A 56921-nucleotide genomic window follows, 5' to 3' on the forward strand; every position below is an offset into this window, starting at 1 on the left:
GTGAGAGGTGAAATCGGAAGCTGTAGTCACTCCACTGCAGGCTGCCACGTCCCGATCATGTGCACGATCCCTTCCTTCCCCTCAACCTTCAACTGCCCGTGGGAGCCCGCAGCGCTGGCAGACAGCGTGACTTCACTCGGCAACCGGACCGGTTTCTGAAATTCCACCGAGATGTCCACATTCGAGGCCGGCAAATGGTCATCGAGCGCAGCCAGCGTACGGCTTTTCATCCACAGGCCGTGGGCAATGGCGGTCGGAAAGCCGAACAGCTTGGCGCTGGTGTCGCTCAGGTGAATGGGATTGTAATCGCCGCTGACTTTCGCGTATTGCCGACCAATATCGGATGGCGCGTACCACGTCGCCAGCTCGGTCATCGGCAGTGGCGCGGCTTCATAAGCACCTTCGATTTCGCCTTCGATCTTCGCGCCTTTGCAGAGCATGGTGCTGTCCTCTTCCCACAGCAGGCCCAGCGCATCTTCGAACTGCGTGATGAGGCTGAACGTCGCGCCTTTTGCGTGGGGCTTGAGGTTGGCGACCCGAACGCTGACTTGCGCCTTGATCACACTGCCGAGCGGTCGACGGATGCTGATGCGGTTGTGCAGATGCACCAGCCCCAGCAGCGGGAAGGGAAAGTCTTTGTCAGTCAGCAGCTTCATTTGCAGTGGGAAGGCCAACACATGGGGGTAGGTCGGTGGCAGCAGACTACCGGGAATGAACCCGCAGACCTTGGAGAACGCGTTGACCTTGTCCGGGTCCACCGACACCCAGCAGCGCAGGCCCTGGTCCGGCAACTGCGAGCCACTGATTTTGCGCCGCAACGCTGCTTGCATGAACAGACCCGGCAGCGCCGGTGGGGTGTCGAGATAGCGCCAATGTGCACTCATCGAGTTGTCTCCCGTATTCGCCGTTACGCCCCGATCACGCTCTGGCCGCAAACCCTCAGCACTTGCCCGGTGACCGAGCCGCTGCCCGGTTGACTCAGCCAGGCCACCGCTTCGGCGACATCCTGGGGCAGACCGCCTTGACCGAGTGAACTCATGCGTCGACCGGCTTCGCGCAAGGCGAAGGGCATGTGCGCGGTCATGCTGGTTTCAATGAAGCCGGGTGCGATGGCATTGATGCTGATGCCGCGCGTCTTCAACGAAGGCGCCATTGCCCGCGCCAAGCCGATGAGGCCGGCCTTGCTGGTGGCGTAGTTGGTCTGCCCGCGATTGCCCGCCAGGCCGCTGATGGACGCCATCACAATCACGCTGCCGTTGTCGCGTAGCGTACCGGCCTCGATCAGCGCCTGGGTCAGCGCTTGAGGGGCATTGAGGTTGACGTCGAGCACGGAATCCCAGAAATCGGCAGTCATGTTCGCCAGGGTCTTGTCCCGAGTGATGCCTGCGTTGTGCACGAGGATGTCGAGACCGCCCGGGAAGTGTTCGATCAACTGGGCGGCAGCGTCCGTTGCGCAGATGTCCAGCACCAGTGACTGACCGCCGAGGCGAGCGGCAAGCGCGTCGAGATCCGACTTGGCTTGTGGCACATCCAGTAACACAACCTCTGCGCCGTCGCGGGCCAGGGTTTCAGCGATGGCCGCGCCGATGCCACGGGCAGCGCCGGTCACCAGCGCCTTGCGTCCAGCCAACGGGCGGCTCCAATCCTGCACCTGACCGGCGCAGGTGCCGAGGCGAACGACCTGTCCGGAGATGAACGCGCTTTTTGGCGACAGAAAGAAGCGCAACGCGCCTTCCAGTTGGTCTTCCGCGCCGTCATCGATTTGCAGCAATTGAACCGTGCCGCCGTGGCGCATTTCTTTCGCCAGCGAGCGGCTGAAACCTTCGATCGCCTGCTGAGTGCTGGCGGCCAGCGGGTCGGTCAGGGTGCCAGGGCTGCGGGCGAGGATTGCAATGTGCGCGCTGTTTTCCAAATGGCGCAGCACCGGCTGGAAGAAGTCGCGCAGTTGAGACAGCTGGGCGGTGTGCAGCAGCGTGCTGGCGTCGAATACGATGGCTTTGATTTTCGAGCCTTGATCGGGTGTCCAAGGGTGCGCGCCGCTGAGGTCGCTCGCAAAGCTGAATAGCAGATCGGTCATGCGCGGCGCGAACTCGCTGACCCGCGCCGCGAGAGGTCCACCGCCCAACAGCAACGCGCCTTCGACAGGCCGCAGGCGCCCGGCTTGCCAGCGATCCAGTCGTGCTGGCGCAGGAAGGCCCACGGCTCCGACCAGTCGGCGACCGAAGTCGGAGTTGGCGAAGTCAATGTAGCGATCGGATGCCATGGAACACTCTCCTTGAGTCGGGGTTCAAAGAAGTGGACCACATCAATAGCTAATAAGTCCTACGCTTTCGGGCTGAACAGCGCACACAGGAAAGGGAGATTTCAATGAACCAGATACGCCGCGTCGCCATCGTCGGAGGCAACCGCATTCCGTTCGCCCGCTCCAATGGCGCCTACGCCACGGCCAGCAACCAGGAGATGCTCACGGCGGCGCTGGAAGGGCTGATCGAGCGCTTCAGCCTGCACGGCCTGCGCATGGGTGAAGTGGCGGCGGGTGCGGTGCTCAAGCATTCCCGGGATTTCAACCTGACACGTGAATGTGTACTGGGCTCGCGTCTGTCTGCGCAAACGCCGGCGTATGACATCCAGCAAGCCTGCGGCACGGGACTGGAAGCGGCGTTGCTGGTTGCCAACAAGATTGCGCTGGGCCAGATCGAATGTGGCATCGCGGGCGGCGTGGATACGACGTCCGACGCGCCCATTGGGGTGAACGAAGACCTGCGCCGGATACTGCTCCAGGTCAATCGGGCCAAGGGTGCAAGGGACAAGCTCAAAGTGCTGACCCAATTGAGGCCGCACAATCTCAAACCTGAACTGCCTCGTAACGGCGAGCCCCGTACCGGGCTGTCCATGGGGCAGCATTGCGAGCTGATGGCGCAGACCTGGCAGATACCCCGCGAGGCGCAAGATCAACTGGCGCTGGAAAGTCATCAGAAAATGGCGGCCGCCTATGCCTCGGGCTGGCAGGACGATTTGCTCACGCCGTTTCGGGGCCTGACACGGGACAACAACTTGCGTGTCGATGCCAGCCTGGAAAAGCTCGCCTCACTGAACCCTGCTTACGAGCGCAGCCCTCGAGGCACATTGACGGCGGGCAACTCGACGCCGCTGACCGATGGCGCGTCTGTGGTCTTGCTGGCCAGTGAAGAATGGGCCAACGCGCGCGGCTTGCCGGTTTTGGCGTATCTACGCGACGGTGAGGCGGGGGCGGTGGATTTTGTGCGCGGCGATGAGGGGCTGCTCATGGCCCCGGTGTATGCCGTGCCTCGGTTGCTGGCGCGCAATGGTCTGACCTTGCAGGATTTTGATTACTACGAAATCCACGAGGCATTTGCGGCGCAGGTGTTGTGCACACTCAAGGCGTGGGAAGACCCCGAATACTGTAAGAACCGATTGGACCTCGACGTGCCGCTGGGCGCCATCGACCGCAGCAAACTCAATGTCAAAGGCAGCTCATTGGCAGCAGGACACCCCTTTGCCGCGACCGGCGGACGCATCGTCGCCAACCTCGCGAAACTCCTCAGCGTGGCCGGGCAGGGGCGAGGGTTGATCTCGATTTGCGCAGCGGGCGGGCAGGGCGTGACGGCGATTCTGGAGCGGTAGTCGTGATCATCATGCTGCGACGACCCTGACCGGGACTTCGAAGGTATGCGCAACTCCTGTGGGCTTGCTCACGAAAAGGTCTGATGGGACGACAGATTTTTGTGTCAGAACCATTGCCTCCACGAGCAAGCTCACTCCCGCAGGGGGCGCGTGAAATCCGGATGCAGGTTCCAGAGCTCTAGGTGGATCTAGTCCGGATAACAACCGTAAACTGCTCGCTTCACGACAGAAGACCTGCCCATGCCGAGCAAAGGACATCCTCCTTCCCGCAGCCCTGACACACTCCGGCAAATCCCCGCCCTCACTGACCTGCCCCGGCCTGTTTACGCCCGCGCCGAGAGTCTGAGCGCAGGGTCGTGGACGCCGACCCATCGTCACGATTGGGTGCAGTTTTCCTACGCTATCAGCGGTGTGCTTGGCGTTCACACCGAACAAGGCAGTTTCTTCGCCCCTCCACAATGGGGCGTGTGGATTCCCGCCGGGCTCGATCACGAAGTAGTGACCTCGACACGTGCCGAAATGCGCAGTCTCTACGTTCGCACCGAAGACTCGCTCTGGGCCCCGGCTCGCTGCCGTGTGCTGGAAGTTACCCCCTTGGCCCGCGAGCTGATCAAGGCGTTCTGCCTGCTGCCCGCGGATTATTCCGAGTGCGACAGCCGCGAATCCCGGCTGGTCCACGTGCTGCTCGATCAATTGGCGCAATTGCCGGAGGTGGCCTTTTCCCTGCCGCTTCCCCGTCATCCCCGGCTGCTGGCGCTGTGCAACGAGCTGATCAGGGACCCCAGCCAGAACACCACACTGACCGAGTGGGCTGGCCGTATGAACATGTCGGAAAAGACCCTCATGCGCCTGTTTCAGCGCGAGACCGGCTTGAGTTTCAGAGGCTGGCGGCAACGAGCGCGGTTACTTGCCTCGCTCAATGCATTGGAAGAGGGCGACAGCGTGACCAGCACCGCCCTGAATTGCGGGTACGACTCAACGTCGGCGTTTATCGCGGCGTTCAAGAGCCTGTTTGGCTTCACGCCCGGCGAGTTGTTTCGCGTTTGAAACGTGTCATTGCGATCTCGACTAAAAGCGTTCAGATCATCGATTACGCCACTGAGCCGTAGATCGTCACGCTGGTGTCTGTAGTCGTGCCGCCGTTCGGGATATCGAAGCCTTTGGAGTCGGTCACTCGGTCGATGGTGACGGAAGTGATGGGCGGCACGGCCGTGATGGCATATGTCGTCAACGGAAATGCCTGGCGCGTGGTCCCCCCATCGAACGACACTTCCAACACCAGCTTCAGTGATGAGCCGTCGGTCAGGCCTTTTAGAAAACTTTGCGGGATCTTGGTGCTTTGAACGCCTGTGCTGGTGATCGCATAGCCCTGCCATGCGGGCAAATCCAGCGTGGTCGAGCCTTCCAGCTTTAGCCAAAGACGTTGCCCGACGGCGATCAAAGGCCATGCCGACACCGTGACATCGGCGTCGGCCGTCAAGGCGGTCACATCAAGTGTTCCTCCAGAGGCTTGTGCGATCTGCGGGCCCGCGAGCTGGTTTTCCGGGATCGGGGTCACGGTCAGTTTCAAGTACTGGGAAATTGAAGTGCCGGCTGGGCGGACCACTGCGTAGACGACATCGACGGTCTTGCCGATCGCTTTGACAACGTCCTCGACTGGAACGGCGAACGTCACCTTGCCGAACATGCTGCCGTTCTGCTCGTCGAATGTGTCATTACCGTTGAACGACAGCCCGATGATGTCTGAGACGTTCATCTCGGGGTAGGCAACCTCGACGTGTACGCCAGATGCACCGAGCAGGGGATTCAGGGTGCCTGAAGGTGCTTCGGTCACCGTCGGTGCGGGGAAGGTGTTCTGTTGAGTGCTGCTGAGCGTGCTCACGCCAGAGGTCTTACCCACTGAGGAGAAGGCTGCGGCCAGTTTTTTTTTGTCGTCGTCTGTGATCTTGCTCATGATGTTCATCCTTGTTGAGCGTAAATGCGCTTTGGCGCGTTTCAGATGTTCATAACGAAGTGGTCCCAAAGGGTCCAGTCGGCGTGGCTGGTGATTTCCAGGTACCGAATGCGCCTCGTTGCGCTCGTGTAAGTCACGGTTTGGTTGGGTTGCGATGGCAGGATTTTGGTACCCAGTTCCGTTCTGGAGGCGTCCAGGTAGCGGATCGCGGTGGCATTGGAAGCCACGCCATGAACGTTGAAGCTCAGGGTGGTGCAGTCGGTGTCGCACTGAAGCTCAATCACCTGATCACCATTTCCCCGGTAGCTGACTTGCAGAACGGGGTTGGTAAACAGTGTGGTGTCGGCTTCAGGCGGCAGTACATAACGCGGATCGAAGCCGGCAACGCCTGTGCCCGATACGAACCGGATCGTCATGTTCCGGGTCTTGATCGATCCCCCCGCGCTGATCAAGTCGGCGTCATGCTCGTCGAAGTCGTCAATGAGCTCGCTTGGCCCTGCGGGCTGTATGAGCAGCGCTTTGCTGGCAGAGGTGCGGGTCGCTCCGCTCGAAACCACCGTGTAGTACACCTGCACCGTTTTGCCGAGGTTGGCGTCGACGTATGTCTTCGCCAGATCGAAAGGAATTTCTTTGCCGTTCCAGTTCGATGGCACCACGAAGGTGTCTGTGAAAGGCGAATCTGCCGCCCAGACAACGGTGACGGTTTCCCCCGCCTGCATGGGGATGTAATTGACCCGGATGGTGGTGCCGTTAGCCGGTACTTTTGCGGGGTCCAGCAAATCGCCTTCGGAATAATCCACGACCGGAGCGGGCAACTGCGCGCCTGCCTGGCGAATCTGGAACGTGCTAACCGGTGAAACAATGACTGGCCCGTCACCCTTGTACAACGTGTAGCTGAGGTCCACCTTGCCATTGACCAAAGGATCGACGAAGGTTTTGCTCACTGAACGCGTAATGGGTTTCCCGACAACGCTTCCCGTGACGAGGACGTTGAACGTATGCACCAAAGGTGTCCCGTTGGCCGCGGTGCCGCTCCAGGAAACTAGCAATTGGTCGCCGATGGCGATCATTTCGGAGGCGTCGATATGAACCGTCGCCCCGCTCGCAGGGAGTGCGTCAGGGTCCAGAATGCTGCCAGTGGCCTCGAGTATGCTGGGCGGTGGCAAGTTTTGTACGTCGCCAATTACCTGCACATTGGCCCTTCGGGAATACTTGGAAGGTCCTGTTGCAGGCGTGACTGTATAGCGCATGGTCGCGTAGCCCTTCGCAATCAGTTTCACCTGCGCGTTGGGCACGCTCAGGGCGATGGGCCAGCCAATGTCGTTCTCCGTAACCTTGTAGTTGATGAGCACGTCGGGCAGCAAAGTGCCGTCTGCGGTGCGTCCACTCCAGGCCAGTTGCACCTGGTCGTCGCGCTCCATGAACGGTTGTGGCGTATCAGCCGAGGATTGTATCTGCGCATATTCTGCAGTCCCCCCTTTAAGGGTGTAGACAGGAATCTGCACTTGCACGTCGCTGTTGCCCAACAGTTTCAGGTCTATCGTGCCATTGACCACGCCGGTGCCGCTGACTCTGGGAGCCTGCAAGAAACTGTTGCCCACCTCGACGTCGGTGTCGCGCTGACGGGACCATTTCGACCAGTTGTTGACCAGATCCCGGATCTGATAGCGCACGATCACCTTACCTGCGCTAGCCTCCAGTACCGCCCGCGTGACCTCGAACGTAACAGGGTTGCCTACGATGACAGGCAGACGAGGAAGAATGCGTTGGCCTCCCCAGTCAAGCGTAACCTTGTCATGTGAATCCATGTTTTCGTAGGGCGCAATGGTCACCGTCAGACTCTGAGTCGGCTCTTCGATGAGCGCCGGAATACCCTGAATTTCAGGCAAGCGCTCATTGATGTAGGGCGTCCCCGCGTCCGGGTCTGTTCCGCCGGGGATCAGGGTTTTTACCCGCACTAACCGGTCAGGCGAGCGATCGGGCGAACCGCCAATGACTGGGGTGACCTCGTAGGCCACCTTATGTTCATCGTCGCCAAACTGAATGATGTCGGTTGCTTTGACCAGAAAGCTGATCAGACGGGTTTCCATTGCCTTGTCATCGACGAGGGTTGAAAGAAGGGCCCGCTCTTGCCAATAGAGGTCGATGCGATCTTTCAGCCCTATTTCGTTTCCGACGGGAAGCACCACTTGCACCACAATGCTGGCCTCGGGGTCATCGTACAAATCTGTCCAGTTCAAGCCGCCGTTGGCTTCCGTGGAGGGAACCCTTGGGCTGGAAAGTGCTAGCGGAGTAATGGTTGAGTTGCCCACAGAACGCTCCTTGTGCCGTGAAAAGTGAATCGTGTGTATTGAAATGATGGGCGCGGGCCGGAACCGACTCCGGCCGCGCCATTCGCGATTGCACTAGCGGCCTAAGGCACGTAGCTGGAGCAATCAGGATCGTTCGGGCGTTTCACGTCGCAATATGCCAACGCTGAGTTGGATTGTGATGAACCCTTGGCGTTGGTGAACACAACGTACGCCTGCACATGGCCCCTGCTGCAGACCGCAAAGTGGTACTGCGCCGAGACGTTGAAGGTGTAAGTGCCTGCGGAGATGTCTGCTGGTGTCAGGGTGTACACCGGTTCATAAGCCGCACCGGGGACCAGCGATCCGCCTGTGAGCCTGTCATACCCGCTGAAGAACAACTGCACGGTGTCGCCAGCGGCAACGTTGGCGTAGTCGACTCGGGTGCGAACCGGGTTATAGCGGCCTCCCGTCGGGCCAATCAGTTGATCCTGCCCAATCGCGTCGTTTTCATTCAGGACAGTGAACACAGGCACATCGATGGTCCCGCTGCCGGGCAGCTCGTCCGGCCCAACGACCTTCACCAGTGCAGACGGGGCAATGGCACTGTTTCCGTTTGGCGGTGCAACGCTGGGGCGCGTGATGGTGTAGAAGACAGGAATATCAATGCCCGACCCCTCTGCCTGGACTGTGGCAGTAGGCACGGTCAAGACCAGGTCGATCGCATCGTCGAGGTCTTGCTGCACAATCGTGCGTGTGATGGTCGTGGTGGTTTGAGAGCCCCATGTCACTTCAATTTCGTCGTCCAATTCGTAGATTTCATCACCGGCGACATCCAGCCAGGAGATGATGACGCGGGCGTCCTGATCGAAGTCTTCCGGCGGAATGACGTTGTCTTCACCCGGCGGCGGCGGGTCTCCGGCGCTGGCGCTTCGCGCGATCAGCGGCTTCAGGTTTTCGTTGATGGGGGTCGTGGGGTCCGGGTCCGGGCCGCCGGGAATTCTCAGGTCCACGTTGACGGTGTTGATGTCGGACGTCCCGATGGAAACGCCATTTCGAAAGACTTCGAACGTGACATCGACGGTCCCTTGTTCGGTCTCTGCGATCACGAGGCTGTAAGCGAGATCAATCGTAAAGAAAGGGTCATTCCCTAAATCGGCAGCGGTCAGCGGGAATCTCGCTGAAGTCTGGCTGCCCCAGTGAACCATGATCTCGTCCCCGGCCTGAGCCAGATCGAATTTGGTAATGCCCACCTTGGTCCAGGCGCGCGCTTCTGCTTCATCCAGCAAATCCGGATCGGCTTGGGGGACCGTGGGTGCTGGAATCACGGACGGCGTGGTATGCAATTGGATATCGAACAGTTGGCTATTTGAACCTGCGAAATTTCCAGATTTGTCCGTCACCTTGTAAAAAAAAGAGGCGGGCCCGTTGCCAGCGGCTTCCAGCTCGGGCTCCAGGTAGCCTAGCCGAATAAACCCTTCGACCGGGTCTGGATCAACTGTCAATTCTTCCGAATGACAAGGTGTTGTGTTGATCCACAGCTCGATAGTGTCTCCTCTGGCGATGCCTTCATAGTGGGCCAGTTGCACGGGGAGTTGGCCGTCCTGGATGTTGGCATCGACGATTATTTTGCTGACCTCGACTTCTGGCGGGAACGTCAGCAGGGGCAGTGCGCCACCGCCCGGCGCTTCGGTATCAACGCGCACGGTGTGCCGAAGCGTCCAGTCGTTCACGCCCCCTGGGAATGATCTGGCCCTCACCCGGATGATGTAGACGCCATGCACCAGAAGCGCCTTGGGGACATAGAGTTTGAACACGGTAGTGTTATCGGTGGCTTCTGCATCCGTCACGTCGTGCCATGTGCCGATGAGATTGGAGTCACCAGGATCGTTTGGATCACCCGGGTCAAACGGCTTCCAGGCGATTTGCAGACGCGTGTCTTCCTTGACACCGTTCCACCAGGGCAAATTGATTTCCAGGTCATTTTCGAGCGTCTTTATGTGCAGTAACCCGTCGTAATCCGGGATAGCTTCCGGAATGGTGAGTGATGGGGCGTCCAGGTCGTTTGCAGTAAATGGATCGATACTGCAGGCGCCTTGCCTGAGTACACGACTTTGCAAAATGGTCATATGTATCTCCTGCTTCCATTGATTAAGTGGCTGACATTCCGTTATCGCGGGAGCCACACCGTGCGTGAAATGTGTGCTTCCAATACCTCGTGCCGAAACGTGATAGTCCGCTGCGCTAGCTGTTGGATAAGCGCGGTTCGAGACAAGCAATCTATTGAGTCAATAAGGCCGGTTCACGGGTCTACCCAAGCAAGGTATTGCATTCGGCCTTGTAGTCAGCGTAGCAGCGGGCCAATGCTGACGAGTGGGTGGAGATATGATCTTTCGCGATAACCCGGATGACTAAAATTGCGAACATGTTTTTTAAGTGTCGCGATAAGAGCACGCATTTTAATCGCGAAAAAATCGATGGTTATAACTACCCGTTTATATTTCCTGCGCTTAAATAAGAAATGTCCTACAAGCATGATTTCATTGTCTCCTCATAATGTGTGCCACTTCTTAAAAGATAAGGCAGGACAGCGGATGTCTGTACACTTTCCAAAATCAACGATGGCACTTTCGATCGGTTTGGCATTGCTCATGGTTCAACAGCAGGCCACGGCACGCACGCTCAATGGCGCGGTTGAAACGATTGAGAGCGGCGCCCCAGTCGAAAGCTGGACCCTTCTCAATCAGGCCATACTGACCGTCAACGGCGCGACGACGGGGGGCATTAACGCGTCGAGCGGATCTGTGGTCAATCTGAATCCCAATGCGCTGGTTCAATCGGGTGGCGTTGGCGTCGCCTTGAACCAGGCCACCGGTGTTTTCAACGGAGCGCGTATCGAGAGTACCGGCGACTTCGGCCTCTTTCTGAATACCGACCTGGCGGGCACCCGCGGCACGGTTGCCAATGTCACGGACAGCACGATCATCGGTCAGGAGCGCGGAGTCAGCGTCGCGGCAGGCGATGTCATCCTTTCGGGCAGCACCGTCCAGGGAAACAGTGCAGGCGGAACAGGGTTTCTCAATGGCGGTATCGGGATAGCGCTCTTCAACGGGAACGCAACGATCACCGATCAAAGCTCCATCACGGGTGAACAGAACGGCATTCTGGTCAGCCCTGATGCGTCACTGCCCAGCCAGCAGAGTAATATCATCGTCGATAGCTCCTCGGTCACCGGGACCAACGGCAGCGCCATTATCGTCGGGTCATTTCGCAACACCCTGGCCTCGTCGGCCGATATCACCCTGCGCAATGGCGCGACGCTGAGCGGTGGCAATGGCGTGATTCTCGAAGTCGCCAACAACTCCAGCGCAACGATCCTCGTCGATGACAGCCTGCTCACCGGGGATGTGCTGATCGGCGATGGCTCGACGGGCGCGTTGACGCTGCAAAACAACGCTGGCATCACGGGGAATATCACCAATGTCGCGAACTTGAACCTCAACAACAACGCTTCGGTGACGGGAAACATTACGCGTGCCGATACGCTTAACGTTCTCAATGGGTCGCGCATCGAAGGCGATGTCAGCGACGTAACGACGCTCACTGCCAACGGGAACGTTTCGACCGCCGGGACGATCAGTCGTGTCGCGACGTTCGATGCGCTGAACGGCGCTCGAATTGACAGCGACATTACGGACGTCACGAATCTGAACGTGACGGCCAATTCGTCGGCGACGGGCAACATTACCCGTGTCCAGACCTTCAACGTCGACGGCAACTCCAGCGTCTCTGGGGAGGTAAGCGATGTTCAGACCCTCAATCTCTCCGGCAACTCACAGCTCAGCGGCAAGCTTGCGAATGTCGCCCAATTGAATTTGAACAACTCCACGTGGACCACGCCTGACGGCCAGGGTGTCAGCCACCTGAACATGAACGCAGGCACGGTGAAACTGGGAGCAGAAGACGGTACGTTTCAGACCCTGAATCTCGCTACGTTGTCGGGTAACGGCCGGTTCATCATGGACACCAACCTCGGCGGTCGTGAGGGCGATCTCGTCAACGTTTCCGGGCAGGCCAGCGGGGATTACGAGTTGCTGGTGAAGAACACCGGGATTGACCCGATCAAGGGCGATCCGGATCAGCAGGTTGTGCACACCGGCACCGGAAGCACGGCGGGTTTCAGTCTGGTCGGCGGCCAGGTTGACTTCGGTACATTCGCCTACCAGCTCGAACAGCGTGAAGGCACGGATTGGTACCTGGTGCAGAAGTTCGACGATGACGGCAACCCGATCGTGACGCCGGGCACCGAATCTGTGATTGGTCTGTTCAGCGCTGCCCCCACCGTCTGGTATGGCGAACTGAGCACCTTGCGTAGTCGCATGGGAGAGCTTCGCTACGGTGAGGCTCAGGGTGGCGCGTGGACGCGGGCATACGGCAACAAATACAACATGTCGGCAGCCGGCGGCACGGCGTATCAACAGAATCAGCACGGCGTTTCGTTCGGTGTCGATGCACCGTTACCGGTTTCTAACGGGCAGTGGCTGATTGGCCTGCTAGCGGGCTACAGCCGTTCTGACCTGGATATCGCCGCTGGCACGTCCGGGCACGTTGACAGCTACTACGTTGGCGCTTACACCACGTGGCTGTCAGACAGCGGTTATTACGTCGACGCAGTGCTCAAGGCCAACCGCTTCAAAAACTCATCTGACGTACGCATGAGCGACGGGACCAAGACTGACGGCGACTACAACACCAATGGTATCGGGACATCGGTCGAAGTCGGCAAGCACATCAAGCTGCAAGACAATTGGTTCGTCGAGCCTTTCGGCCAGATTTCATCCCTGTGGGTGCAGGGTGAAAGCTACTCGCTGGATAACGGCATGCACGCCAGCAGCAACAAGGCGGATTCGTTTCTCGGCAAAGTCGGGACGACCGTGGGGCGTAATTTCCCGATGGAAAAAGGCGGTTACGTCCAGCCTTACATGAAGGTCGCCTTGGCTCACGAGTTCGCCAATGCCAATCGGGTGAAGGTGAACGACAACAGCTTCAGCAATGACCTGTCGGGCAGCCGAGGTGAATTGGGCGCCGGTGTAGCCGCTCAATTGACCGAGGTTCTGCAACTGCACGCCGACATCGATTACAGCAACGGACAAAACATCGAGCAGCCTTGGGGTGTGAACGTGGGGCTGCGCTACAGCTGGTAACGAAGACGCAAACATTTGGTGTCATGGCAGGGGTCTTCAAGGCCCCTTTTTTTTTGTTCTGGCACAACTTCCCATGACCGAATCGGTGGAGAGCGTCAGGAACCATTTTCTTGTGCCAGGATACGAAGCCTTAGGGGCGACAGTCTGACACCCGGCATGAAAGCTGCTTGCCATGATCCAGGGAACGTATGGTTGGCGATTGAATCCATGACTCAATCCACATGCCCCTACTCGCTGGCAGAGGATTGCCGTATAACGAGCAACAATCGCGTGTTTGGCAACGAAGGACCCACAATAAAAGCTGATGAAGACTCCAAAACGCATTGAACCCCTGATCGAAGACGGTCTGGTAGACGAGGTGCTGCGCCCGCTGATGAGCGGTAAAGAGGCAGCTGTTTATGTGGTGCGCTGCGGCAAAGAACTGCGCTGCGCGAAGGTTTACAAGGAGGCGAACAAACGCAGTTTCCGTCAGGCGGCGGAGTATCAGGAGGGCCGCAAGGTCCGCAATAGCCGCGATGCCCGAGCCATGGCCAAAGGCTCGAAGTTTGGGCGCAAGGAAACCGAGGATGCTTGGCAGAACGCCGAAGTGGCGGCGCTGTTTCGTCTGGCGGGTGCGGGCGTCAGAGTGCCCAAACCGTACGACTTCCTCGATGGTGTATTGCTGATGGAGATGGTCTCGGACGAATACGGTGACGCGGCGCCCCGTCTGAACGACGTCACCCTCGAACCCGATCAGGCTCGTGAGTACCACGCGTTCCTGATTCAACAGATCGTGCTGATGTTGTGTACCGGACTGGTGCACGGTGACCTTTCCGAGTTCAACGTACTGCTGTCGCCCGACGGCCCGGTCATCATCGATCTGCCTCAAGCGGTCGATGCGGCGGGCAACAACCACGCGTTCAGCATGCTTGAGCGCGACGTAGGCAACATGGCTTCGTACTTCGGACGCTTCGCACCCGAGCTGAAGAAAACCCGCTTCGCCAAAGAAATGTGGGCCTACTATCAGGCGGGCACCTTGTCACCTGCGACCGTGCTCACCGGCGAGTTCGCCGACCCGGACGATGTGGCGGATGTGAACAGCGTGCTGCGTGAAATCGAAGCCGCGCAGCGTGATGAAGCGCGGCGTCAGGCGGCGAAGGCGGCGGACGATGCACCGCCGAACAAAGCCGAAGAGCCGCCTCCGCCATGGATGCAGTGAACGGCTGACAGGAAAACCCGGCTCAGGCCGGGTTTTTCATTGCAGAGTTAAAGCCGGTCAAGTCGCAACAGCTGCGAAAAGCGATAGTTGCTTCCATCCGAGGGCTTGAGACGTACGCTGTAATTGAATTTGACGGGCTTCCCTTCGTTGGCTTTGAGCCAAGTGGCGCTGACAGGAAAATTCAGATATTGCGCACTGCCAAGCGTTTGCGAATTGCTCTGCCATTCGGTAGTGCCCAGACCACGCACTTCAACCGTTGTGCTGGTACCCATGCCCGTCTGCCTCTGAACTCTGATGTTATCGTGCGCCGCGTTCAACGTAGGGGCAACCAATGGCGCTTCGCCTGGATAACCACTGACATCCAGGCTCAGCGTATGAGAAAGCACAGGTTCCGCTGTGCCTCGTTTGACGGTGTAGTGTATCCGCGTGCTTCTGTGGCCAATCACGTCAATCACTTCATATTTGGATATTTTGAATCGGAGTGGCCGAGGCGGGTTGGCAACCGTTTGTATTTCAGAACCGTAGGTCGTGTTCCTGCCCACCCAATACAGTTTGACGCTTTCTCCCGGTTGCATGCCGTAGTCAGGAACAACGACGTCGATGTCGGCTTTGATTTGATAGTACGCCAGTGTCTGCCGATCATTGACGGGGGGAGCGACGTTGGCATGTTGCACATAGGGCACAATCAGTACGGCGGGTTGTTTGATCGTCAGCCGCCAGCTCGATGACGATTCCGTGCCGGTGTGTGCCGTGAATGAATACACCCCATCGGCTAACCCGGCAGCATTGTAATGCCATTGTCCACTCTGATCTGCGGTAGTTGTCCCAATCGGAGTGCCGTCTCTGCGGATTTCAATAACGGCGTTGGGTGCGGCCTCTTTGAGTGTTCCCTTCATGATATCGATTCCTGCCTGGAGGATAAGTAACCGATCAATGAAATTCACTGTCCGGATCGGGCTGGGTGACATTGCATTTTGCTGCGGCTGTTTTCGAGTAACCCACATAAGGTCGCCACGGATCGAGGTTCCATTCCGGTTTGTCACGTGCTATTGCCAGGTGACAAGTCAGCTGATTGATCATGCCCCGTGTATTGGACCAATAGGGACTGCCTGCAAACTTTTTCGATATTTCGTAAAACATATTGGGTGTCTGGGAGGGGCCGATATTTCGCCCGCAGTCGGTGGGCGTTAAAGACAGTGTCCATTCGTTATCACGATAGACCCACTCTCCCTTTTGTATGTAATCCTGGTCGCCGCATTTGGGGCTGAACGTGGCATAGTCAGTGTTCTTCGGAAGTTCATCGGCTGCGTGCACCGTAGGAAAACTTAACCCGACGGTCGCGATAACGGGTACTAATACCAAGAGTATACGAGACATATTCAGATCTTCCTTGAGGTCGTTGTTCGAAGATTTATAGGTGTGCGTTAGAACAGCGTCAAGCACTGCGGTAAAATTTAATCAAGGTTTATCCGTTCGAAATAGCGTGTTCAGCTTTTATTTCGAATCGTGCTAGAAACCTGTCATTTCTACCAGTTGTAGACGAGGCAGCGGGCGTGAATGATGACGCTTAGAGCACGCAACCGATAAATGCCCTTTGAGGGGTGCGCATGTTTGACAGTGACCCATCGCCCCCCCCGTTTGATTCTGAAAACGATGAACGTGGTTGGAGAGGCGGCCTCAACTGAGACTGGGAGAATGCACGGATGAAAAAATACGCTTCGATAGGGATGTTTATTCTCGGCACCAGTTTTGTTTTTCTAACCAGTTGTGCTAGCCCGCCCTCCACCAGCGCTCCATTGACAGCGTCAATGCCCAGTGTGCAGTCGTCGATACAGGAAAACCTCGGCGAACAAGTCGCTCGCCACCTTAATGAGCGATACAACGATACTCGGGCCAATTGCGGGTCGCCCTCACTACCGTCGTTTCTGTGCAGTGGAATTTTGTTAAGAGGCACTGGCACAGGGAATTATCCGATATGGAATAACTCTCAAAACTCGAAAGATCGCGGCAGCGTTTCGTTCTCATACCTCCGCAAAGACAATAACTTTCAGCACTTGGCGTACGGCTACAGCAGTGGGTTTATTTTTCAGTCATATAGCCATGTGCCAGCCAAACTCCATCCAGAAGTGCTCTGCTCTTTTCCAATAGATGCATGGACAGATGGCCGAGCAAGCTCGGGGTGTGGGGCTTACTCTGGGCGCCCTTCCAGTGGTCCTTGCCATCTGAATGGCGTAGTGACCGCCGCCCAATGGTGGACGCATTACAGCTCTGCAACAGGAAATAAGAATACCGGACAATGCGGCTTCGATGTGAGGGACAGCCGAAATGAATTGGCCGGGCCTGCATTTGCAGCGAGCGTGCAGGCGCGGACATATTTCAGCGGCAGCGCCGCCGCGGCCGAACAAAACGAAGTGGCTATCAAGGTGTGGGCCGATAATCTGGGCAGGACATTACCGCTCGAGGCCTTCTTTTATATTTACGGTTCCACTGGACGTGCAAATGCACAGATCCAGCAAAGAAAATTAAAAGCGGCTGACGGCCTTTTAATCCCGATTATCAGCATCAGGCTGGCCCGATCCGACTCCGATAGAGCCACCTTTTATTTTCTTCCCGCCGACCAGACTGAACCCATGCCACCTGCGCGGTTTTGAGTGGCTGTACGGCCGGAAGCCTTCCCCCAGTACCCCGGAGAGTTACACTATGAAACGATCACTCATTTTTTTTCGGTCACTGATGTATTCCGTACTCATGCTATTAGCCAGTTGCGCGACCGTCGACCAGACGGGCGTGAATCCGCCAGCACCACCGCTATTACAGACGCAGTCGCCGACCACTCAGGAGAATTTGGGTGAGCAGGTGGCAAGGCATTTGACGGAGCGGTACAACAATACAGCTTCTAACTGTGGAAGCAGTTCGACGCCATCTTTTATCTGCAACGGAGTCATGATAAGAGGCACGGCTAATAATCCCACTTTTCATGTCTGGAATAATAGCCCGGCGGCCAGGGCAAAGGGCGGTGTGTCGTTTTCTTATCTGAGAAGTGACGCGAAATTTAAAACATTCGCTTACGGTTACACCAACGGCTACATCATGACTGCTTACTCCTTTGTGCCGGAGAAGTTCAAACCCCAAGTACTCTGCTTTTTCCCGATCGATGCAGGCAGTGTCTACAGAGACAATAAAGGCTGCGGTGCTTTCTCCTATCAGGGTTCGCAGTTTCCAGGCAGTGGCCCGTGTCATTTGAACGGTGTCGTCACCCTGGACCAATGGTGGCAGCACTACAACGCTCATTCTGAAAGCCGCCATTCCTGGCAGTGTGGTTTCGACGTTTCAGACGGCCGTGACCAGGCAGGCGCGGTTGCGTTTGCAACGGGTGTTGCAGCCATGAAGCGGATGGGGGATGAATCGTTCGAGACACAAAACGAACTGATCCTCGCGTACTGGAACGACGGTCTTGGGAAAACGCTCCCATTGGAGGCGTTTTTTTATCTGAGAAATTCCGCTCAAGGCAAAGCCGATGCCCAACGCAATCAGAGGGATTTGAGGGACACCGATGGGGTGGTCATCCCGGTCATCAGTGTTCAGTTACCTCAGAGCCCGGGTGCTCAGGCCACCTTCTACTACTTGGCCGGCGATCAGGCGGTCACATTGCCTCCTGCGAAACCGTGATTGTACTGGCTTGAAAACGATACCCGTTTGAATCGATGACGCGGTGCACACCTGTTCAATCCGGATGTGCACCGCGGGTGGCCACCAGGGAGGATTGGGTCATGAAGCCATTTGCCTATCTATGGAAAGTGACGCTGTTCACTTTCAGTCTTGCTTTGATCAGTTGTAGTCACGTCGAGCCTACCTCTCCAATACCGCCAGCCTCCCAAAGCCGGGCGGTCACCCCAATGGCTGAAGACTTGGGGCAGCAAGTTGCGCGTCATCTTACAGAGCGTTATGCCAGCAACGTCGCGAACTGTGGAGCCGCTTCGAAGCCTGCCTTTTTATGCAGCGGTATCATGATCAGGGGCACCGCAGCCAAGCCGACCTATCATGTCTGGAACAACAGCCCCGCTTCCAAAGCCAAAGGAGGCGTGTCATTCGGCTATCTTCGGAAAGATGCCGACTTCAGGCAGCTGCCGCTGTATTACAACAATGGTTTTATCTTTCAGTCCTACAGTCACGTTCCTGCAAAGCTTCATCCTGAAGTGCTCTGTTCGTTTCCTATCGACGGTTATACCGATGGACGAGTGGCTGCTGGCTGTGGTCAACATTCAACGATTGCATCCAGTCGCCCCTGCGATGTAGTGGGTATTACCACAGCAGCTCAGTGGTGGGCGGCATACACGCCGGGTAATCGATACCAGCAGCAATGCGGATTTGACGTAAGGGACGTGCGCAATGCACTGGCGGGCCCTGCCTTTTACGCCAGTATCCAGGCACGCGCTTACATGAGCCCCAGCGTTAGGCTTTTAAATAATGAAATCATCATCAAAGCGTGGGCTGACAACCTGGGTAGAACGTTGCCCCTGGAGGCTTTCTTTTATCTGAACGGTACTGCCGGAAAGGCGGACGCCCAGCGCAATCAGCGAGATTTGAAAGCCACTAATGGTGTGTTGATTCCTATCATCAGTGTTCGGCTGGCCAGCGCAGCAGGGCAGGCGGCGACGTTTTACTACATTGCTGCAGACCAGACTCAACCGATGCCTCCAGCAGCCCCTTGAGGCATTCGTGGTCAGTCACAACATCCGCCCGATTCCAGATCCTTGAGAATCGGGCAGTCGGGCCGGTCATCGCCGTGGCAATGTTCGACCAGATCCTGCAACGTATCCCTCAACCCTGCCAGTTCGGTGATTTTCTGATTCAACTCGGCAATATGCTGCCGCGCGAGCGCTTTGACGTCGGCGCTGGCGCGGCCCCGGTCCTGCCACAGCGTCAGCAGCTTGCCGACTTCTTCCAGCGAAAAGCCCAAATCTCGCGAGCGTTTGATGAAGGCGAGGGTGTGCAGGTCGTCCTTCCCGTACAGCCGATAGCCGCTGTCGGTGCGGTGGGCGGCGTGAAGCAGGCCAATGGATTCGTAATAGCGAATCATCTTGGCGCTGAGGCCGCTGCTTTTGGCAGCTTGGCCGATGTTCATGGCGCGTCTCCTTCATCGTAGGGTTTCCAGGTTTTCAGCAGCAGGGCATTGCTCACCACGCTGACGCTGGACAGCGCCATGGCCGCCCCCGCCAGCACCGGGTTGAGCAGGCCGAACGCGGCCAGGGGAATGCCGATCAGGTTGTAAACGAAAGCCCAGAACAGGTTCTGGCGAATCTTCGCGTAGGTCCTGCGGCTGATGCCCAGCGCGGCAGGGATCAACCGGGGATCGCCGCGCATCAGGGTGATGCCTGACGCATGCATGGCGACGTCGGTGCCGCTGCCCATGGCAATGCCGATATCGGCAGCAGCGAGGGCTGGGGCGTCGTTGATGCCGTCGCCGACCATCGCCACCACGCCGTTCTTTTTGAGCTCACGCACTGTCGCCGCTTTGTCCGCAGGCAGCACCTCGGCGTGCACGTCGGAGATGCCCAGCGCTTCGGCTACCACTTTGGCGCTGCCGTGATTGTCGCCTGTCACCAAGTGGCTGCTGATGTTGCGTTCGGTCAACCGCTCGATGGCCTGAGCGGCGCCTGGCTTGAGGGTGTCACCGAAGGCGAACAGGCCGAGCACTCGGCGTTGGGGGCTCAGCTCGATGAGCCAGGACAGCGTGCGGCCTTCGGCCTCCCAAGCCTCAGCGGATTCAGCAAGCGTGTCGGGGGGCAAGTCACTTTCTTCAAGCAGCCGCCTGTTGCCCAGCGCCAATTCGCAGCCTTGCAAGGTACCCGCGATGCCACGCCCGGCGAGCGAGCGGCTTTGGGTGATGTCCTCCAGTGTCAGGCCCTGTTCGCGTGCGGCGTCCAGGACGGCCTTGGCGAGCGGATGCTCGCTTCCTCGCTGTAGCGCACCGGCCTGTTGCAGCAACGCATTGGCATTGCCATCGATGGCGATCATGTGGGCAATGCGCGGCGTGCCCGAGGTCAGCGTGCCGGTTTTGTCGAACACGACGGCAGTCACTTCGTGGGCGCGCTCCAGTGCCTCGGCGTCCTTGATCAGAATGCCGTGGCGCGCGGCGACGCCGGTTCCGGCCATGATCGCAGTGGGGGTCGCGAGACCCAGCGCGCAAGGGCAGGCGATCACCAACACAGCTACGGCATTAATCAGCGCCGTTTCAGCCGAAGCACCTGCCAGCAGCCAGCCAACCAGCGTCGCAAGCGCCAGCAGCAAGACGACCGGGACGAACACTTGGCTCACCTTGTCGACCAGCTTCTGAATGGGGGCTTTGGCCGATTGTGCGTCTTCGACAAGCCGGATGATGCGCGCCAGTACAGTCTCGGCCCCCAGCGCCTGAGTGCGGACCAACAGACGCCCCTCGCCATTGATCGCGCCGCCCGTGACCTTGTCGCCGGGCTGTTTGGCGATAGGCAGACTCTCGCCGCTGATCAAGGCTTCGTCGGCATGGCTTTGACCCTCGACGACTTCGCCGTCCACCGGGAAGCGCTCGCCGGGTTTGACGAGCACGAGATCGCCTGCCTTCAATGCGCTGATCGCTACGTCGGTTTCTTGCACGTCGACGACCCGAATCGCCCGTTCTGGCCTCAAGGCTTCGAGCGCACGAATCGCGCTGGCGGTCTGGCGCTTGGCGCTGCTTTCCAGGTATTTCCCTAGCAACACCAAGGCGATGACCACCGCTGACGCTTCGAAATACAGGTGCGGCATCCCACCGGCTGGCGTGACAAGCCACTGATAGACGCTCAACCCGTAACCCGCGCTGGTGCCCAGCGCTACCAGCAGGTCCATGTTCCCGGCCATCGCCCGCACAGCCTTGAATGCCGCCACGTAAAAGCGCGCGCCGAGAAAAAACTGCACGGGGGTTGCCAGCACGAACTGAAGCCAGGCAGGCAGCATCCAGTGCACGCCAAACGGTTGCAACAGCATCGGAAGCACCAGCGGCAGGGCGAGCACGATGGCGAGGGTCAAATGCCAGCGTTCGCTGTCGTGGCGTTTGAGTTGGTCGGCCTGCTGCGCGGCGGTGTCCTGCTCGAGGCTGGCGCCATAACCGGCTTTATCCACCGCCGCGATCAGGTGAGCGGGGTCGATTTTTTGCAGGACTTCGACGTGAGCGCGTTCATTGGCGAGGTTGACGGTGGCGCTCTTTACGCCGGGGACTTTGCGCAACGCGCGCTCGACACGCCCCGCGCAGCTGGCGCAAGTCATGCCGGTGATGGGCAGATCGAACGTGTCGGGGCTGGACATCCTGAAGGCTCCTTGAAGGCGATTGCCGACAAGGATCAACCTTGCCACGCTGGCAAGGTCAAGTGCCAGTTTTCAAGTCTGGGGCCTGACCGGCCATATTCGCCAGCAAACTGCCTCCCACACAAAAACGACGCCGCTTCGCGTCGTGCTGGTTTGCTGCCTAATAGTTGAGGTCGGCGCGCTTGAGGTACATCCCGTTCGGCCCGGAGGCAATGCGGTATTTGGCGATTTCGCCCGCATTCATGTGAATGCGCGTGTTGTTTTGCGCTTCGATTCCGGGCGAACACCCTGGCATTTGTGAAGGCAGGACGCGCAGACGGACGGATTGGTCCCCCGCGGGCAGGTTGAAAGAAACCGACTCTTCCTGAAACAGCCGTCCGACCAGTTGGTCTTGCAGGAAAATGCCAATTTCGCAAGGCGTAGCCACTTCCAGGCGTTCGCGGGAAATGATCAGCACGCCGTAATCCTGATCGGCCTGGGCCCACGAAGCGGAAGCCAGCAGACCGATAAACCCAGCGATGCGAAAGGCAGACCCGCCCATGGCCGATACTCCTGATGTATGTTGATGAAACACTTTGGCTCAGCTGTCATACGAATACCAGCCCGGCAGCTCCGCTGAAAACTTGACCTTGCCACGGCGGGAAGGTTGAAGATGCCGACGTTCGATGTATCTCACCCTACAGAGGAATCACGACATGCAAATCTTCAACGTGCAAGGCATGACCTGCGGCCACTGCGTGCGCGCCGTTACCGACGCGATCAAGGGTGAAGACCCGGCTGCCGAGGTGCAGATTGACCTGGCAAAGGGGGAGGTCGCGGTGCAGAGCCAACTGGCCGCCGACCAGATCATCGGATTGATTGTGGAGGAGGGGTATACCGCGAAGATGGCGTGATTGATCGATGACCTGTGGGAGTGAGCAACCTTACTCCCACACTGCGCCCTGTTGGGCAAACAGAACCGGCTCGATTCAATAGTGATACCACTTCAACTCCAGCATCACTTCATTCACCGGCGACGTCAGCTCGCTGAACTCGCGTTGAGCGCTCAGCCGCAGTCCCAGGTTTCGCGACAATTCCCACTGCTGATTCAGACTGATCGTGCGACGCACTTCGCCGTTGGTGAAGTAGTCGCCTTTGCCCTCAAGACTCAGATTGCCCAGCGGATTGCGCCATAGCACGCCTGTATTGAAACCCGCCGCAGGCGAGACGAGCGCGTCGAAGTCATTGTTGTGTTCGATGCGCACTGTCCCCAGCGCAAAGCCTAGCGCGTCATCCCCTAACTTCCAGGTGCCGCCCGCGCCGCCGTTGACGTGGCTAACGAGGTTTTCATCGCCATGCTTCCCAAGCACGCGCTCAAGACCGCCTGCGACTTGCCACGACCAGGGTTGCAGTAGCTCGTTACGCGGTGTGAGCGAGCGGATAGTGGCGAGATCCAGCTGCTGCACCTGCCATTTGTTGTTCTCGTACTGGCGCAGTTTCAATTGCAGAATTTCAATCTGAGCGCCGAGTGGGAAGCCGTAGGCATTATCGTTCAGGTCGTGATAGGCCATGCGCAGCCCGTATTCAGCGAAAGCCTTGTCGTCCCGCGTACCCGCGCCGAGCTGCCAGGTGCGGGATTCGTGGCCGTCTTCAGGCAAACCTGGACGTTCGATTTCCAATGCTGGCGGCGGGTTGCTGCTGATCGCCCTCAACAGATCGTAGCTGCGTTGCGAGCGGGCAGCATCGCGCTCTTCGCCATTGGCGCGATAGCGTTCGAGCCGATACGCCGCATCTTGAATCAATGCTCGGCGGTCCTTCGGTACGGCGAGGTATTCCGGGGTTTGCAACTGTTGCTGGTCGGCGCTGACCTTCAGCACCCACTGCTTTTCATCGTGATTCAGGGGCTCGGCGCGGCTCAGCAGCTCGCGCTCTTTCGACGGCCGATAATCGATCTTCTCCACCAGCCCGGCGTCTTTCACGGCGCGTACGGTGTCGGTGGGAATGGCCGTCAGGCGAAATTGCGGCGTGAGGTTCAGGCTCGGACGCGCGACCTGCAACAGCTCCAGCAGACGGTAGGAGCAGTTTTCATCGAAGAAGAAATAGCCGAAGCGAATCTGCTTAAGTTCCCACACGTGCTCCACCATACGCCGCGTTTCTTCTGGCGTCAGGTTCAGGCGGTATTCCCACAAATCACGGTTTTCGAGACTGCGGTACTCGGAGAGTTTTTCCTGATACGGCACGAGCGCGAATAGGCCGGGGTAGCCACCCATCAGGCCTTTCCACGCGTAAAGAATGCTGTTGTCCGAGCCTTCGATGTAAGCGCCGAAATTGATCGCGTAGCTGAGCAGGGCGGTCTTGTTCGCCTGCACATTGGCCTGGTCGATACGCAGCAGGGTGTGGCCGAACATCGACGAGGGGCTGTTGAGGTAGGCGGCGGGGAAGATCATGACGGTGCTGTCCGGCGCCACGTCAGAGAACCATTTGTTGAATTCCTTGCAGTCCACGGCCGGCAGGTCAGTGAGCTTCAGCTCGGTCCGCAGAAAGCGCGTGCGCGAAGGGTAGACGCATTGCGGATGCAGATCTTCCTTGCCTTGCACGACAGGGCGATAAATCGCGTCGAGGGTCGCGGCCAGTTCAGCCTTGGGGTCATGGGCGCCATCGACAGCGAGAAAGAATTTGGGGTCATCGACATAGCTACGCCAGCCGCCGAGCTTGCCGGACTCATAATGGCCGATGGCGATCCAGAACCTGGAATCGGCCAGTTGCTGCAAACGTGCATTATCGACATGTGGCGCGGCATACAGCGGGGCGCAGACACAGAGCGCCAGCCAGGCAAGGCGTTTGAGCATAGAGTGGCAACTAATCAAAGAGGGGCGGAAGGCGTTAAAAATCCTGCCTCCCGAGAGGGGAGGCAGGTGTCACGACTTTAGGCTTGAGTTGCGTATTTGGCCAGAGTCGGATCGTTCTTCAGGACGTCGATGGTGTTGGTGTGCACGTCTTCAGCAGTGGCATCGGCCTTGTTGAAGATCTGGGTGTAGTGCTCGTGGGTGACAGCGGCGAAGTGCGCACGGTCTTCCGGTGCTACGCCCAGCACGACCGCGTAAGTGGTCAGTGCTTCGCCTTGGCCCATGGCCATGTCTTTGGAAAGCTCGTCCATCATGCCGTTCATGGCAAACCAGGATTTGCCGCCGTAGGTCAGCGCGCTGTTGGTGGAGCAACCGTTGGTGCCCGAGGTCATGCCGAACGTGGCGTTACCGGAGGTGCCGTTGGTAGTGGATGCCAGGAAGTGCGCCGGCGTGCCGCGTTGCCCTTCGAACAGCATGTTGCCCCAACCGCAGTCTGGGCCGCCTGGGGCTTGAGCCATGGCGTTCAGGGATGCTGCGGCGAGGAGAGTACCAAGAAGAATCCGTTTCATAGCTTTAGTCTCTGTTGTTTCAACCAAGGGTCGGAGTCCTGACCGATAACGGCGTCAGGTCGGGCCGGTTATTCGTTTTGTACCGGCCGCGCAGCTTGGAGTTTAGGCACGATCTGAACGTTCCGTGGGTTATTGCAGTTTGTTGCATGTAGCCCACGGCCTTCGGGGCGTGTAAGACGCTTCCTGATGAAGAAAACGATTGCGCGAGTTCTTGCCTTGCCAGTCCGGTGCAGCGAGCGCCAGAATGCCCCCATCTGCCCCGCCTGATGTAAGGATGTCCGATGCCCGATTCTGTTGCTGCCAGCCTGCGACTTGCGCCTGAGGCGCTGACCCGCCCCTTTTCCGCTGAACAGTTCAGCTTCACGACAACCAACGATCTGGAACCCTTTCGCGGCGTACTCGGCCAGGAGCGAGCAGTCGAGGCCTTACAGTTCGGGGTCGCCATGCCCCGTCCTGGCTACAACGTTTTCGTCATGGGCGAACCCGGCACCGGGCGCTTTTCGTTCGTCAAGCGCTACCTGAAGGCCGAGGGCAAGCGCCTGCAGACCCCGTCCGACTGGGTCTACGTCAATAATTTCGACGAGCCCCGCGAGCCTCGCGCCGTAGAGTTGCCACCGGGCAGCGCCAGTTCGTTCATCGCAGACATAAACGGACTGATCGACAACCTCCTGTCGACTTTTCCTGCCGTGTTCGAGCACCCGTCTTACCAGCAAAAGAAAAGCAGCATCGACCGCGCGTTCAATCAGCGCTACGACAAAGCGTTGGATGTGATCGAGCGCCTGGCGCTGGAAAAAGACATCGCCCTTTATCGTGACAGCACCAACATCGCCTTCACCCCAATGCTGGAAGGCAAGGCGCTGGACGAGGCCGAATTTTCGCAGTTGCCGGAAGCCGACCGCGAGCGTTTCCACACCGATATTTCGGCGCTGGAAGAGCGGTTGAACGAAGAGCTCGCCAGCCTGCCGCAGTGGAAGCGCGAGTCCAACAATCAGATGCGTCAATTGAATGAAGAGACCATCATTCTGGCGCTGCAGCCCTTGTTGGCGCCGCTCTCCGAGCAATACGCCGAGAACGCTGCGGTCTGCGCCTATCTGCAGGCCATGCAGGTCAATCTGCTGAAAACCGTGGTCGAGCAACTGGTCGACGACAGCAAGACCGACGCTCAGGCGCGCAAGCTGCTGGAAGAGCAATACTGCCCGAGCCTGGTGGTCGGGCATTCGGCCAGCGGCGGGGCGCCGGTGGTGTTCGAGCCGCACCCGACCTACGACAACCTGTTTGGTCGCATCGAATACAGCACCGACCAGGGCGCGCTGTACACCACGTATCGCCAACTGCGTCCGGGGGCGTTTCATCGGGCCAATGGCGGCTTCCTGATCCTCGAAGCCGAGAAAATGCTCAGCGAGCCGTTCGTGTGGGATGCCCTCAAGCGTTCGCTGCAATCGCGCAAGCTCAAGATGGAATCGCCGTTGGGCGAGCTGGGCCGTATCGCGACTGTGACCCTGACGCCACAGACCATTCCGTTGCAGGTCAAGGTCATCATCATTGGCGCTCGTTCGCTGTATTACACGCTTCAGGACCTCGATCCGGACTTCCAGGAGATGTTCCGGGTGCTGGTGGACTTCGACGAAGACATCCCGATGGTCGACGAAAGCCTGGAGCAGTTCGCGCAATTGCTGAAAACCCGTACCTCAGAAGAAGGCATGGCGCCGTTGACTGCCGACGCTGTCGCGCGACTGGCCACCTACAGCGCTCGGCTCGCTGAGCATCAAGGGCGGTTGTCGGCGCGAATCGGCGATCTGTTCCAGTTGGTCAGCGAGGCGGATTTCATTCGCAGCCTGGCCAACGACGAACGGACCGATGCCGGGCACATCGAGCGCGCGCTCAAGGCCAAGGCCACCCGCACCGGTCGCGTGTCCGCCCGGATTCTCGACGACATGCTCGCCGGGATCATCCTGATCGACACCACAGGCGCCGCAGTTGGCAAATGCAACGGCTTGACCGTGCTGGAAGTCGGCGACTCGGCCTTCGGGGTGCCGGCGCGTATTTCCGCGACGGTGTATCCGGGCGGCAGCGGCATCGTCGACATCGAGCGTGAGGTCAACCTCGGCCAGCCGATCCACTCCAAGGGCGTGATGATTCTCACGGGGTATCTGGGCAGCCGTTATGCACAGGAATTTCCGCTCGCGATTTCCGCGAGCATCGCCCTCGAACAGTCCTACGGCTACGTGGACGGCGACAGCGCTTCGCTGGGCGAGGTGTGTACGCTGATCTCCGCGTTGTCGAAGACACCGCTCAAGCAGTGTTTTGCTATCACCGGCTCCATTAACCAATTCGGCGAAGTGCAGGCGGTAGGCGGGGTCAACGAGAAGATCGAAGGCTTCTTCCGACTCTGCGAAGCCCGAGGTCTGACGGGCGATCAGGGCGCGATCATCCCCCAAGCCAACGTCGCAACGCTGATGCTCGACGAGCGTGTGTTGCAGGCGGTGCGCGCCGGGCAATTCCACGTCTACGCCGTGCGTCAGGTGGACGAGGCGCTGAGCCTGTTGGTCGGAGAGCCAGTGGGGGAAGCCGACGAAGAGGGGCAATTCCCGGAAAATTCGGTCAATGGCCGGGTCGTGGATCGTCTGCGGGATATCGCTGAAATGCTCAGCGAAGATGATCTGAAAGAGCTCGAAAAAGAGGCGCCACAATTACAGCCAGAGCTGAAAAGTTAAGGCTTTGACGTCAATGAAACAGGGCGTTTGATGGCAAAATGACCATTCGGCGCCCTTTTCGTTTTTACGCTTTTCCTGTGGGGTATTTCTTCGATATTGTCGGGTTGCAGCAGTGGTCAAAGGGACTGACGCGTTTCCTTCGCTGTACCAAGGGAATGAATACTGCAATCAACGAGGAGCTCGCCATGCCGCGCAGCCTCTGTCTTACTCGCCAATGCCTGGGTCTCGAGACCCGTATCGAATGTGTGGTTCGCCCTCTCTCTGGCGATAACGGTATGTGGACTTTGCTGTTCGCTGCCGGGATGTCTGGAGAACAACCTTCCGCGTTAAAAGCGCAGGGTCCATTTCATGGCCCGGTCGCTGCCGAGTCCGTGCTGGACGCAATAGCCGAAAGCCTGGCGCTTCATGGTTATCAGACGGCGGAAGAAATCCCGATCTGGAGTCTTCACCTGCAAGGTGAATTGCGACGGATCAATGGCGACGCCACCCATGGTCAGCGGACCTCCCCGGTCAGCTGATAGTCACCGACAGATCGACGAACGCCCCGTGGTATTGCTGTCATTGAATGTTGTGGCGGTGTTCGTTGGTTGCCATTGGCATCAGCCTTGGCTGCTTAAGTGTTTCATTTCTTTTCATCACCACTTGTGCCAACAGACCATGACCCTATACTCCCGGGCTTTCAATTACCTGTGAGCTTCAATGGAACGGTTTATCGAAAATGCCATGTACGCATCGCGCTGGTTGCTGGCGCCGATCTACTTTGGTTTGTCCTTGGGTCTTCTGGCGCTGGCGCTGAAGTTCTTCCAGGAAATCTTTCACGTCATCCCTAATGTGTTTTCCCTCGCTGAGTCGGACCTGATCCTGGTGCTGCTGTCGCTCATCGACATGGCGCTGGTTGGCGGCCTGCTGGTGATGGTGATGATCTCGGGCTACGAGAACTTCGTGTCCCAGCTCGACATCGATGAAGACAAGGAAAAGCTCAACTGGCTGGGCAAAATGGACTCTTCGTCGCTGAAGATGAAGGTCGCCGCGTCCATCGTGGCCATTTCCTCCATTCACCTGCTGCGGGTGTTCATGGATGCCAAGAACATCGAGACCCAATACCTGATGTGGTACGTGATCATTCACATGACCTTCGTGGTATCGGCATTTGCGATGGGGTATCTGGACAAGCTGACCAAACATTGAGGTCGGATAGCTGACTACGCCGTAGCAGCTCCGCTTGCCGGTGGTGCTTGGCCATTCCCTGTAGGAGCCGACACGCCGGCTCCTACAGTGGGCGTTTTGAACAGAAACTGACCAGCGGCCCGGCTTTTTTCTTGTGCTCTCACCACGCTGGACGAGACTTGTCACTTGCTCTCCCTCCTGGATCAACGACGACCCTCTCATGAACCTTCAGGAACTCACCGCTCACGCCAGTGCTGGCCGCATCGACGAACTCAACCTTATCTCCATGGAAGGCGGCATCTACCTGCTCGAAGCGCGCATGCACGGCGCTGCGCACCCGCTGAACGATGCCCAGGGAAAAATCCTGCATCTGCGCTCGGTCGAACACGCCAGGGACGTGCTGCAATCGGTCTCGGGTCTGCCGTTCAATCTGGTGCACGCCGTGGTTCACGACGAGATGTGTGGCATCCACGACACCGAAGAGCAGGTCGTGCGCGTTCCCATCTCCATTCGCTCGGCCTGGTGACGGCGGGTTGCTTGCCTAGGGCGCGGAGGGCAGATGTGCTAGGCTGCTCGGCCTTTTAGTTCAGGGCGCCTGCGGGCGTTCATCAAGCGGAGCAGCAGCATGTCCGAAGTCAATCTGTCCACCGACGAAACCCGCGTCAGCTACGGCATCGGTCGCCAGCTGGGTGACCAACTGCGCGACAACCCGCCACCGGGCGTCAGCCTGGACGCTATTCTGGCCGGTCTGACCGATGCATTCGGCGGCCAGCCAAGCCGTGTCAGCCAGGAAGAAATGGCGGCTAGCTTCAAGGTGATCCGTGAAGTCATGCAGGCCGAAGCGGCTGCAAAAGCGGAAGCCGCTGCGGGTGCTGGCAAGCAATACCTGGCTGAAAACGCCAAGCGTGAAGGCGTCACGACGCTGGAGTCGGGCCTGCAATTCGAAGTCATCGCCCAAGGCGAAGGCGCTCAGCCAACCCGCGAAAGCAACGTGCGTACTCACTACCACGGCATGCTGATCGACGGCACCGTCTTCGACAGCTCCTACGATCGTGGCGAGCCCGCTGAATTCCCGGTGGGCGGCGTGATCGCGGGTTGGACTGAAGCATTGCAGCTGATGAAAGCCGGCAGCAAATGGCGCCTGTACGTGCCGAGCGAACTGGCCTATGGCGCTCAAGGGGTTGGCAGCATCCCGCCACACAGCGTGCTGGTGTTCGACGTCGAGCTGCTTGACGTCCTCTAAGACAGCGGCAAGCTGCAAGGGGTGAGCTTTCCGTTAAAAGCAGTGCGTCGTTGACTGGCCTTGATCGTACAGTCGACGACGAAAAGCTTGCGGCGTGTAGCTCGCCACTTGCAGCTGATTAATGAAGTTCACAGGCCGGGCGCAACGCTCGGGCGTAGCAGAACAAGAACAGGCTGCGCACCATCTCTTTTTGAATCCCCGGTTCGCATGAGCTGAGGCTGTTGACGTCCAGATCCCCCTGATCCCGCAATTCGTCCAATGCGTCTTCTTCCAGCACCGCGCATACCTCGCCGGTTTCGCGATGCAAAATGCGCAGGTAAGGGTGTGGTCGATCCAGCCAAGCATCGATCAGATAGGTCATGTCGGTTCTCCTTGAAAAGTTTCAATGAGAATAATTCCTATCTGAGGAATAGCAAGGATCTATTTGAGATTGATTCGCATTTTGCAGCAAAACTGATTTGAGTCATGCTGGACGTCCCTACCGTTTATTCTCTCCCTGGGCAATCGTTGTAGGAGCCACCAAGCCGGCTGCTACAAGACTTACGGCGCCATAACGAAAACGCCCGTCGCTAGGACGGGCGTTTCAGTGGAGCAGGACGTCGATCAATGCGTGCGGGCGACAGCGAACTCGCTCAACTCGATCAATGCATCCCGGTATTCGCTGGCAGGCAGGACGTCCAGACAGGCGATGGCGCGGGCCACGTAATCACGGGCTAACTGAGCGGTGTAATCCAGTGCGCCGGATTTCTCGACAGCATCGCGAATGCTTTCGAGGTCTTCGAGGCCGCCTTTCTGAATGGCTTTGCGCACCAGTGCCGCTTGCTCAGGCGTGCCTTCGCGCATGGTGTAGATCAACGGCAGCGTCGGTTTGCCTTCCGCCAGGTCGTCACCAATATTCTTGCCCATGGTCTCGGCATCGCCGCGGTAGTCGAGCAAGTCGTCAACGAGCTGGAAGGCGATACCCAAGTGATCGCCGAACGTACGCAGCGCTTCGCTCTGGTCATGGTTGGCGTTGGCCAGGGCGGCGGCGCTGTGAGTCGAGGCTTCGAACAGCATGGCTGTCTTGCCACGAATCACTTCCATGTAGGTTTCTTCGGAGGTGCTGGCGTCGCGAACCTTCGACAACTGCAGCACTTCACCCTCTGCGATGACACGCGTGGCCTTCGAGAGGATCTTCATGACCGGCATCGAACCCAGCTCGACCATCATTTCGAAGGAGCGGGAATAAAGGAAGTCGCCCACCAGAACGCTGGGCGCGTTGCCCCACATGGCGTTGGCGGTCGAGCGGCCCCGACGCATCCCGGACATGTCGACCACATCGTCGTGCAGCAGGGTGGCGGTGTGCAGGAATTCGATGGTCGCCGCCAGCAAACGCAGATTATCGCCGCCGCTGCCCAGCGCTTTACCGCACAGCAGGACCAGCAATGGACGCAGACGTTTGCCGCCAGCTGAAGTAATGTAGTCGCCGATTTTCGAGACCAGCGGCACGCGCGATGTCAGCTGCTTCTTGATAATGTGGTCGACGGCTGTAAAGTCGTCCGCCACAGCGCGGTAGAAGGCTTGGGGTTGCATCAGCGAGACGTGCTCCAGAAGGGTTGCGCGGCATGCTAGGTCGCAGGCCCCACCCTGTCAAGGCGTGACGTAACGCCGCTTGCAAGGCGTTCGCGGCTTGCGTACAATCGCGCACCCTAACTTTCCTGGGCAGCACCTGCCTTACGCAATTGCATGACGCGCCTTTCCAGCCCCATGCAGCCATGCCAGCCGATACTCTTCTTATAAAGCGCTGGGTGAGCAGGATTTTCGGAGAAATACCATGTCGTACGCAGTAATCGTTACCGGTGGCAAGCAGTACAAAGTCGCCCCAGGTGAATACCTGAAAATTGAAAAGCTGGAAGTCGCTACTGGCGAAACCGTTACCTTCGACCGCGTTCTGCTGGTTGCCAACGGTGATGACGTCAATATCGGCGCTCCAGTCGTTGCCGGTGCTACCGTTGTGGCTGAAGTGATCTCCCAAGGTCGTCACGATAAAGTCCGCATCATCAAGTTCCGTCGCCGTAAGCACCACATGAAGCGTATGGGCCACCGCCAGTGGTTCACCGAGATCAAAATCACCGGTATCCAGGCCTGAATTTCAGCCTGATACCCTAATAGGAGTATTGAACTCATGGCACACAAAAAAGCTGGTGGTAGTACCCGTAACGGTCGCGACTCAGAAGCCAAACGCCTTGGCGTCAAGATGTACGGCGGCCAGGTCATCGTTCCGGGCAACATCATCGTGCGTCAGCGCGGCACCCAATTCCACGCTGGCTACGGCGTTGGCATGGGCAAGGATCACACCCTGTTCGCTAAAGTCGAAGGCGTGATCAAGTTCGAAGTCAAAGGCGCCTTCGGTCGTCGCTATGTAAGCATCGTGCCAAAGGCTCAAGCCGCGGCATAATCTTGCAGTCTCGGGTCGTTCGAAGGCGTACGTGCCTTCGCGCTGCTCGAGCAAAAAAGCCCTGTCGATGACAGGGCTTTTTCGTTTGTAGAAGTGCTGGTTTTGGTGAGTCTCTTGCAAAGCTGTTTGTGTGGGCCGTTGTGGTGTGAAGTCGCTGGTTTTTGATCGGTATCGCAACGCTCATCTTTGCAAGAGCCTTATGAATTTATGTTGTTTGCTCGTCTTTGTGACGGGAGGCGTGCGTTATGAAATTTGTTGATGAAGTATCCATACGGGTGAAGGCCGGTGACGGCGGCAACGGTTGCATGAGCTTCCGTCGCGAAAAATTCATCGAAAACGGTGGCCCTAACGGGGGTGACGGTGGCGATGGCGGCTCGATCTTCATGATCGCCGACGAAAACCTCAACACCCTGGTCGACTACCGCTACACCCGTCACTTCGATGCCGAGCGTGGCTCCAACGGCGGCAGCACGGATTGCACCGGCCGCAAGGGTGAAGATCTGGTCCTGCGCGTCCCGGTCGGCACTACCGTCATCGATGCCAGTACCCAGGAAATCATCGGCGACTTGACCAAGGCCGGTCAGCGCCTGCTGGTGGCGCACGGCGGCTGGCACGGTCTGGGTAACACCCGCTTCAAATCCAGTACCAACCGCGCGCCGCGTCAAACCACGCCGGGCAAGCCGGGCGAGCAGCGTGATCTGAAGCTGGAAATGAAGGTCCTGGCGGACGTGGGTCTTTTGGGCTTGCCGAATGCGGGCAAGAGCACCTTTATCCGTTCGGTATCGGCCGCCAAGCCCAAAGTCGCCGACTACCCCTTCACCACGCTGGTGCCGAACCTGGGCGTGGTCAGTGTCGACCGCTGGAAAAGCTTCGTCATCGCTGACATCCCGGGGCTGATCGAAGGCGCCTCAGATGGCGCAGGTTTGGGCATTCGCTTCCTCAAACACTTGGCGCGTACCCGCTTGCTGCTGCACCTCGTCGACATGGCGCCGCTGGATGAGAGCGATCCGGCTGATGCTGCGGAAGTGATCGTCAACGAGCTGGTCAAATTCAGCCCGGCGCTGTCGGATCGTGATCGTTGGCTGGTGCTGAACAAGTGCGACATGCTTCCGGAAGATCAGCATGAAGCAGTCAAGGCGCAGATCATCGAGCGTCTGAACTGGACCGGCCCGGTGTACATGATCGCGGCGATTGCCAAGCAGGGCACCGAGCGCCTGAGCCACGACATCATGCGTTATCTGGAAGACCGGGCGGATCGTCTGGCCAATGACCCGGCCTACGCCGAAGAGTTGGCTGAACTGGATCAGCGTATCGAAGACGAGGCACGAGCGCAGTTGCAGGCGCTGGACGACAAGCGTGCGTTGCGCCGCAGCGGCGTGAAAAGCGTGCATGACATGGGTGATGACGATTGGGACGAAGATTTCGAGGACGATGAAGACGGTCCGGAAATCATTTACGTTCGTGAGTGATCGACTGAAGTAAACTACAACGCCGCTGAATTCAGCGGCGTTTTAGTATCTCGGATTTGTACTCTCTGGCTTAAGGTTGAAAGATCATGCGGAGCAAGGTGACAGGTGCCCAGCGTTGGGTCGTGAAGATCGGAAGTGCGCTGCTGACGGCGGACGGCAAAGGTCTTGATCGCAACGCGATGGGTGTTTGGGTCGAGCAGATGGTGGCGCTGCATGAGGCGGGCGTCGAGCTGGTTCTGGTTTCTTCCGGCGCGGTGGCGGCCGGGATGAGTCGACTGGGCTGGGCTGCGCGACCGAGTGCCATGCATGAGCTTCAAGCCGCGGCCGCAATCGGCCAGATGGGCCTTGTTCAGGCTTGGGAGTCCAGCTTCGCGGAGCATGGCCGCCACACGGCGCAAATTCTGCTGACCCATGACGACCTGTCCGACCGCAAGCGCTACCTCAATGCGCGCAGCACCCTGCGCACGCTGGTCGAGCTGGGTGTCGTGCCGGTCATCAATGAAAACGACACGGTCGTGACTGATGAAATCCGCTTTGGCGACAACGATACGCTCGCAGCGCTGGTTGCCAATCTGGTGGAGGCCGATCTGCTGGTCATCCTCACCGACCGCGACGGCATGTTCGATGCCGATCCACGCAATAACCCTGAAGCGCAGTTGATCTACGAAGCCCGCGCCGATGATCCGGGGCTGGATGCTGTGGCGGGCGGTGCCGGCGGCGCGCTGGGTCGCGGAGGGATGCAGACCAAGCTGCGTGCTGCGCGTCTGGCGGCACGATCGGGTGCACACACGGTCATCGTAGGTGGCCGCATTGAGCGCGTACTGGCGCGCCTGAAGGCCGGCGAGCGACTGGGCACACTGCTGTCGCCTGAGCGCGAGATGTTGGCGGCGCGCAAGCAGTGGCTGGCCGGACATCTGCAAACCCGTGGCACGCTGGTGCTGGACGACGGCGCAGTCAAAGCGCTCACTGAAAGCCACAAGAGCCTGTTGCCGGTGGGGGTAAAAGTGGTGCAGGGCAGCTTCCGTCGAGGCGAAATGGTGGTGTGCGTGGCTGCGGACGGCCGCGAAATCGCCCGTGGCTTGAGCAACTACAGCGCACTCGAAGCGCAGAAAATCATTGGTCTGCCGTCAGACTCCATCGTTAAAACGTTGGGATACATGGCAGAACCCGAATTGGTCCATCGCGACAACCTGATTCTGGTGTGAATCGGGCTCTCTGATACAGGAAACTGCAATGCGATTCGTAAGAAGCTTGTTGGGCGCTTTGCTGATGTTGCCCGTATTGGCATCAGCTGAAGAGATTGGTCAGGTATCGACCGTATTCAAATTCGTCGGCCCGAACGACCGGATCGTCGTCGAGGCATTCGACGATCCCAAGGTCGACGGTGTGACCTGCTATTTGTCGCGTGCCAAGACAGGCGGGCTGAAGGGTGGGTTAGGCTTGGCCGAAGATCGTGCCGAAGCATCGATTGCCTGTCGCCAGGTTGGCCCCATCCATTTCAAAGGTGAGCTCAAGGACGGCGACGAAGTGTTCAAGGAGCGTACGTCTCTGGTGTTTAAGACCATGCAGGTCGTGCGCTTCCTCGACAAAAAGCGCAATACGCTGGTGTACCTCGTCTACAGCGATCGCGTGATCGAAGGCAGCCCGCAGAATGCGGTCACAGCGATTCCGATCGTGCAGTGGTCACCTGCGCCTGCACCTTGAAGTGATTTTTTGGGTGTTGCCGCTGTTGTAGGGGCTGGTCTGCTGTTGAACGCGGAAGATCAGTCGCCACTTCCGTTCCTGTCACGCCACTTTCGCCAGTGCGCAGGCACTCGATAGGGGTTGTGGTGGCGGGTAAATCGCAGGCAATAAAAAACCGACCCTGAGGTCGGTTTTTTGTAAACAGTCGCTTAGGCTGCAGCTTGGTTCAGAGCCTTGACGTGACCGTTCAGGCGGCTCTTATGGCGAGCAGCTTTGTTCTTGTGGATGATGCCTTTATCGGCCATGCGGTCGATAACTGGCACGGCCAGAACATAAGCAGCTTGCGCTTTTTCAGCGTCTTTTGCGTCGATGGCTTTCACTACGTTCTTGATGTAGGTACGAACCATGGAACGCAGGCTGGCGTTGTGGCTGCGACGCTTCTCAGCCTGTTTTGCACGTTTTTTGGCGGAAGGTGTGTTGGCCACCGTCGAGCTCCTCGAAAGACTTGGGAAATAGCTAACAAAATAGGCCGCGAATCATGCCGATGAGTTTGGTGCTTGTCAAGGGCAGTTGATGCGTTCCGCTGAGTGGTCGCCGTGTGATGCCGTGGTCATTTCTTTCCGGCGTGCGACCTGTAAACTCGCGGGTTTTGGCTCAGTGCTGTTTTGCGGCGCGGAGTATCGCATAAATGGCAAGCGCTTTGGCGCTTCCTTTGGTCGGGCGCACAACCTTTCGATGAATCTACTCAAATCGCTTGCCGCCGTTAGCTCTATCACAATGCTTTCGCGGGTTCTGGGCTTTATCCGCGACACCATTATCGCCCGGGCTTTCGGTGCCGGGATGGCGACGGATGCTTTCTTTATCGCCTTCAAATTGCCTAACCTGCTGCGCCGGATTTTTGCCGAGGGCGCCTTCTCTCAGGCATTCGTCCCGATCCTTGCGGAATATAAAAGCCAGCAAGGGGAGGAGGCGACCCGGACGTTCGTTGCGTATGTCACTGGGTTGCTGACCCTGGCGCTGGCGGTGGTCACGGTGCTGGGCATTCTGTTCGCGCCATGGGTGATCTGGGCGACGGCACCGGGTTTCGCCGACACGCCGGAAAAATTCCAGCTGACCTCCGATCTGCTGCGCGTGACCTTTCCTTATATATTGCTGATTTCACTGTCATCGCTGGCGGGGGCCATTCTCAACACGTGGAACCGGTTCTCGGTGCCCGCCTGCGTGCCGACGCTGCTCAACCTGGCAATGATCTTCTTCGCGCTGTTTCTCACGCCATATTTTCACCCGCCAGTGATGGCCCTCGGGTGGGCGGTGCTGGCGGGCGGCCTGTTGCAACTGCTGTATCAACTGCCGCACCTCAAGAAGATCGGCATGCTGGTGCTGCCGAGGCTTAACCTGAAGGACGCGGGTGTCTGGCGCGTGATGAAACAGATGCTGCCGGCCATGTTGGGGGTATCGGTTAGTCAGATTTCCCTGATCATCAACACCATCTTCGCGTCGTTTCTGGTGGCTGGCTCGGTGTCGTGGATGTACTACGCCGACCGTCTGATGGAGTTGCCATCGGGGGTGCTGGGTGTGGCGTTGGGTACGATTTTGCTGCCGATTCTTTCCAAGACTTACGCCAACCGGGACCGTCAGGAGTATTCGCGCATTCTGGATTGGGGTCTGCGTCTGTGTTTCGTGCTGGTGCTGCCCTGCACCCTGGCGCTTGGATTGCTCGCCGAGCCGCTCACTGTTTCGCTTTTTCAATATGGCAAGTTCGATGGTCACGATGCCGCGATGACTCAGCGTGCGCTGATCGGTTACGCCGTCGGGCTGCTCGGCATCATTGTGATCAAGGTGTTGGCTCCAGGCTTCTACGCTCAACAAAATATTCGCACGCCGGTGAAAATCGCCATCTTCACCCTCATAGTGACGCAAGCCTTCAACGTATTGTTCGTCTATGGCGTACAGCTGGCCCATGCCGGGTTGGCATTGGCCATCAGCATGGGCGCGTGCCTGAATGCTTTGCTTCTTTATTGGCAACTCCGCAAACAGGACCTGTACCAGCCGCAACCGGGTTGGCCTGCGTTCCTGATCAAGCTCTTCGTGGCAGTCTTGGTGATGTCGGCTGTTCTGCTGGGCTTGATGCACGTGATGCCATCCTGGTCGGACGGGCAAATGATCGAGCGGTTTGTCCGGTTGGGCGGGTTAGTGGTTGCGGGGGTGATTGCCTATTTCGGCATGTTGCTGTTGCTGGGGTTTCGCCTCAAGGATTTTGCCCGCAAGGCAATCATGTAGGATCAGTCGTCGGTTTTTGCCGGTTAACGCCGATTGTTGTTGTTTGGCAGGATGCGTCGCCTGTCGTTGACGGCGGTGTGTGGTTATAATCGGCCACTTTATGAGCAAGAAGCGCGTTATGCAGCTGGTTCGAGGCCTTCACAACCTGCGCCCCCAGCATCGGGGCTGCGTCGCCACTATTGGCAATTTCGACGGCGTTCATCGTGGCCACCAGGCGATCCTGGCGCGGTTGCGTGAGCGCGCCGTGGAATTGGGCCTGCCCAGTTGCGTCGTGATTTTCGAGCCGCAGCCGCGTGAGTTCTTCGCGCCCGAGACAGCCCCGGCGCGTCTGGCGCGCTTGAGAGACAAGCTTGATCTGCTGGCCGCCGAGGGCGTCGATCTGGTGCTTTGCCTGGCGTTCAATCAGCGCTTGTGCAAACTGAGCGCTGCCGAATTCGTCGACACCGTGTTGATCGACGGCCTGGGCGTGAAGCATCTGGAGGTCGGTGACGATTTTCGTTTTGGTTGCGACCGGCTAGGCGATTTCGCGTTCTTGCAGAAGGTCGGTGCCGAAAAAGGCTTCAGTGTCGAAGCGGCGCAGACGGTCGAAATTGAAGGTGAGCGCGTCAGCAGCACCAAGGTGCGCACCGCGCTGTCTGCCGGGGACTTTGCCCTCGCCGAGCGGCTGCTGGGGCGGCCGTTCGAGATATCAGGCCGTGTACTGCATGGACAGAAGCTGGCGCGTCAATTGGGTACGCCGACCGCAAATGTGCAGCTCAAGCGCCGTCGCGTGCCGTTGACCGGGGTTTATCTGGTCAGCGCGCAGATCGACGGCAAGGTGTGGCCGGGTGTTGCCAACATTGGCGTGCGGCCTAGCGTGGCGGGGGATGGACGTCCCCACCTTGAAATACATCTGCTGGATTTTGCCGGTGATATCTATGGCCGGCGCCTGACGGTGGTCTTCCACCAAAAGCTGCGTGATGAGCAGCGTTTTGCCTCGCTTGAGGCGCTTAAGACGGCGATCGATGCGGATGTCGCTGCCGCCCGTGCCCACTGGGGCATGGTCAACCGCTAATTTAGAGCCTGAAATGACCGACTACAAAGCCACGCTTAATCTTCCGGACACCGCCTTCCCAATGAAGGCCGGCCTGCCCCAGCGCGAGCCGCAAACTCTGCAGCGCTGGGACAGCATTGGCCTGTACCAGAAGCTGCGCGAAATTGGCAAAGATCGTCCAAAGTTCGTCCTGCACGACGGTCCTCCGTACGCCAACGGCAACATCCACATCGGTCATGCGGTCAACAAGATTCTCAAGGACATGATCGTCCGTTCGAAGACCCTGTCGGGCTTCGACGCACCTTATGTGCCGGGCTGGGACTGCCACGGTCTGCCGATCGAGCACAAGGTCGAAGTCACTCACGGTAAAAACCTGCCTGCCGACAAAACTCGCGAACTGTGCCGTGCGTATGCCGCCGAGCAGATCGAAGGTCAGAAAGCCGAATTCATTCGCTTGGGTGTGCTGGGCGATTGGGCCAACCCGTATCGCACCATGGACTTCGTCAACGAAGCCGGGGAGATCCGTGCGTTGGCCGAAATGGTCAAGAATGGCTTCGTGTTCAAGGGTCTCAAGCCTGTTAACTGGTGTTTCGATTGCGGTTCTGCCCTGGCGGAAGCGGAGGTCGAATATCAGGACAAAAAGTCATCGACCATCGATGTCGCCTTCCCGGTCGCCGATGCCGACAAGCTCGCTGCGGTGTTTGGCCTTTCGAGCCTGAGCAAACCTGCAGCCATCGTGATCTGGACCACCACGCCGTGGACCATTCCGGCGAACCAGGCGCTCAACGTTCACCCTGAATTCACCTACGCGCTGGTGGACACCGGTGAGCGTCTGCTGGTGCTGGCACAAGAGCTGGTCGAAGCGTCCCTCAAACGCTGGAATCTCGAAGGTTCGGTAATGGCGACTGCACCGGGTGCGGCGCTGGAGCGCGTCAACTTCCGTCACCCTTTCTACGATCGTCTGTCGCCGGTTTACCTGGCCGAGTACGTCGAGCTGGGCGCAGGCACCGGCGTGGTTCACTCCGCCCCTGCTTACGGTGAAGATGACTTCGTGACCTGCAAGCATTACGGCATGACCAACGACGAGATTCTGACCCCGGTGCAGAGCAACGGCGTGTACTCGGAATCGTTGGAATTCTTTGGCGGCCAGTTCATCTGGAAGGCCAATCCGGCCATCATCGATAAGCTGCAGGAAGTCGGTGCGCTGCTGCACACCGAAACCATCACCCACAGTTATATGCATTGCTGGCGCCACAAGAGCCCCCTTATCTACCGCGCTACCGCGCAGTGGTTCGTGGGCATGGACAGGCAGCCTGCTTCGGGCGATACCTTGCGCAATCGTGCGGTCAAGGCCATCGAAGAAACCAAATTCGTCCCTTCGTGGGGGCAGGCGCGTTTGCATTCGATGATTGCCAACCGCCCTGACTGGTGCATCTCCCGTCAACGCAACTGGGGCGTGCCGATCCCGTTCTTCCTGAACAAGGAAAGCGGCGAACTGCATCCGCGCACCGTTGAGCTCATGGAAGAAGTGGCCAAGCGCGTCGAGAACGAGGGCATCGAAGCCTGGTTCAAGATGGACGCCGCGGAATTGCTGGGTGATGAAGCTTCGCAGTACGACAAGATCTCTGACACGCTGGACGTCTGGTTCGACTCGGGCACCACGCACTGGCATGTTTTGCGTGGTTCGCACCCAATGGGCCACGACAGCGGCCCACGCGCCGACCTGTACCTGGAAGGTTCTGACCAACACCGCGGCTGGTTCCACTCGTCCCTGCTGACCGGCAGTGCCATTGATGGCCATGCGCCGTACCGTGAGCTGTTGACCCACGGCTTCACCGTCGACGAGAACGGCCGGAAGATGTCCAAGTCGCTGGGCAACGTGATCGCGCCGCAGAAGGTCAACGACACCCTGGGCGCCGATATCATGCGTCTTTGGGTTTCGGCCACCGATTACTCCGGCGAGATGGCCGTTTCCGAAACCATCCTGCAACGCAGCGCCGACGCGTACCGTCGTATCCGCAACACCGCGCGTTTCCTGCTTTCCAACCTGACTGGCTTCAACCCGGCGACCGACCTCTTGCCGGCAGATGAAATGCTGGCGCTGGACCGTTGGGCCGTGGACCGCACGCTGTTGCTGCAACGTGAGCTGCAAGAGCACTACGGCGAATACCGTTTCTGGAACGTCTACTCGAAAGTGCACAACTTCTGCGTGCAGGAGCTGGGCGGCTTCTATCTGGATATCATCAAGGACCGCCAGTACACCACCGGCGCCAACAGCAAGGCGCGCCGTTCGTGCCAGACGGCGCTGTTCCATATCTCTGAAGCGCTGGTGCGCTGGATCGCTCCGATCCTCGCGTTCACCGCTGACGAGCTGTGGCAATACATGCCGGGCGAGCGCAACGAGTCGGTCATGCTCAACACCTGGTATGAAGGTTTGAGCGAGCTGCCGGAAGGGTTCGAGCTGGACCGCGCCTACTGGGATCGCGTCATGGCAGTGAAGGCGGCAGTCAACAAGGAACTGGAAAACCAGCGCACGGCGAAGGCCATCGGTGGCAACTTGCAGGCCGAAGTGACGCTTTACGCCGAGGACGCCTTGACAGCCGATCTGGCGAAACTGGGCGATGAGCTGCGTTTCGTGCTGATCACGTCCAAGGCGGGCGTAGCGCCCTTCGTCAATGCACCGTCCGATGCTGTAGTGACCGACGTCGCTGGTCTGAAGCTGAAGGTGGTCAAGTCGGGCTACACCAAGTGCGCCCGTTGCTGGCACTTCCGCGAGGACGTCGGTGTGAGCGCCGAGCACCCGGAAATCTGCGGTCGTTGTGTCGACAACATCAGCGGTGCAGGTGAGGTTCGTCACTATGCCTAATGCGTCGGCTGGCCGTATGGGCCGCTTGAGCTGGCTGTGGTTGAGCGTGCTTGTCGTGGTCATTGACCAGGCCAGCAAGTTCTACTTCGAGAACGCCCTGACCCTGTATCAACAAATTGTTGTCATCCCCAGCTATTTCAGCTGGACGCTGGCCTACAACACGGGTGCAGCCTTCAGTTTTCTGGCGGACAGCTCGGGCTGGCAGCGCTGGTTGTTCGCACTGATCGCGGTGGTGGTCAGTGCAGTGCTGGTGGTCTGGCTGAAGCGTTTGGGACGTGATGACACTTGGCTCGCGATTGCGCTGGCCCTGGTGTTGGGCGGCGCGCTGGGCAATTTGTACGACCGCATTGCGATCGGCCATGTCATCGACTTCGTGTTGGTGCACTGGGACACCCGCTGGTACTTCCCAGCCTTCAACTTCGCGGACAGCGCCATTACTGTCGGCGCGATCATGCTTGCTCTGGACATGTTCAAGAGCAAGAAAACCGGAGAGCCCGTTCATGACTGAACACGCCATTCAAGAAACACGCATCGGTCAGAACACGGAAGTTACCCTGCATTTCGCTCTGCATCTGGAAAACGGCAACACCGTTGACAGCACGTTCGACAAAGCCCCGGCGACCTTCAAGGTCGGCGATGGCAACCTGTTGCCCGGTTTCGAAGCGCTGATCTTTGGCTTCAAGGCGGGCGACAAACGCAGAGTCGAAGTGCCGCCCGAAAACGCCTTCGGTCAGCCCAACCCGCAGAACGTGCAGGTCATGCCGCGCTCGCAGTTTCAGAACATGGAATTGTCCGAGGGACTGCTGGTGATCTTCAACGATGCCGCCAATACTGAGCTGCCGGGTGTGGTGAAGGCATTTGACGACGATCAGGTCACTGTCGATTTCAACCATCCGCTGTCGGGCAAGACGTTGACCTTCGAAGTGGAAATTCTCGAGGTGAAGGCGCTCTGAGAATTGTCAGAGCGTACGGCCCCGACACCGTTCGGGGCCTTTTCGTTTTTATGTTTCATAGCGCGTAGACACGAGGCACATCATGCAAATCAAACTCGCCAACCCACGTGGCTTCTGCGCCGGGGTGGACCGTGCGATCGAAATCGTCAATCGCGCGCTGGAAGTGTTTGGACCGCCGATTTACGTGCGCCATGAAGTGGTTCATAACAAATTTGTCGTGGAGGACTTGCGCAGCCGGGGCGCGATCTTCGTCGAAGAGCTGGATCAGGTGCCGGATGACGTCATCGTTATCTTCAGTGCCCACGGCGTTTCCCAAGCCGTGCGCACCGAGGCGGCGGGCCGTGGCTTGAAAGTCTTCGACGCCACGTGTCCACTGGTCACCAAAGTGCACATCGAGGTGGCCCGTTACAGTCGCGACGGTCGCGAGTGCATCCTGATCGGCCACGAAGGCCATCCGGAAGTCGAAGGCACCATGGGCCAGTACGACCCAAGCAATGGTGGCGCGATTTACCTGGTAGAGGATGAAGAAGACGTCGCCAATCTGCAGGTCGTCAACCCGGAGAAACTGGCGTTCGTGACCCAGACGACGTTGTCCATGGACGACACCAGCCGGGTGATCGATGCATTGCGCGCGCGCTTTCCGGCCATCGGCGGTCCGCGCAAAGACGACATTTGCTACGCCACGCAAAACCGTCAGGACGCGGTCAAGCAACTGGCGGACGAGTGCGACGTGGTGTTGGTGGTCGGCAGCCCGAACAGCTCCAACTCCAACCGTCTGCGCGAGTTGGCCGAGCGCATGGCGACCCCGGCCTACCTCATCGATGGCGCCGAAGACATGCAGCGCAGCTGGTTCGATGGCGTTGAGCGCATCGGCATCACCGCAGGTGCGTCTGCGCCGGAAGTGCTGGTGCGCGGTGTGATTCAGCAACTGCAGGCTTGGGGTGCAGTGGGGGCAGATGAGTTGGCGGGTCGTGAAGAAAACATTACCTTCTCGATGCCCAAGGAATTACGAGTCCAACAGATTCAGTAAGCCCGTCAGGCGCACGGTTCGGTGGTGTAGCCGCTGCTGCGCAGTGTGACGCGGCCGGTGACAGCAATCGCGATCTGATAATGACTGGCGGGAGCGTCTTTCAGACAAACCGCCAGTGTGCCGTTGGTGTTATTGAGCAGCCTGCCAGAACTGTCGAAGCCGATGCGCTGGGACACTCGACCGTTACCCACCACTTTTACGTTTCGGTGTCCGCTGCGCTCCGCCAACACCGCCTCATCGGCGTCCAGAAATTGGTTGCGATTGGTGTCGACGAACACTTGCCACCCCTGACTCCAGGCACGCTCCTGCGCCTGCATGATCACCGGCTGCCCCCGCAAAATGGCCTCGACCCGCGCCAGTCGTAAACCGCTGGCGAGTTGCTGAGCGGTGTCTTGACGGCGTTGCGAGTCGATCAACGCTCCGAAGGCCGGCGCGGCCAACGCGGCAACAATGCCTATTAACGCCAGCCCCGCCAACAGCTCAATCAGTGTCAGTCCCGTCTGTCTCACCGTCGTTGCCCCCTGATCGCGACGCGCCCCAGAAAACCCTCATTCCCGTGCGCTGACAAGGCCGTGGATTGTCAGCCGATATGTCCGCAAACAGGGGTTACACACCTATCAGGCAACCTCCCAATGATCGGCTTCACTGGTCTCTGCGCAGGGGCGAAAGGAGTGTTCGATGAGGCGGGTTTCAGGGCAGAGGGGGATGACGCTGATCGAAGTGCTGGTAGCGCTTCTGGTGATGTCCGTTGGCATTCTGGGCGTGGCGATATTGCAACTCAACGCGTTGAAACAGACTGATAGCGCGATGCGCAGCACCCAGGCCAGTTTTGTCGCCCATGACCTGTTGGAGCGAATCCGGGCCAATCCTGGCGCTGATTATGGTCTGGGTTCTCTCAGTCAGGCCCCCACCTCCGGCAACCCGAATATTCCCCGTGATCAAGACCTCTTCGACTTCGCTGACCAACTCCGCCGAATGCTTGGCAGCGACGTCGAGGCCTCCGTCGCACAGACCGCCGCCCGCGTCACCGTTACGCTGGATTGGAGCGACTCTCGGGCCCAAGGTGAAAACCCAGCACGACAAACCTTGACCCTGAGCAGCCTGACCCGACCCTCTCGGAGCGCAGAACCATGATCGCTCGCACCCAGGGGTTCGGATTGGTGGAGATTATGGTGGCGTTGGCCATTGGCCTAGTGATGTCCTTGGCCCTGACGCAGCTGTTCGCAACGGCCAAAAGCACCTACCTCAGTCAGAACGCGTCTGCCACCTTGCAGGAAGATGCGCGTTTCGTCCTCGCAAAAATGGTCCAGGAAGCGCGGGGGGCCGGGATGTTTGGCTGTCTGGGCACGGTTCAGGATTCCAGTGCCGGCGGCCGGTTCACCGACGCGTTCAACGCCCCCGTTCAGTGGGATGTGGGGCAGAAGTCATTGACCCTGATCACCACTCCGGCGGGCGCGGACAACCCTTGGCATGAGTGGGTGGTGCATACCGACTGCGTCTCAACCGCAGCGGCATGGTCACGCGGACGGGCCCCATCGTTGGCGCCTGGAGAGATCGCACTGCCGGTCCAGCGGCATGTGTATCGCCTCAATGAGCGGCGTAACGAACTGACCCTGGACGGTCAGCCGCTGTTGAGCAACGTCCGCGCCTTCAACGTGCTGTTCGGCGTGGCTGACTCGACCCATGAGCCGGGCATCACGCGCTACACCTCACAGCCCGATCACTCGCGCATTCGCAGCGTGCGCCTGACCTTGACGTTGTTCGACCCTGCGGACCGGACTCAAGAACAGACCTTCCACGTCGTTGCGGCCATCCGCAATCGTCTGAGCTGAGGAGTGGCGCATGAACAGGCAACGCGGAGTGGTATTGATCGTCAGTCTTGTCTTCCTGCTTTTACTCACGTTGCTCGCAACGTCCTCTCTGCAAAACGCCACGTTGCAGGAAAAAATGGCGGGCAGTGTGGCCCTACGTGACGTGTCGTTTCAAGCAGCGGAAGCTGTGCTACGAACTGCCGAGACCCATGTGCTCACCCCCGGATTTGCTCTGTCCAAATGCACGACACCCCGCACCTGCGTGCCGCCGCCCGAGGCATTGACCTTGACAGCCGCCGGCGAGGGCGGGGCGTCTGGCGTGATCTGGCGCGTCGCCCCAGGCGGTTTTTTCGGCATTCAGCATCTTGGTGAAACCGAAGACCTCATCGGCATGCCCAGCCCCGCGCGACCTCAAAAACTCTACCGCGTCACAGCCGTTGCTTTGCACGGGGCATCGCGAACCGTGCTGGAAAGTGTTCACACCCAAGAACGTCGCGTTCTGTGGCGACAGCGGCAGTGAGGAGCAGTGTATGACTGAACGAGGCTTCACCCTGATCGAACTGTCAATCGCCATCGCCCTCATCGCGATTCTGGCCGCCATTGCGTACCCGTCCTACACCGAACACCTGCGCAAAACCCGCCGCGCTGAAATCGCTACTTTACTGGTCGAAGAGGCTCATGGGCTGGAAAGGTTTTATTCACGGGCAGGACAGTACACCAACACCCAGGGACCGCCGGTGCGGGAGCATGAGGTGTCGGGAGGCAATGGGTTTTATAGGGTCGAGGCGGAACGCTCGGAGCAAGCGTTTGTACTCGTGGCGACACCGATTGCTGGAAGGCTGATGGCAGGGGATAAGTGCGGCGGGTTCGTGCTGGAGAACACTGGCAAACGCGACAACGCAGGGATGTCGGGGGATGCCAGTGTGCAGGGGTGTTGGGGGAGGTAAATGCGCTATTTGAAGCAGTCGGTGCCGCCGGTTGAAGTTTTGGTGCCTGCCTGATTGATCGTCAACGTCCCGCAGCTATCGGTCTTTTGGGTCCCCTGCGGTGCAACGGAAAACGTGTATGAGGTCGGCGTGCTAGCGACCGACAGGCTGTATTTACCGGTAGCTGATGCCGCCGTGAGGCCGATTTTGCTGATATCCGTGCCTATGTCATAGCTGTTGTTCTGCGCGTAATAACGCTCGATGCGTGCTGTAGCTTCGCTTAGCAATGCTGTCCCTTCTGACCGGTATCCCCGTTTCACATAGTTGGTATACGACGGATAGGCAATCGCCGCCAGAATCGCAACGATCGCCACCGTAATCATCAGCTCAATGAGGGTAAAACCGCGTTCTTTAGAAAGTCTGATAGTCATATTCAACGTTGCTCAAGGTGATGGGATCACGCGCCAGGATTGACGACCACTGTACTGAAAGCCGGTAAACGCAAGCATGGCACTGTTGAGTCCATCGCCGTTATAGACGGTCGACAACCCTGAAGGTCCGTTACCTGCGACGACCGCAAAGCCACCGGCGGCCGAATCAAACCCACTGATGATGGCGCCCGACAGCGTGTCTTCGACGCCAATGATGCCATTGCGGGAAAAGTCAAAGATTGAAAAAGCCGTTGCTCCGCCGGTGTTCGGATCAAGTCCCAGACGCTTGCCTTGGACGCCCGCATCGCACACGCCGGTAATCGGCGTGCGGGTGGCAACGAACAGAACGCTTCCCTGAATATCGAGCAGGTCGACCATTCGTTCACCGGTGGCTGTGGTTCCGCTCCTCAGATCCAGGTACCAGCCGTATTTGGTGGTCCAGTCGACGCCGTTGGTGGAAATTGTCCTGAATCCACTGACGCTTCCGATCGAACCATTGGCTGTGGACATCGTTTGCGCTTGCAGATTGCTGCGACTCAAAGCGGCTTGCGCAGTGGTCCCTGCAGGCGCAGTTGCCGTTTGCCCTGCCGTCAAAGGGTCCCATATGCCGTAAAGGGACTGGAGATCGGTGCTCGTCTTGTCCGCCGAAGTGAAATAGCGTCCCGTACCGAAAATGATCAGCGTACCGGTCCCTGATGGGTGCGGCCACACCACGGGAGGCGCCGTGATCGACTGCGCCGCGGCCCCGGCAGTCGGTGCCGATGCGGTGAATAAAGGTTTACCTGCGAAAGAGACTTTGTAATTGCTTGCCACGGCGGGATCGGTCAACGAGCCAGGTTTTATCAAGTCAAAGCGCCACAGGTTGCCCAGCAAGTCGCCGGCATAGGCATAGTCGGCGATGCCGTCGGAGTTGGCATCCAGGATGACCGGGCTGGACAACCCGTTATCCACTTTGGGGTTGCTGGCCGGCGTGGTCAGCTTGGCAATGCTTGCACCTGTTTCGGCGTTGAGGATGAACAGACTGGCATTGCCGTTGTTGCCGTTGTAGCCGCTGCCAAAAATCACGCCCCAATCACCGGTGTGCAGTTTGGAAATATAGGGCGTGGAATAGGTGTAGCCCAGATCTGTGTCGGTCTGTGACGTGAATTCCCACAACAGTTTGACGTTGTCGGGATCGGTCACATCCAGCGCAAACACTTCCTTGCCGCCGCCGCCCAATGTGCCCACCAGTACCGTATGCCATTCGTTGTCGCTGCTGAAATACACGTCGGAAACAACCGGCGTACCGTCAACGTAGAAACGGTGCAAGGAAGAGTCGGTGTTGTAAGTCTTGTTCGTCAGAACGCTCAAACCTGAGACGACCGCAGACGGAATGAACGCGAATGTCTCCGCGCCTGTCGAGGTATTGAAGCCATGCAGCATGCCGTCGTTGGCGCCTACGTAAACCTGCGAGCGGCGTCCGCTGGCCTTGGTCTGGAACGCTGCGTACTTCGTTGCCCCGCTGAGGAAGTCGCCCATAGACGTGAGAAATGTCGCCGAGTCCACGACCACCGGTTGCGAGTTGACGATATCGCCCAACGGCGTCAGACGCCGACGCCAGTTCCCGGAACCTTCGAGCGTGCGCACGCCTCGCAGAAATGACACCTGATCGGAAGTAAGACCTGTCTGATTCGATGAGGAGTACTGCCAGTTGGTCCCCGCAAAGCTGCGGCTGGCAAGGTTGCTGTACGTGAAGTCAACCAGCCCGTTCCCCGCCGCATTGGCGATCTTGATCGTCCTGCGATCCGGCGCCGGGAGGTTTTCCGAGGCGTTCCAGTTCACCGTTGCGGTTTTGCTGGTGCCTGTGGTGTCGTACGTTTCGGTGCTTTTCGTCAGATCGCCACTCCAAAGCGTGACATTGAAACTGTCGGTGTACGTCGACGTCGACGTGGATGCAGAGTTTGGCGGCGGGACCGCTGCGGGCGGCGCTACCGAAGTGTTTTTTTGCAGGATCTGACTGAAAGCCGCCTGCAGTTGGGCCTTGAGCGTCGATGCGCTGCTGACCAGGAAATAGTTGTCAGGTGTCCCGGGCTTGTTGGAGTCCCATTGCCCAGCCGCTGGCAGGCTGGTGGAGGTGTTACTCGAGTCACCAAATCCACCCCATTTCGCGGCATACCACAGCGGATCCATGAGATTGGTGACCGAACGCGCGGACGACGGCGTGAAGTTACGGGTTTTGAACGTCGCGCCATTGACCACCGTGCTACCTGACCTCATTCCGGGCAGCAGCGTGGCGGAGGTCGTGCAACCTGTGGCGCATGATCCGGGCAACTGGGTGCCGGGTGTATCCAGCGAATAGTGCTGGTTGCCGTTACCGCCGCCAGTCACTTCCAGATAGATGCCATCCTGCGTCGTGCCAGAAATCGTGTAGCCCATATGGGATTCATAGCCCGCCTGGGAATACTGGGTTTCAAGACGCACATCGAGGGTTGCGGTAGAGCCCGAGCCAATCACCGAAACGGTGTAGAGCACGATGGCGTCCATGTCATAGTCGCCGCCCTGCCCACTGTCGTCGAATACAACGCGGAACACAGCCTGCGCCCGGCCGCCGTTGATATTGGGGTTGGTAGGCTGGCCCGGCATGTTGTATAGCGAGTCGATATAGAAACCGGTGATCTGCTCGGTGACGCCGTTAGTGTTCACGACCTTGCCGAAAGGCAGCAGCGTGATGGTGCCCGTCCCAACAGGCATTTGAATGCGAGGCAATGTCGAAGACAGCGCGATAGAGAAGGTCTGCACCTTCTGGCTACCCACCGAACTGATGGGGTTGGTGTTGCCGAAGTAAGCCACGGCCCCGGCGTTGAACGTCCCCTGTTTGGCAGGCTCTTCCGGCAAGCCGCGGATGTTGCCCAGACTCGACGCGCTTTTGGCCGTGGGGGCCAAGTCATTCACAGTGGGCGTCTGACCGATGTTGATGTTTTTACTGCCAGTGCCGACGTCGTTGTTCCAGATCGTCTGGCCCAACGACGAGGCACTGAAATTCGCCAGCGCGGTGGTGGTAGCCGGCGCATTGGACGTGGTGTACGCACTGCCTGGCAAGTCGGAGTCATACGTCGGGCTGATGTCACTGAACAGCGTCTGGAAGGGCTTCGAGCAACTGGGATAGGTCGGCGGGTTTGCGTCCGGATTAGGGTTGGCAGAGTAGGGGTTGGACCATGTACTGAGGCCTGAGAGTCCGAGCGATGTATCGCTGGCACCCGACTGGTAGCCGGCGGTAGGCGTGGCCTGTGCAGTGCCATTGACGCCACTGAAGTAGCGCAGGGTTTCGAACATCATTTCTGCCAATGGGTTGCCCCAGTCCTGACAGGTGCCGTTGTCGATGGAGTTGCCCTGTGTCGTGCACGCGCCTTTTGAAATTTTCAGGTTATCCAGGGTGCTGATGATCCCCCCTTTGGTGTAGGCAGTACCTGCCGCATTGGGGGTGCCGAAAATACCGGTGGAGGTATCCACTTCGTTGGCAAAGCTACTGATAGCCTTACGGATCGCTCCACCTTGAAGGTTGTTTTGATAGGTGCCGGTCATCAATCCGAAGTACATCTGGTTGCCTTCACCATAGTCGTGAAGGATGCCGGTGGGCTTGGCATTGCCGTTGGGGTACACCTTGCAGTTGCTTTCGAGGGGGATGACCGGATCTTTTTTGCACACTTCCACCCGTACGTTGTAATCCGTCGGAGAGACGGTTACGTCGGTAAAAGGGGTGGTGGTCGTGTCAGTCGCTCTGACGCCGCCTTGTGTGGTTTCGCGGGAAACCCAGCCGAAGATACGCACGTTGGCGATGCTCGGAATTACCCGTAGCAGCGGTGCAGACACTTGAGTGTTGTTGGCGAACAACGCCCGGTTGCCGCCAGAGGGATTAGCGATAGGCGTGTAGTCGGACAGGTTGTAGCCGTCGATGGTCGGGCTGTTGTATTCCTTGCCCCACGTGTGCGCATCCGTCGGAATATAAGCGCGCTCCAGAATCGTCTGGGTGGCGGTATCGGTGCTGCGATAGCCGCCGTACAGCACCTTGCGCAGGGCGTCCGCCCGAGAAGTGGTCAGGTAGTTGAGGTAATCACCGCTCCATGTTCCCGGGCAGGTTTTCAGACTGGCCTTCGTGGTGTTCGACGAGGCGGTGAAATACCCGTTCGAGTAGGTGTAGCAGGTGAACGAGTCAAAATAGCCGAGGTAATCGATCGAGGGCTTGTAGCGGATATCGATCGTGCCATCGCCGTCCAGATCGGAAGCGTCGTTATAGGCCGGGAAGAACAATTTATGGTCCCGGCCAACCACCAACATATTCAAGGGTGGCACTGAGTTGTTGACGAATAACGGCACTTGCGCGGGCACTTGGCTCACGGCGGCCTGCGCCGTAGGGTGCGTCATCGCGCAGGCGGCCATGAGCGCTGCGACCAGCTTCACTGCTTTGGACGTGCGCAAGGCGGTCCAGTACTGGCGTGTGTTCATTAGTAATACCGGGCAATGACAGTGCGCAGGATAACGCGCGGGGTGGTCGTATCGCTGGTGCACAGTACCGTGGAGGCACAGGCATTGACTTCATAGTGGTGCGGGCCTTTGCCCGTCGCGAAATCATTTCCCTGGCTGGAACCGACCAAATTGCCGAGGTCCACGACGTACCACTGGACCCTGACGGCGTAGTTAGTCGTCACGCTGGTCACGTTATTGAGGTCACCTGTCGTGAAGCGCAGGGGCGTGTCTTTGCCAGCGGTCGCGGTGAGGTCTTTAAGCCCCCAGCGCACGCAAGAAGCGGCCGTGCATACGCTGTCCAGTGATGGCGCTTTGGTATAGCTGACACTGTTCTCGCCTATTCGCAATGCCCCTTCGGCGGCGTTGAACAGGGTCTTTTGGTTTTTCAGGTTGCCGGTGATGCGTGATTCCAGCGACACGCCCCGCATGCTCGACAGGGCCAGCAGCGTGATGATCAACAGCATCATGATTGCAACCAGTAACGTTGCGCCGGTCTGTCGATGACGACTCATCGATTGGCTCATCATATCGAGGCTCATTGCATCTGATTCCTCAACATGGTGGTGCCCTGAACGATCTGGTAGATCTGATTACCCTCAGCAGGCTTGGTCCCGAATCGTGCGTTCCATTCATCCAAAGCTTTCGATGTAGCTGTGGCTGAGTCGCGTAACGATGCGTTACCCGGGCTTTGCATCAACACCGAATAGCGCACGGCAAAAACAGTGTCGGTCGGGTTCGTGGCATAGCCGGTGACGGCTTTCTTTTCTTTCTGTCCGAACCCGTATTCGAAGTTCACCGCTGCAACGCCGGTGACCAGTTGCTGCGTCGTCGATCCGGACGTGCAACTGATCGAGTTGGTACCCCCGTCGAACCAGATTTTTTCGACCACGATCGGGTTGGCCTGCTGATATGGATTGAGTATGGTGTCCTGATCACCATTGCTCAATGCCGCGCCCTGGCAATTCACATCACCCTTGTTGGCGGCCTGGTAACGAATGCACAGCGAGGTCGCCGATACGGCGATGACCGATGTTCCATCAGGGAAGGTGCACCCTTGACCTGCGCCGAGTGGAAACGATGTGGTCGGCTTGCTTCGGTAGCCCGCCTTGGAAAGTTCCTGATTCAACACGGCGAGTGAGAACCGTGCGTTCTCCTGATTGCCCGATTGGCCTTGTTGAAACAAATAGCTTTTCTGGTTGTTGATGAAGATCTGAGTGACGCCGAGTATCAAAAACAGGCCGATGAGCATAGCGATCATCAGCTCGATCAAAGACAGTCCTCGTTGATGCCGTCGTAATCCGGCAAGCGTCGCTGGGTAATTCATTACAGGCGAGTCCTGATGCGGTAGGTGCAGGTGGTGTTTGTGCCAGTGACGTTCGGATCCATGCATTCCGCCGCAGATTTAACCGTCCAGGCGAGCTGAATTTCGATCTCGGTGTTGGTAGCACTGCTGGTGCCGCAGCCGGAGCTTGTCACGTCCCCCGGGATGACACTTCGGCAGATATAAAAAGCACTGTTGAGCAGGCCTTTTCCGTTCGGTAACGCGCGCCCCGCTTGGGCCGCCCAGCAGCCAATCTGCGCCGACAGCGTTGTAGGGGTCGGATTACAGCTGTCCGGAGCGGACGGGAAATCCGATCCCGGCGGCGTGATGCAGCCATTGGCCGTGGTACAGCTGCCAGCCGTGCGAATGATGTCGAGCAGGTCATCGGCCAGCATCATTGCCGTATTACGCTGCACCGAGTCCTGGGTATAAGGAATCGCCTTGCTTTGCAACGCGACCATGCCGAGAACGCCGATGGCTGTGATGAGCAAGCTCACCAGCACTTCGATCATGCTGAAGCCAGCGCTGAGGCGACGCGCGGACAAGCTCATCAGCAGCCACTCGGTTTGGTGGTGGAAGGGGCGGTAATGCGGCCGCTGGTTTGTAACGCAACGTACTGAGAAGCAACCGAGGTATCGGTCGGATAAAGAACCTGGAAACAGGCGGCTGTTGAGGCAGTGCCAGTGGACGAAAAGTCGACGCTGGTCGTTCCAGAGTTGATGGAGACACCGGTTTGTAAACCAGTGGCGCCGATCTGTCTCAGTACCGAGCCCGATCCCGTACCAGGCCCCAGTTTTACGATGATATTGGTCGTGTTGACCGCAGCGCTAATGTTCACCGTCGTACCCCGGGTCACTGCTTCTGCGCGCGCGTATTGCATCAGGTCATAGAACTCATCTGCGGCCGCTCTGACATTCATCCGATGCAGCAACCCCGAAAAACTCGGCATCGCAATCGCCGCGAAGATCCCCACGATCACTACCACCACCATCAATTCGATCAAGGTAAACCCGCCGCTCTTGTCCCCAAGCGGACCTTGCCAGCTGCGACGCGAGTTCGGGCGCGTAATGCCAGAGCTGAAATCCATCGAGGAAATTCCGTTTTACGTTCGAAATATGGTGATACTACTCAGGTTCGAAGTCGCTATGTAGTGGATGGTCGGGGATATTCGCCGGACCAGTGGCATGGTGATGTCGTCGAGTACTTTTGGGGGTCGATTTGTCTGCGATGTGGCAGGCGAAAATCGGCCTTGGGTTTCTCTTGATGATCGGGTTCTGCATGTCAGGGCAACGCGTGGTAATCGTCGGTGGTGGCGTCATTGGTCTGTTGACCGCTTTCAACCTTGCGGGCAGGGCGCAAAGCGTCGTGGTGGTCGAGCGTGCGGGGGTGGGGCAGGAGTCTTCTTGGGCGGGCGGCGGCATTGTGTCGCCGCTGTATCCATGGCGCTACAGCCCGGCGGTGACGGCGCTGGCGCATTGGTCGCAGGATTTTTATCCGCGTCTGGCCGAGCGGCTGCTCGACGCCACCGGGATTGATCCGCAAGTGCATACGACGGGGCTGTACTGGCTCGATCTGGATGATGAGCCGCAGGCGCTGGCGTGGGCGCAACGGTTGGACCGGCCGTTGCGTTCGGTGGACATTTCGGCGGTCTACGATGCCGTGCCCGTGATGGGCAGCGGTTACTCACGCGCCATTCACATGGCCGATATTGCCAACGTGCGCAACCCTCGGCTGGTGAAGGCGCTGAAAGCCGCGTTGCTGGCGCTGCCGAATGTCACGCTCCATGAGGATTGTGAGGTCAGCGAGTTCGTGCGTGATGACGACCGGGTCATCGGCGTGAGTACAGCGGCGGGCGACGTGCTGGGGGACAGCGTTGTGTTGGCAGCGGGGGCCTGGAGTGGCGATCTCCTCGCCAGGCTCGGGCTTGAATTGCCCGTCGAGCCCGTAAAGGGGCAGATGATTCTGTACAAGTGCGACGCGGGTTTTCTGCCGAGCATGATCCTCGCCAAAGGCCGCTACGCGATTCCGCGACGGGATGGGCACATCCTGATCGGCAGCACGCTGGAGTACGAGGGCTACGACAAAACCCCGACCGGCAACGCGCTTGAAAGCCTCAAAGCATCAGCTGTGGAGTTGATTCCAGCACTGGCCGACGCCGAAGTAGTGGGGCATTGGGCGGGGCTGCGACCGGGTTCGCCCGAAGGCATTCCGTTCATCGGCCCGGTGCCGAATCACCCAGGGCTGTGGTTGAACTGCGGGCATTTCCGCAACGGCCTGGTGCTGGCGCCCGCGTCGTGTCAGTTGCTGGCGGATCTACTGACAGGGGATGCGCCGATCATTGACCCAGCCCCGTATGCGCCAGACGGTCGTCTGTCTCATCAACCTGCTTGCAGCCGTTGAGGCGTCCCATACGATCATTCCCAAACCGGGAATGGTCGTATCCAATTTTTGACCTTGGACGGCCTTGGGTCACTCCAGTCCCAATTTCTTTAACCGGTACCTCATTGACCGGAACGTCAGGTTCAGCCGTTGGGCGGCGGCAGTTCTGTTCCAGCGCGTTTCCTCCAGCGCCTGAAGGATGAGCTTTCGCTCGATGCTTTCCAGATAGTCTTCCAGATTGTCGATGTCGGCGAGGCTAGGACCGTCCTGTTCTGAAGAGGTGGCGGGCTCGGCCAGACGCAGATCATCGGCGTTGATCTGGTCGTTTTCGCACAGCGTATGGGCCCGTTCGAGCATGTTTTCCAGTTCGCGAACGTTGCCGGGGAAGCGGTAGCCCTTGAGCGCGGCCAACGCTTGGGGTGTCAGCCGGGCAGCGGGCTGGTCGGCCTGTTCGGCCAAGCGGCGCAGGACATTGTTGGCGATGTCTTCAATATCTTCACGGCGTTCGCGCAGTGGCGGTACGCGAAGTTCGATGACGTTGAGGCGGTAGTAAAGGTCCTGGCGGAAACGCTGCGCCGCCACTTCGATGCTGAGATCCTTATGGGTGGCGCACAGGACGCGAACGTCCACCACCTGTTCCTGTTGCCCCCCCACCGGGCGCACGGATTTTTCCTGAATCGCGCGCAGCAGTTTCACCTGCATCGCCAATGGCAGGTCTGCCACTTCGTCCAGAAACAACGTGCCGCCGTTGGCAACCTGGAACAGCCCGGGCTTGTCTTCGTGGGCGCCGGTGAAGCTGCCTTTGCGGTGGCCGAAGAATTCGCTTTCCATCAATTCGGACGGGATGGCGCCGCAGTTGACTGGGACGAAAGGCTTGTCGATGCGCGGGCCTTGTTCATGGATCAGGCGGGCCACCAATTCCTTGCCGCTGCCGGATTCACCACTGATGTAAATGGGGGCCTGACTGCGTGCCAGTTTGCCGATCTGTTTGCGCAAGGCTTGCATGGGCGGCGACGTGCCGAGCAGGCGGTTATCAATGCTGTTTTCATTGAGCGGCGCCGTACGCAGACGCAACGCGCTCCCCACCAGTTCACGCAGTCGACTCAGGTCAACCGGCTTGGTGAGAAAGTCGAACGCCCCGGCTTTAAGGGCATGAATCGCAGTGTCGAGGCTGCCGAACGCGGTAATCATCGCCACCGGCACCTGAGCGTGGCGCTTCTGGATGTGCTGCACCAGCTCCAGGCCATTGCCGTCGGGCAGGCGCATGTCGGTCAGGCACAGGTCGAATGGCTCACGCGCCAACCAGTCCTGGGCTTCCTTGACATTCCGCGCGCTGCGAGTGTCGAGTTTCATCCTCCCCAGCGTGATCTCCAACAGTTCGCGAATGTCGGGCTCATCGTCGACGATCAGGATTTTTTGCCGTTGGCTCATGTTCAACTCAATTTGAACGGATGGGCGAAGGTGATCCGCATACAACTGCCACCACCTTCCCGTGGTGTGTAATCGAGGTTCGCCTGATTGCTTTCGCACAATTCTCGCGAAAGGTACAGTCCGAGTCCCGTGCCTTTGCTTTCGGTGGTGAAAAACGGCTCGAAGATTTTCGACAGATGCTCGGGGGCGACGCCGGGGCCGTCGTCCAGCACTTCAAGGCTTGGCAGGTCGCTTTGAACGT

General features: G+C 58.6%; 53 protein-coding genes (1 of these 53 only partly in view). 29 read left to right on the forward strand and 24 right to left on the reverse strand.

All coding sequences use genetic code 11. From position 1 onward, the window contains the following. Nucleotides 1-26: 26 nt before the first annotated feature. Nucleotides 27-884, reverse strand: a complete 858-nt coding sequence (locus B3N48_RS01805; RefSeq protein ID WP_296178826.1) for a MaoC family dehydratase — start codon at nucleotides 882-884, stop codon at nucleotides 27-29. A gap of 23 nt (nucleotides 885-907) precedes the next feature. Next, nucleotides 908-2263: a 3-oxoacyl-ACP reductase gene (locus B3N48_RS01810; RefSeq protein WP_296178827.1), complete on the reverse strand. Its 1356-nt coding sequence runs from the start codon at nucleotides 2261-2263 to the stop codon at nucleotides 908-910. Between the two features lie 104 nt (nucleotides 2264-2367). Here B3N48_RS01810 and B3N48_RS01815 point away from each other — a divergent pair, with 104 nt between their 5' ends. Continuing rightward, entirely contained in the window at nucleotides 2368-3645 is a 1278-nt protein-coding gene (locus B3N48_RS01815; RefSeq protein WP_296178828.1) for an acetyl-CoA C-acetyltransferase, read from the forward strand. Nucleotides 3646-3885: 240 nt separating this feature from the next. Then, nucleotides 3886-4692 (forward strand): AraC family transcriptional regulator, encoded by an 807-nt coding sequence (locus B3N48_RS01820; protein WP_296178829.1) that lies wholly within the window; start codon nucleotides 3886-3888, stop codon nucleotides 4690-4692. Nucleotides 4693-4735: 43 nt separating this feature from the next. Here B3N48_RS01820 and B3N48_RS01825 read toward each other — a convergent pair whose 3' ends face one another. The 3 genes from B3N48_RS01825 to B3N48_RS01835 form a co-directional block, all read right to left on the reverse strand. After that, complete coding sequence (locus tag B3N48_RS01825) at nucleotides 4736-5599, reverse strand: hypothetical protein (protein ID WP_296178830.1); 864 nt, start codon at nucleotides 5597-5599, stop codon at nucleotides 4736-4738. A 41-nt stretch (nucleotides 5600-5640) separates the two neighbouring features. Then, nucleotides 5641-7911, reverse strand: coding sequence for a hypothetical protein (locus B3N48_RS01830; RefSeq protein ID WP_296178831.1), 2271 nt, complete (start codon nucleotides 7909-7911; stop codon nucleotides 5641-5643). A 101-nt stretch (nucleotides 7912-8012) separates the two neighbouring features. After that, the gene (locus B3N48_RS01835; RefSeq protein WP_296178832.1) at nucleotides 8013-10016 is read right to left on the reverse strand and encodes a hypothetical protein; all 2004 of its coding nucleotides are present in this window, start codon (nucleotides 10014-10016) and stop codon (nucleotides 8013-8015) included. Between the two features lie 492 nt (nucleotides 10017-10508). On the opposite strand from B3N48_RS01835, the gene B3N48_RS01840 reads away from it, so the two are divergent. After that, nucleotides 10509-13091, forward strand: coding sequence for an autotransporter outer membrane beta-barrel domain-containing protein (locus tag B3N48_RS01840; RefSeq protein ID WP_296178833.1), 2583 nt, complete (start codon nucleotides 10509-10511; stop codon nucleotides 13089-13091). A 304-nt stretch (nucleotides 13092-13395) separates the two neighbouring features. Next, nucleotides 13396-14289, forward strand: coding sequence for a PA4780 family RIO1-like protein kinase (locus B3N48_RS01845; RefSeq protein ID WP_296178834.1), 894 nt, complete (start codon nucleotides 13396-13398; stop codon nucleotides 14287-14289). Between the two features lie 47 nt (nucleotides 14290-14336). On the opposite strand, the gene B3N48_RS01850 is transcribed toward B3N48_RS01845, so the two are convergent. Both B3N48_RS01850 and B3N48_RS01855 read right to left on the reverse strand, forming a co-directional pair. Beyond that, nucleotides 14337-15185: a hypothetical protein gene (locus B3N48_RS01850; RefSeq protein WP_296178835.1), complete on the reverse strand. Its 849-nt coding sequence runs from the start codon at nucleotides 15183-15185 to the stop codon at nucleotides 14337-14339. A gap of 34 nt (nucleotides 15186-15219) precedes the next feature. Continuing rightward, entirely contained in the window at nucleotides 15220-15666 is a 447-nt protein-coding gene (locus B3N48_RS01855; RefSeq protein ID WP_296178836.1) for a DUF2599 domain-containing protein, read from the reverse strand. 857 nt (nucleotides 15667-16523) lie between these two features. On the opposite strand from B3N48_RS01855, the gene B3N48_RS01860 reads away from it, so the two are divergent. The 3 genes from B3N48_RS01860 to B3N48_RS01870 all read left to right on the forward strand — a co-directional run bounded on the left by B3N48_RS01860 (nucleotide 16524) and on the right by B3N48_RS01870 (nucleotide 19001). Further along, on the forward strand, nucleotides 16524-16940 hold the full coding sequence (locus tag B3N48_RS01860; RefSeq protein WP_296178837.1) for a hypothetical protein: 417 nt from the start codon (nucleotides 16524-16526) through the stop codon (nucleotides 16938-16940). 49 nt (nucleotides 16941-16989) lie between these two features. Beyond that, the gene (locus tag B3N48_RS01865; protein ID WP_296178838.1) at nucleotides 16990-17958 is read left to right on the forward strand and encodes a hypothetical protein; all 969 of its coding nucleotides are present in this window, start codon (nucleotides 16990-16992) and stop codon (nucleotides 17956-17958) included. 101 nt (nucleotides 17959-18059) lie between these two features. Continuing rightward, on the forward strand, nucleotides 18060-19001 hold the full coding sequence (locus B3N48_RS01870; RefSeq protein WP_296178839.1) for a halovibrin HvnA: 942 nt from the start codon (nucleotides 18060-18062) through the stop codon (nucleotides 18999-19001). Nucleotides 19002-19012: 11 nt separating this feature from the next. On the opposite strand, the gene cueR is transcribed toward B3N48_RS01870, so the two are convergent. The 3 genes from cueR to B3N48_RS01885 form a co-directional block, all read right to left on the reverse strand. Next, on the reverse strand, nucleotides 19013-19414 hold the full coding sequence (gene cueR, locus B3N48_RS01875) for a Cu(I)-responsive transcriptional regulator (RefSeq protein WP_296178840.1): 402 nt from the start codon (nucleotides 19412-19414) through the stop codon (nucleotides 19013-19015). After that, nucleotides 19411-21609, reverse strand: coding sequence for a heavy metal translocating P-type ATPase (locus B3N48_RS01880; protein WP_296178841.1), 2199 nt, complete (start codon nucleotides 21607-21609; stop codon nucleotides 19411-19413). The genes cueR and B3N48_RS01880 overlap by 4 nt, the downstream gene beginning before the upstream one ends. Nucleotides 21610-21769: 160 nt before the next feature. Continuing rightward, nucleotides 21770-22150: a hypothetical protein gene (locus tag B3N48_RS01885; RefSeq protein ID WP_296178842.1), complete on the reverse strand. Its 381-nt coding sequence runs from the start codon at nucleotides 22148-22150 to the stop codon at nucleotides 21770-21772. Between the two features lie 154 nt (nucleotides 22151-22304). Between B3N48_RS01885 and B3N48_RS01890 the strand changes: the two genes are divergently transcribed. Beyond that, entirely contained in the window at nucleotides 22305-22502 is a 198-nt protein-coding gene (locus tag B3N48_RS01890) for a heavy-metal-associated domain-containing protein (RefSeq protein WP_296178843.1), read from the forward strand. Nucleotides 22503-22577: 75 nt separating this feature from the next. Here the strand turns inward: B3N48_RS01890 and B3N48_RS01895 are convergent, their stop codons facing one another. Together B3N48_RS01895 and B3N48_RS01900 are read right to left on the reverse strand one after the other, a co-directional pair. Then, nucleotides 22578-24437, reverse strand: coding sequence for a DUF4105 domain-containing protein (locus tag B3N48_RS01895; protein WP_296178844.1), 1860 nt, complete (start codon nucleotides 24435-24437; stop codon nucleotides 22578-22580). A 77-nt stretch (nucleotides 24438-24514) separates the two neighbouring features. Next, nucleotides 24515-25003 (reverse strand): DUF3015 domain-containing protein, encoded by a 489-nt coding sequence (locus B3N48_RS01900; RefSeq protein ID WP_166598365.1) that lies wholly within the window; start codon nucleotides 25001-25003, stop codon nucleotides 24515-24517. Between the two features lie 281 nt (nucleotides 25004-25284). Between B3N48_RS01900 and B3N48_RS01905 the strand changes: the two genes are divergently transcribed. From B3N48_RS01905 to B3N48_RS01925, 5 genes are all read left to right on the forward strand, one after another. Then, nucleotides 25285-27717, forward strand: coding sequence for a Lon protease family protein (locus B3N48_RS01905; protein WP_296178845.1), 2433 nt, complete (start codon nucleotides 25285-25287; stop codon nucleotides 27715-27717). Nucleotides 27718-27902: 185 nt separating this feature from the next. Then, a complete protein-coding gene (locus tag B3N48_RS01910) occupies nucleotides 27903-28235 on the forward strand; it encodes a hypothetical protein (protein WP_296179129.1) in 333 nt (110 codons plus the stop codon). A 181-nt stretch (nucleotides 28236-28416) separates the two neighbouring features. Further along, nucleotides 28417-28905, forward strand: coding sequence for a TIGR00645 family protein (locus B3N48_RS01915; protein ID WP_166598367.1), 489 nt, complete (start codon nucleotides 28417-28419; stop codon nucleotides 28903-28905). 199 nt (nucleotides 28906-29104) lie between these two features. Then, nucleotides 29105-29410, forward strand: a complete 306-nt coding sequence (locus B3N48_RS01920; protein ID WP_296178846.1) for a DUF6482 family protein — start codon at nucleotides 29105-29107, stop codon at nucleotides 29408-29410. 99 nt (nucleotides 29411-29509) lie between these two features. Next, complete coding sequence (locus tag B3N48_RS01925) at nucleotides 29510-30127, forward strand: FKBP-type peptidyl-prolyl cis-trans isomerase (RefSeq protein ID WP_296178847.1); 618 nt, start codon at nucleotides 29510-29512, stop codon at nucleotides 30125-30127. 118 nt (nucleotides 30128-30245) lie between these two features. Here the strand turns inward: B3N48_RS01925 and B3N48_RS01930 are convergent, their stop codons facing one another. Together B3N48_RS01930 and B3N48_RS01935 are read right to left on the reverse strand one after the other, a co-directional pair. Continuing rightward, complete coding sequence (locus B3N48_RS01930) at nucleotides 30246-30488, reverse strand: hypothetical protein (protein WP_166598370.1); 243 nt, start codon at nucleotides 30486-30488, stop codon at nucleotides 30246-30248. 242 nt (nucleotides 30489-30730) lie between these two features. After that, nucleotides 30731-31699, reverse strand: coding sequence for a polyprenyl synthetase family protein (locus tag B3N48_RS01935; RefSeq protein WP_296178848.1), 969 nt, complete (start codon nucleotides 31697-31699; stop codon nucleotides 30731-30733). Between the two features lie 241 nt (nucleotides 31700-31940). Here B3N48_RS01935 and rplU point away from each other — a divergent pair, with 241 nt between their 5' ends. The 5 genes from rplU to B3N48_RS01960 all read left to right on the forward strand — a co-directional run bounded on the left by rplU (nucleotide 31941) and on the right by B3N48_RS01960 (nucleotide 35737). Next, the gene (gene rplU / locus B3N48_RS01940) at nucleotides 31941-32255 is read left to right on the forward strand and encodes a 50S ribosomal protein L21 (protein WP_093464734.1); all 315 of its coding nucleotides are present in this window, start codon (nucleotides 31941-31943) and stop codon (nucleotides 32253-32255) included. Between the two features lie 36 nt (nucleotides 32256-32291). After that, the gene (rpmA, locus tag B3N48_RS01945) at nucleotides 32292-32564 is read left to right on the forward strand and encodes a 50S ribosomal protein L27 (RefSeq protein ID WP_093464730.1); all 273 of its coding nucleotides are present in this window, start codon (nucleotides 32292-32294) and stop codon (nucleotides 32562-32564) included. A 245-nt stretch (nucleotides 32565-32809) separates the two neighbouring features. Further along, nucleotides 32810-34033, forward strand: coding sequence for an Obg family GTPase CgtA (cgtA, locus tag B3N48_RS01950; RefSeq protein ID WP_296178849.1), 1224 nt, complete (start codon nucleotides 32810-32812; stop codon nucleotides 34031-34033). 86 nt (nucleotides 34034-34119) lie between these two features. Then, on the forward strand, nucleotides 34120-35238 hold the full coding sequence (gene proB, locus B3N48_RS01955; RefSeq protein ID WP_296178850.1) for a glutamate 5-kinase: 1119 nt from the start codon (nucleotides 34120-34122) through the stop codon (nucleotides 35236-35238). Between the two features lie 28 nt (nucleotides 35239-35266). Beyond that, on the forward strand, nucleotides 35267-35737 hold the full coding sequence (locus tag B3N48_RS01960) for a CreA family protein (RefSeq protein WP_296178851.1): 471 nt from the start codon (nucleotides 35267-35269) through the stop codon (nucleotides 35735-35737). A 188-nt stretch (nucleotides 35738-35925) separates the two neighbouring features. Here the strand turns inward: B3N48_RS01960 and rpsT are convergent, their stop codons facing one another. Continuing rightward, entirely contained in the window at nucleotides 35926-36201 is a 276-nt protein-coding gene (rpsT, locus tag B3N48_RS01965; protein WP_296178852.1) for a 30S ribosomal protein S20, read from the reverse strand. 250 nt (nucleotides 36202-36451) lie between these two features. On the opposite strand from rpsT, the gene murJ reads away from it, so the two are divergent. The 6 genes from murJ to ispH all read left to right on the forward strand — a co-directional run bounded on the left by murJ (nucleotide 36452) and on the right by ispH (nucleotide 43878). Next, nucleotides 36452-37996 (forward strand): murein biosynthesis integral membrane protein MurJ, encoded by a 1545-nt coding sequence (gene murJ / locus B3N48_RS01970; RefSeq protein WP_296178853.1) that lies wholly within the window; start codon nucleotides 36452-36454, stop codon nucleotides 37994-37996. Between the two features lie 118 nt (nucleotides 37997-38114). Continuing rightward, a complete protein-coding gene (gene ribF, locus B3N48_RS01975) occupies nucleotides 38115-39050 on the forward strand; it encodes a bifunctional riboflavin kinase/FAD synthetase (RefSeq protein ID WP_296178854.1) in 936 nt (311 codons plus the stop codon). A gap of 13 nt (nucleotides 39051-39063) precedes the next feature. Next, a complete protein-coding gene (ileS, locus tag B3N48_RS01980; protein WP_296178855.1) occupies nucleotides 39064-41895 on the forward strand; it encodes an isoleucine--tRNA ligase in 2832 nt (943 codons plus the stop codon). Next, a complete protein-coding gene (gene lspA / locus B3N48_RS01985; RefSeq protein ID WP_296178856.1) occupies nucleotides 41888-42403 on the forward strand; it encodes a signal peptidase II in 516 nt (171 codons plus the stop codon). Before ileS ends, lspA begins: the two co-directional genes overlap by 8 nt. Continuing rightward, entirely contained in the window at nucleotides 42396-42848 is a 453-nt protein-coding gene (locus tag B3N48_RS01990) for an FKBP-type peptidyl-prolyl cis-trans isomerase (protein ID WP_296178857.1), read from the forward strand. Before lspA ends, B3N48_RS01990 begins: the two co-directional genes overlap by 8 nt. A gap of 82 nt (nucleotides 42849-42930) precedes the next feature. Continuing rightward, the gene (gene ispH, locus B3N48_RS01995) at nucleotides 42931-43878 is read left to right on the forward strand and encodes a 4-hydroxy-3-methylbut-2-enyl diphosphate reductase (protein ID WP_296178858.1); all 948 of its coding nucleotides are present in this window, start codon (nucleotides 42931-42933) and stop codon (nucleotides 43876-43878) included. A gap of 5 nt (nucleotides 43879-43883) precedes the next feature. Here the strand turns inward: ispH and B3N48_RS02000 are convergent, their stop codons facing one another. Continuing rightward, a complete protein-coding gene (locus B3N48_RS02000; protein ID WP_296178859.1) occupies nucleotides 43884-44387 on the reverse strand; it encodes a GspH/FimT family pseudopilin in 504 nt (167 codons plus the stop codon). Nucleotides 44388-44556: 169 nt separating this feature from the next. On the opposite strand from B3N48_RS02000, the gene pilV (B3N48_RS02005) reads away from it, so the two are divergent. Genes pilV (B3N48_RS02005) through B3N48_RS02020 form a run of 4 tightly spaced genes read left to right on the forward strand, consistent with a single transcriptional unit; the run spans nucleotide 44557 to nucleotide 46636 of the window. Beyond that, entirely contained in the window at nucleotides 44557-45012 is a 456-nt protein-coding gene (gene pilV, locus B3N48_RS02005; protein WP_296178860.1) for a type IV pilus modification protein PilV, read from the forward strand. Continuing rightward, complete coding sequence (locus B3N48_RS02010) at nucleotides 45009-45710, forward strand: PilW family protein (RefSeq protein WP_296178861.1); 702 nt, start codon at nucleotides 45009-45011, stop codon at nucleotides 45708-45710. The genes pilV (B3N48_RS02005) and B3N48_RS02010 overlap by 4 nt, the downstream gene beginning before the upstream one ends. 10 nt (nucleotides 45711-45720) lie before the next feature. Continuing rightward, nucleotides 45721-46209 (forward strand): pilus assembly PilX family protein, encoded by a 489-nt coding sequence (locus tag B3N48_RS02015; protein WP_296178862.1) that lies wholly within the window; start codon nucleotides 45721-45723, stop codon nucleotides 46207-46209. 10 nt (nucleotides 46210-46219) lie between these two features. Beyond that, complete coding sequence (locus B3N48_RS02020; protein WP_296178863.1) at nucleotides 46220-46636, forward strand: type IV pilin protein; 417 nt, start codon at nucleotides 46220-46222, stop codon at nucleotides 46634-46636. Nucleotides 46637-46641: 5 nt separating this feature from the next. Here B3N48_RS02020 and B3N48_RS02025 read toward each other — a convergent pair whose 3' ends face one another. Genes B3N48_RS02025 through B3N48_RS02050 form a run of 6 tightly spaced genes read right to left on the reverse strand, consistent with a single transcriptional unit; the run spans nucleotide 46642 to nucleotide 53957 of the window. Further along, nucleotides 46642-47046, reverse strand: coding sequence for a type IV pilin protein (locus B3N48_RS02025; protein WP_296178864.1), 405 nt, complete (start codon nucleotides 47044-47046; stop codon nucleotides 46642-46644). Between the two features lie 12 nt (nucleotides 47047-47058). Further along, entirely contained in the window at nucleotides 47059-51528 is a 4470-nt protein-coding gene (locus B3N48_RS02030; RefSeq protein ID WP_296178865.1) for a pilus assembly protein, read from the reverse strand. Continuing rightward, complete coding sequence (locus B3N48_RS02035) at nucleotides 51528-52088, reverse strand: pilus assembly PilX family protein (protein ID WP_296178866.1); 561 nt, start codon at nucleotides 52086-52088, stop codon at nucleotides 51528-51530. Before B3N48_RS02035 ends, B3N48_RS02030 begins: the two co-directional genes overlap by 1 nt. Next, on the reverse strand, nucleotides 52085-52873 hold the full coding sequence (locus B3N48_RS02040; RefSeq protein ID WP_296178867.1) for a PilW family protein: 789 nt from the start codon (nucleotides 52871-52873) through the stop codon (nucleotides 52085-52087). Before B3N48_RS02040 ends, B3N48_RS02035 begins: the two co-directional genes overlap by 4 nt. Beyond that, a complete protein-coding gene (gene pilV, locus B3N48_RS02045; RefSeq protein ID WP_349677016.1) occupies nucleotides 52873-53421 on the reverse strand; it encodes a type IV pilus modification protein PilV in 549 nt (182 codons plus the stop codon). The genes B3N48_RS02040 and pilV (B3N48_RS02045) overlap by 1 nt, the downstream gene beginning before the upstream one ends. Further along, nucleotides 53421-53957, reverse strand: coding sequence for a GspH/FimT family pseudopilin (locus B3N48_RS02050; RefSeq protein WP_296178869.1), 537 nt, complete (start codon nucleotides 53955-53957; stop codon nucleotides 53421-53423). Before B3N48_RS02050 ends, pilV (B3N48_RS02045) begins: the two co-directional genes overlap by 1 nt. Nucleotides 53958-54148: 191 nt before the next feature. Between B3N48_RS02050 and thiO the strand changes: the two genes are divergently transcribed. After that, nucleotides 54149-55270 carry a glycine oxidase ThiO gene (thiO, locus tag B3N48_RS02055; protein WP_296178870.1) on the forward strand — a complete coding sequence of 374 codons (1122 nt, stop codon included), beginning with the start codon at nucleotides 54149-54151 and terminating at the stop codon, nucleotides 55268-55270. 69 nt (nucleotides 55271-55339) lie between these two features. On the opposite strand, the gene B3N48_RS02060 is transcribed toward thiO, so the two are convergent. Together B3N48_RS02060 and B3N48_RS02065 are read right to left on the reverse strand one after the other, a co-directional pair. Beyond that, nucleotides 55340-56680 carry a sigma-54-dependent transcriptional regulator gene (locus B3N48_RS02060; protein WP_296178871.1) on the reverse strand — a complete coding sequence of 447 codons (1341 nt, stop codon included), beginning with the start codon at nucleotides 56678-56680 and terminating at the stop codon, nucleotides 55340-55342. Nucleotides 56681-56682: 2 nt separating this feature from the next. Further along, nucleotides 56683-56921: the 3' end of a sensor histidine kinase gene (locus B3N48_RS02065; protein WP_296178872.1), read on the reverse strand. The gene runs 1354 nt beyond the window's last position; the window shows 239 of its 1593 coding nt (coding positions 1355-1593); its start codon lies off the right edge, out of view; it ends in the stop codon at nucleotides 56683-56685.

The organism is Pseudomonas sp. UBA1879 (genome assembly GCF_002338065.1).
Taxonomy (GTDB): domain Bacteria; phylum Pseudomonadota; class Gammaproteobacteria; order Pseudomonadales; family Pseudomonadaceae; genus Aquipseudomonas.

Coding starts and splice junctions, on each gene's coding strand:
- lspA (WP_296178856.1), top strand. CDS start 41,888: ATGCCTAATGCGTCGGCTGGCCGTATGGGCCGCTTGAGCTGGCTGTGG.
- B3N48_RS01835 (WP_296178832.1), bottom strand. CDS start 10,016: ATGACCATTTTGCAAAGTCGTGTACTCAGGCAAGGCGCCTGCAGTATC.
- B3N48_RS01880 (WP_296178841.1), bottom strand. CDS start 21,609: ATGTCCAGCCCCGACACGTTCGATCTGCCCATCACCGGCATGACTTGC.
- B3N48_RS01960 (WP_296178851.1), top strand. CDS start 35,267: ATGCGATTCGTAAGAAGCTTGTTGGGCGCTTTGCTGATGTTGCCCGTA.
- murJ (WP_296178853.1), top strand. CDS start 36,452: ATGAATCTACTCAAATCGCTTGCCGCCGTTAGCTCTATCACAATGCTT.
- B3N48_RS01920 (WP_296178846.1), top strand. CDS start 29,105: ATGAACCTTCAGGAACTCACCGCTCACGCCAGTGCTGGCCGCATCGAC.
- pilV (WP_296178860.1), top strand. CDS start 44,557: ATGAGGCGGGTTTCAGGGCAGAGGGGGATGACGCTGATCGAAGTGCTG.
- B3N48_RS01810 (WP_296178827.1), bottom strand. CDS start 2,263: ATGGCATCCGATCGCTACATTGACTTCGCCAACTCCGACTTCGGTCGC.
- B3N48_RS01825 (WP_296178830.1), bottom strand. CDS start 5,599: ATGAGCAAGATCACAGACGACGACAAAAAAAAACTGGCCGCAGCCTTC.
- B3N48_RS02015 (WP_296178862.1), top strand. CDS start 45,721: ATGAACAGGCAACGCGGAGTGGTATTGATCGTCAGTCTTGTCTTCCTG.
- B3N48_RS01855 (WP_296178836.1), bottom strand. CDS start 15,666: ATGTCTCGTATACTCTTGGTATTAGTACCCGTTATCGCGACCGTCGGG.
- cgtA (WP_296178849.1), top strand. CDS start 32,810: ATGAAATTTGTTGATGAAGTATCCATACGGGTGAAGGCCGGTGACGGC.
- B3N48_RS02020 (WP_296178863.1), top strand. CDS start 46,220: ATGACTGAACGAGGCTTCACCCTGATCGAACTGTCAATCGCCATCGCC.
- proB (WP_296178850.1), top strand. CDS start 34,120: ATGCGGAGCAAGGTGACAGGTGCCCAGCGTTGGGTCGTGAAGATCGGA.
- B3N48_RS01900 (WP_166598365.1), bottom strand. CDS start 25,003: ATGAAACGGATTCTTCTTGGTACTCTCCTCGCCGCAGCATCCCTGAAC.
- B3N48_RS01915 (WP_166598367.1), top strand. CDS start 28,417: ATGGAACGGTTTATCGAAAATGCCATGTACGCATCGCGCTGGTTGCTG.
- B3N48_RS02035 (WP_296178866.1), bottom strand. CDS start 52,088: ATGAGCCTCGATATGATGAGCCAATCGATGAGTCGTCATCGACAGACC.
- B3N48_RS01885 (WP_296178842.1), bottom strand. CDS start 22,150: ATGGGCGGGTCTGCCTTTCGCATCGCTGGGTTTATCGGTCTGCTGGCT.
- B3N48_RS01870 (WP_296178839.1), top strand. CDS start 18,060: ATGAAGCCATTTGCCTATCTATGGAAAGTGACGCTGTTCACTTTCAGT.
- B3N48_RS01850 (WP_296178835.1), bottom strand. CDS start 15,185: ATGAAGGGAACACTCAAAGAGGCCGCACCCAACGCCGTTATTGAAATC.
- cueR (WP_296178840.1), bottom strand. CDS start 19,414: ATGAACATCGGCCAAGCTGCCAAAAGCAGCGGCCTCAGCGCCAAGATG.
- B3N48_RS01935 (WP_296178848.1), bottom strand. CDS start 31,699: ATGCAACCCCAAGCCTTCTACCGCGCTGTGGCGGACGACTTTACAGCC.
- thiO (WP_296178870.1), top strand. CDS start 54,149: ATGTCAGGGCAACGCGTGGTAATCGTCGGTGGTGGCGTCATTGGTCTG.
- ribF (WP_296178854.1), top strand. CDS start 38,115: ATGCAGCTGGTTCGAGGCCTTCACAACCTGCGCCCCCAGCATCGGGGC.
- B3N48_RS02025 (WP_296178864.1), bottom strand. CDS start 47,046: ATGACTATCAGACTTTCTAAAGAACGCGGTTTTACCCTCATTGAGCTG.
- B3N48_RS01865 (WP_296178838.1), top strand. CDS start 16,990: ATGAAACGATCACTCATTTTTTTTCGGTCACTGATGTATTCCGTACTC.
- B3N48_RS01805 (WP_296178826.1), bottom strand. CDS start 884: ATGAGTGCACATTGGCGCTATCTCGACACCCCACCGGCGCTGCCGGGT.
- B3N48_RS01925 (WP_296178847.1), top strand. CDS start 29,510: ATGTCCGAAGTCAATCTGTCCACCGACGAAACCCGCGTCAGCTACGGC.
- B3N48_RS01815 (WP_296178828.1), top strand. CDS start 2,368: ATGAACCAGATACGCCGCGTCGCCATCGTCGGAGGCAACCGCATTCCG.
- B3N48_RS01990 (WP_296178857.1), top strand. CDS start 42,396: ATGACTGAACACGCCATTCAAGAAACACGCATCGGTCAGAACACGGAA.
- B3N48_RS01845 (WP_296178834.1), top strand. CDS start 13,396: ATGAAGACTCCAAAACGCATTGAACCCCTGATCGAAGACGGTCTGGTA.
- B3N48_RS02060 (WP_296178871.1), bottom strand. CDS start 56,680: ATGAGCCAACGGCAAAAAATCCTGATCGTCGACGATGAGCCCGACATT.
- B3N48_RS01930 (WP_166598370.1), bottom strand. CDS start 30,488: ATGACCTATCTGATCGATGCTTGGCTGGATCGACCACACCCTTACCTG.
- B3N48_RS02010 (WP_296178861.1), top strand. CDS start 45,009: ATGATCGCTCGCACCCAGGGGTTCGGATTGGTGGAGATTATGGTGGCG.
- B3N48_RS01840 (WP_296178833.1), top strand. CDS start 10,509: ATGGCACTTTCGATCGGTTTGGCATTGCTCATGGTTCAACAGCAGGCC.
- B3N48_RS01895 (WP_296178844.1), bottom strand. CDS start 24,437: ATGCTCAAACGCCTTGCCTGGCTGGCGCTCTGTGTCTGCGCCCCGCTG.
- rpmA (WP_093464730.1), top strand. CDS start 32,292: ATGGCACACAAAAAAGCTGGTGGTAGTACCCGTAACGGTCGCGACTCA.
- B3N48_RS01890 (WP_296178843.1), top strand. CDS start 22,305: ATGCAAATCTTCAACGTGCAAGGCATGACCTGCGGCCACTGCGTGCGC.
- ileS (WP_296178855.1), top strand. CDS start 39,064: ATGACCGACTACAAAGCCACGCTTAATCTTCCGGACACCGCCTTCCCA.
- B3N48_RS01905 (WP_296178845.1), top strand. CDS start 25,285: ATGCCCGATTCTGTTGCTGCCAGCCTGCGACTTGCGCCTGAGGCGCTG.
- B3N48_RS02050 (WP_296178869.1), bottom strand. CDS start 53,957: ATGGATTTCAGCTCTGGCATTACGCGCCCGAACTCGCGTCGCAGCTGG.
- B3N48_RS01820 (WP_296178829.1), top strand. CDS start 3,886: ATGCCGAGCAAAGGACATCCTCCTTCCCGCAGCCCTGACACACTCCGG.
- B3N48_RS02040 (WP_296178867.1), bottom strand. CDS start 52,873: ATGAATTACCCAGCGACGCTTGCCGGATTACGACGGCATCAACGAGGA.
- ispH (WP_296178858.1), top strand. CDS start 42,931: ATGCAAATCAAACTCGCCAACCCACGTGGCTTCTGCGCCGGGGTGGAC.
- pilV (WP_349677016.1), bottom strand. CDS start 53,421: ATGAGCTTGTCCGCGCGTCGCCTCAGCGCTGGCTTCAGCATGATCGAA.
- B3N48_RS01910 (WP_296179129.1), top strand. CDS start 27,903: ATGCCGCGCAGCCTCTGTCTTACTCGCCAATGCCTGGGTCTCGAGACC.
- B3N48_RS02030 (WP_296178865.1), bottom strand. CDS start 51,528: ATGAACACACGCCAGTACTGGACCGCCTTGCGCACGTCCAAAGCAGTG.
- rplU (WP_093464734.1), top strand. CDS start 31,941: ATGTCGTACGCAGTAATCGTTACCGGTGGCAAGCAGTACAAAGTCGCC.